Annotated in this window: 58 protein-coding genes (1 of these 58 only partly in view); 41 read left to right on the top strand and 17 right to left on the bottom strand. The window is 66.5% G+C overall.

The features are described 5' to 3' along the window. Window positions 1-37: 37 nt before the first annotated feature. Window positions 38-265, bottom strand: coding sequence for a hypothetical protein (locus H977_RS0107245; protein ID WP_231395893.1), 228 nt, complete (start codon window positions 263-265; stop codon window positions 38-40). Window positions 266-378: 113 nt separating this feature from the next. Beyond that, window positions 379-1218, bottom strand: a complete 840-nt coding sequence (locus H977_RS0107250; protein ID WP_029107234.1) for an SDR family oxidoreductase — start codon at window positions 1216-1218, stop codon at window positions 379-381. A 145-nt stretch (window positions 1219-1363) separates the two neighbouring features. Between H977_RS0107250 and H977_RS32675 the strand changes: the two genes are divergently transcribed. Beyond that, window positions 1364-2443, top strand: a complete 1080-nt coding sequence (locus H977_RS32675; RefSeq protein ID WP_051288706.1) for an alpha/beta fold hydrolase — start codon at window positions 1364-1366, stop codon at window positions 2441-2443. A gap of 22 nt (window positions 2444-2465) precedes the next feature. On the opposite strand, the gene H977_RS0107260 is transcribed toward H977_RS32675, so the two are convergent. From H977_RS0107260 to H977_RS0107270, 3 genes are read right to left on the bottom strand one after another with little or no spacing between them, the layout of a single operon-like run. Beyond that, entirely contained in the window at window positions 2466-3104 is a 639-nt protein-coding gene (locus H977_RS0107260; RefSeq protein ID WP_029107235.1) for a Maf family protein, read from the bottom strand. A gap of 32 nt (window positions 3105-3136) precedes the next feature. Beyond that, window positions 3137-3409, bottom strand: coding sequence for an acyl-CoA carboxylase subunit epsilon (locus tag H977_RS0107265; protein WP_029107236.1), 273 nt, complete (start codon window positions 3407-3409; stop codon window positions 3137-3139). After that, complete coding sequence (locus H977_RS0107270) at window positions 3406-5034, bottom strand: acyl-CoA carboxylase subunit beta (protein WP_029107237.1); 1629 nt, start codon at window positions 5032-5034, stop codon at window positions 3406-3408. Before H977_RS0107270 ends, H977_RS0107265 begins: the two co-directional genes overlap by 4 nt. Window positions 5035-5160: 126 nt before the next feature. Here H977_RS0107270 and H977_RS0107275 point away from each other — a divergent pair, with 126 nt between their 5' ends. Continuing rightward, window positions 5161-6312, top strand: a complete 1152-nt coding sequence (locus H977_RS0107275) for a PucR family transcriptional regulator (protein WP_036475405.1) — start codon at window positions 5161-5163, stop codon at window positions 6310-6312. Window positions 6313-6343: 31 nt separating this feature from the next. Here H977_RS0107275 and H977_RS32680 read toward each other — a convergent pair whose 3' ends face one another. Continuing rightward, window positions 6344-7225, bottom strand: coding sequence for a type IV toxin-antitoxin system AbiEi family antitoxin (locus H977_RS32680; protein ID WP_051288707.1), 882 nt, complete (start codon window positions 7223-7225; stop codon window positions 6344-6346). Window positions 7226-7428: 203 nt separating this feature from the next. Between H977_RS32680 and H977_RS0107285 the strand changes: the two genes are divergently transcribed. From H977_RS0107285 to H977_RS34740, 11 genes are all read left to right on the top strand, one after another. Next, the gene (locus H977_RS0107285; protein ID WP_051288726.1) at window positions 7429-7992 is read left to right on the top strand and encodes a nuclear transport factor 2 family protein; all 564 of its coding nucleotides are present in this window, start codon (window positions 7429-7431) and stop codon (window positions 7990-7992) included. Continuing rightward, complete coding sequence (gene casI / locus H977_RS0107290; protein ID WP_029107240.1) at window positions 7985-9658, top strand: steroid-22-oyl-CoA synthetase; 1674 nt, start codon at window positions 7985-7987, stop codon at window positions 9656-9658. Before H977_RS0107285 ends, casI begins: the two co-directional genes overlap by 8 nt. Beyond that, window positions 9655-11235 (top strand): FAD-binding protein, encoded by a 1581-nt coding sequence (locus tag H977_RS32685; RefSeq protein ID WP_051288708.1) that lies wholly within the window; start codon window positions 9655-9657, stop codon window positions 11233-11235. The genes casI and H977_RS32685 overlap by 4 nt, the downstream gene beginning before the upstream one ends. After that, window positions 11228-12337: a 3-ketosteroid-9-alpha-monooxygenase, oxygenase component gene (locus tag H977_RS0107300; RefSeq protein WP_029107241.1), complete on the top strand. Its 1110-nt coding sequence runs from the start codon at window positions 11228-11230 to the stop codon at window positions 12335-12337. Before H977_RS32685 ends, H977_RS0107300 begins: the two co-directional genes overlap by 8 nt. A 25-nt stretch (window positions 12338-12362) precedes the next feature. Further along, complete coding sequence (locus H977_RS0107305) at window positions 12363-13160, top strand: biotin--[acetyl-CoA-carboxylase] ligase (RefSeq protein WP_029107242.1); 798 nt, start codon at window positions 12363-12365, stop codon at window positions 13158-13160. A 9-nt stretch (window positions 13161-13169) separates the two neighbouring features. Continuing rightward, window positions 13170-13688, top strand: coding sequence for a PH domain-containing protein (locus tag H977_RS0107310; RefSeq protein ID WP_029107243.1), 519 nt, complete (start codon window positions 13170-13172; stop codon window positions 13686-13688). 87 nt (window positions 13689-13775) lie between these two features. Further along, window positions 13776-14525 carry a glycosyltransferase family 2 protein gene (locus H977_RS0107315; RefSeq protein WP_231395894.1) on the top strand — a complete coding sequence of 250 codons (750 nt, stop codon included), beginning with the start codon at window positions 13776-13778 and terminating at the stop codon, window positions 14523-14525. Continuing rightward, window positions 14522-15475, top strand: coding sequence for an acyl-CoA dehydrogenase family protein (locus tag H977_RS0107320; RefSeq protein WP_029107245.1), 954 nt, complete (start codon window positions 14522-14524; stop codon window positions 15473-15475). Before H977_RS0107315 ends, H977_RS0107320 begins: the two co-directional genes overlap by 4 nt. Beyond that, window positions 15472-16251, top strand: coding sequence for a PIG-L deacetylase family protein (locus H977_RS0107325; RefSeq protein WP_029107246.1), 780 nt, complete (start codon window positions 15472-15474; stop codon window positions 16249-16251). The genes H977_RS0107320 and H977_RS0107325 overlap by 4 nt, the downstream gene beginning before the upstream one ends. Further along, window positions 16248-16889 carry an SAM-dependent methyltransferase gene (locus H977_RS0107330; protein WP_029107247.1) on the top strand — a complete coding sequence of 214 codons (642 nt, stop codon included), beginning with the start codon at window positions 16248-16250 and terminating at the stop codon, window positions 16887-16889. The genes H977_RS0107325 and H977_RS0107330 overlap by 4 nt, the downstream gene beginning before the upstream one ends. A gap of 112 nt (window positions 16890-17001) precedes the next feature. Further along, window positions 17002-17175, top strand: coding sequence for a CsbD family protein (locus tag H977_RS34740; RefSeq protein ID WP_029107248.1), 174 nt, complete (start codon window positions 17002-17004; stop codon window positions 17173-17175). Window positions 17176-17228: 53 nt separating this feature from the next. Here H977_RS34740 and H977_RS0107340 read toward each other — a convergent pair whose 3' ends face one another. Further along, window positions 17229-17891, bottom strand: a complete 663-nt coding sequence (locus H977_RS0107340) for a GtrA family protein (RefSeq protein WP_029107249.1) — start codon at window positions 17889-17891, stop codon at window positions 17229-17231. A 155-nt stretch (window positions 17892-18046) separates the two neighbouring features. Here H977_RS0107340 and H977_RS0107345 point away from each other — a divergent pair, with 155 nt between their 5' ends. After that, window positions 18047-19207 carry a 5-(carboxyamino)imidazole ribonucleotide synthase gene (locus tag H977_RS0107345; protein ID WP_029107250.1) on the top strand — a complete coding sequence of 387 codons (1161 nt, stop codon included), beginning with the start codon at window positions 18047-18049 and terminating at the stop codon, window positions 19205-19207. Further along, complete coding sequence (gene purE / locus H977_RS0107350; protein WP_081681643.1) at window positions 19197-19730, top strand: 5-(carboxyamino)imidazole ribonucleotide mutase; 534 nt, start codon at window positions 19197-19199, stop codon at window positions 19728-19730. Before H977_RS0107345 ends, purE begins: the two co-directional genes overlap by 11 nt. 16 nt (window positions 19731-19746) lie before the next feature. On the opposite strand, the gene H977_RS0107355 is transcribed toward purE, so the two are convergent. Then, a complete protein-coding gene (locus H977_RS0107355; RefSeq protein WP_029107252.1) occupies window positions 19747-20403 on the bottom strand; it encodes a TetR/AcrR family transcriptional regulator in 657 nt (218 codons plus the stop codon). Between the two features lie 135 nt (window positions 20404-20538). On the opposite strand from H977_RS0107355, the gene H977_RS0107360 reads away from it, so the two are divergent. After that, complete coding sequence (locus tag H977_RS0107360; protein WP_029107253.1) at window positions 20539-21708, top strand: acyl-CoA dehydrogenase; 1170 nt, start codon at window positions 20539-20541, stop codon at window positions 21706-21708. A 16-nt stretch (window positions 21709-21724) separates the two neighbouring features. Here H977_RS0107360 and H977_RS0107365 read toward each other — a convergent pair whose 3' ends face one another. The 3 genes from H977_RS0107365 to H977_RS0107375 form a co-directional block, all read right to left on the bottom strand. Further along, window positions 21725-23518, bottom strand: a complete 1794-nt coding sequence (locus H977_RS0107365; protein WP_029107254.1) for a thiamine pyrophosphate-requiring protein — start codon at window positions 23516-23518, stop codon at window positions 21725-21727. Between the two features lie 90 nt (window positions 23519-23608). Beyond that, the gene (locus tag H977_RS0107370; RefSeq protein WP_029107255.1) at window positions 23609-24325 is read right to left on the bottom strand and encodes a TIGR03089 family protein; all 717 of its coding nucleotides are present in this window, start codon (window positions 24323-24325) and stop codon (window positions 23609-23611) included. Window positions 24326-24350: 25 nt separating this feature from the next. Continuing rightward, on the bottom strand, window positions 24351-25826 hold the full coding sequence (locus H977_RS0107375) for an LCP family protein (RefSeq protein WP_029107256.1): 1476 nt from the start codon (window positions 25824-25826) through the stop codon (window positions 24351-24353). 66 nt (window positions 25827-25892) lie between these two features. Between H977_RS0107375 and rfbD the strand changes: the two genes are divergently transcribed. From rfbD to H977_RS0107395, 4 genes are all read left to right on the top strand, one after another. After that, the gene (rfbD, locus tag H977_RS0107380; protein ID WP_029107257.1) at window positions 25893-26777 is read left to right on the top strand and encodes a dTDP-4-dehydrorhamnose reductase; all 885 of its coding nucleotides are present in this window, start codon (window positions 25893-25895) and stop codon (window positions 26775-26777) included. Further along, on the top strand, window positions 26774-27664 hold the full coding sequence (locus H977_RS0107385; RefSeq protein WP_029107258.1) for a glycosyltransferase family 2 protein: 891 nt from the start codon (window positions 26774-26776) through the stop codon (window positions 27662-27664). Before rfbD ends, H977_RS0107385 begins: the two co-directional genes overlap by 4 nt. Before the next feature lies 1 nt (window position 27665). Next, window positions 27666-28745, top strand: a complete 1080-nt coding sequence (manB, locus tag H977_RS0107390) for a mannose-1-phosphate guanylyltransferase (protein WP_029107259.1) — start codon at window positions 27666-27668, stop codon at window positions 28743-28745. Between the two features lie 214 nt (window positions 28746-28959). Further along, entirely contained in the window at window positions 28960-29316 is a 357-nt protein-coding gene (locus H977_RS0107395) for a DUF732 domain-containing protein (RefSeq protein WP_036475285.1), read from the top strand. Here H977_RS0107395 and H977_RS0107400 read toward each other — a convergent pair. The 3 genes from H977_RS0107400 to cofD are packed head-to-tail and all read right to left on the bottom strand — an operon-like array spanning window position 29313 to window position 32193. Next, the gene (locus H977_RS0107400; RefSeq protein ID WP_029107261.1) at window positions 29313-29861 is read right to left on the bottom strand and encodes an NUDIX hydrolase; all 549 of its coding nucleotides are present in this window, start codon (window positions 29859-29861) and stop codon (window positions 29313-29315) included. The two genes, H977_RS0107395 and H977_RS0107400, sit on opposite strands and share 4 nt — an antisense overlap. Next, a complete protein-coding gene (locus H977_RS0107405) occupies window positions 29858-31213 on the bottom strand; it encodes a coenzyme F420-0:L-glutamate ligase (protein WP_029107262.1) in 1356 nt (451 codons plus the stop codon). Before H977_RS0107405 ends, H977_RS0107400 begins: the two co-directional genes overlap by 4 nt. Further along, entirely contained in the window at window positions 31210-32193 is a 984-nt protein-coding gene (gene cofD / locus H977_RS0107410; protein WP_029107263.1) for a 2-phospho-L-lactate transferase, read from the bottom strand. Before cofD ends, H977_RS0107405 begins: the two co-directional genes overlap by 4 nt. Window positions 32194-32619: 426 nt before the next feature. Between cofD and H977_RS0107415 the strand changes: the two genes are divergently transcribed. After that, window positions 32620-32892 (top strand): WhiB family transcriptional regulator, encoded by a 273-nt coding sequence (locus H977_RS0107415; protein ID WP_196808185.1) that lies wholly within the window; start codon window positions 32620-32622, stop codon window positions 32890-32892. 46 nt (window positions 32893-32938) lie between these two features. Here H977_RS0107415 and H977_RS0107420 read toward each other — a convergent pair whose 3' ends face one another. Continuing rightward, window positions 32939-33361 (bottom strand): metallopeptidase family protein, encoded by a 423-nt coding sequence (locus H977_RS0107420; protein WP_029107265.1) that lies wholly within the window; start codon window positions 33359-33361, stop codon window positions 32939-32941. A gap of 131 nt (window positions 33362-33492) precedes the next feature. On the opposite strand from H977_RS0107420, the gene H977_RS0107425 reads away from it, so the two are divergent. The 4 genes from H977_RS0107425 to manA all read left to right on the top strand — a co-directional run bounded on the left by H977_RS0107425 (window position 33493) and on the right by manA (window position 37714). Then, window positions 33493-33912 carry a DUF3499 domain-containing protein gene (locus H977_RS0107425; RefSeq protein ID WP_029107266.1) on the top strand — a complete coding sequence of 140 codons (420 nt, stop codon included), beginning with the start codon at window positions 33493-33495 and terminating at the stop codon, window positions 33910-33912. A 116-nt stretch (window positions 33913-34028) separates the two neighbouring features. Continuing rightward, window positions 34029-35417 carry a phosphomannomutase/phosphoglucomutase gene (locus tag H977_RS0107430; protein WP_029107267.1) on the top strand — a complete coding sequence of 463 codons (1389 nt, stop codon included), beginning with the start codon at window positions 34029-34031 and terminating at the stop codon, window positions 35415-35417. Beyond that, complete coding sequence (locus H977_RS0107435) at window positions 35414-36484, top strand: hypothetical protein (protein WP_029107268.1); 1071 nt, start codon at window positions 35414-35416, stop codon at window positions 36482-36484. Before H977_RS0107430 ends, H977_RS0107435 begins: the two co-directional genes overlap by 4 nt. Before the next feature lie 3 nt (window positions 36485-36487). Beyond that, the gene (manA, locus tag H977_RS0107440; protein ID WP_029107269.1) at window positions 36488-37714 is read left to right on the top strand and encodes a mannose-6-phosphate isomerase, class I; all 1227 of its coding nucleotides are present in this window, start codon (window positions 36488-36490) and stop codon (window positions 37712-37714) included. A gap of 10 nt (window positions 37715-37724) precedes the next feature. On the opposite strand, the gene H977_RS0107445 is transcribed toward manA, so the two are convergent. Continuing rightward, window positions 37725-39095, bottom strand: coding sequence for an NAD(P)/FAD-dependent oxidoreductase (locus H977_RS0107445; protein WP_029107270.1), 1371 nt, complete (start codon window positions 39093-39095; stop codon window positions 37725-37727). 287 nt (window positions 39096-39382) lie between these two features. Here H977_RS0107445 and H977_RS0107450 point away from each other — a divergent pair, with 287 nt between their 5' ends. Continuing rightward, window positions 39383-40690, top strand: a complete 1308-nt coding sequence (locus tag H977_RS0107450; RefSeq protein ID WP_029107271.1) for an AurF N-oxygenase family protein — start codon at window positions 39383-39385, stop codon at window positions 40688-40690. Window positions 40691-40784: 94 nt separating this feature from the next. On the opposite strand, the gene H977_RS0107455 is transcribed toward H977_RS0107450, so the two are convergent. Then, window positions 40785-41618 carry a class I SAM-dependent methyltransferase gene (locus H977_RS0107455; RefSeq protein ID WP_029107272.1) on the bottom strand — a complete coding sequence of 278 codons (834 nt, stop codon included), beginning with the start codon at window positions 41616-41618 and terminating at the stop codon, window positions 40785-40787. Between the two features lie 153 nt (window positions 41619-41771). Between H977_RS0107455 and H977_RS0107460 the strand changes: the two genes are divergently transcribed. From H977_RS0107460 to H977_RS0107525, 15 genes are all read left to right on the top strand, one after another. Beyond that, window positions 41772-43241, top strand: a complete 1470-nt coding sequence (locus H977_RS0107460) for an amino acid permease (protein ID WP_029107273.1) — start codon at window positions 41772-41774, stop codon at window positions 43239-43241. A 332-nt stretch (window positions 43242-43573) separates the two neighbouring features. Continuing rightward, window positions 43574-44737 (top strand): alkane 1-monooxygenase, encoded by a 1164-nt coding sequence (locus H977_RS0107465; RefSeq protein ID WP_231395902.1) that lies wholly within the window; start codon window positions 43574-43576, stop codon window positions 44735-44737. Beyond that, window positions 44734-44907, top strand: a complete 174-nt coding sequence (locus tag H977_RS34745) for a rubredoxin (RefSeq protein ID WP_081681644.1) — start codon at window positions 44734-44736, stop codon at window positions 44905-44907. The genes H977_RS0107465 and H977_RS34745 overlap by 4 nt, the downstream gene beginning before the upstream one ends. Next, window positions 44904-45089 carry a rubredoxin gene (locus tag H977_RS0107470; protein ID WP_029107275.1) on the top strand — a complete coding sequence of 62 codons (186 nt, stop codon included), beginning with the start codon at window positions 44904-44906 and terminating at the stop codon, window positions 45087-45089. The genes H977_RS34745 and H977_RS0107470 overlap by 4 nt, the downstream gene beginning before the upstream one ends. A gap of 53 nt (window positions 45090-45142) precedes the next feature. Continuing rightward, entirely contained in the window at window positions 45143-45766 is a 624-nt protein-coding gene (gene alkX, locus H977_RS0107475) for a TetR family transcriptional regulator AlkX (RefSeq protein WP_029107276.1), read from the top strand. A 138-nt stretch (window positions 45767-45904) separates the two neighbouring features. Beyond that, window positions 45905-47365, top strand: a complete 1461-nt coding sequence (gene ahcY, locus H977_RS0107480; RefSeq protein ID WP_029107277.1) for an adenosylhomocysteinase — start codon at window positions 45905-45907, stop codon at window positions 47363-47365. A 209-nt stretch (window positions 47366-47574) separates the two neighbouring features. Beyond that, window positions 47575-48822, top strand: a complete 1248-nt coding sequence (locus tag H977_RS0107485; RefSeq protein WP_051288728.1) for a lipase family protein — start codon at window positions 47575-47577, stop codon at window positions 48820-48822. 131 nt (window positions 48823-48953) lie between these two features. Continuing rightward, window positions 48954-50186, top strand: coding sequence for an ATP-binding protein (locus tag H977_RS0107490; protein ID WP_029107279.1), 1233 nt, complete (start codon window positions 48954-48956; stop codon window positions 50184-50186). Beyond that, on the top strand, window positions 50183-51202 hold the full coding sequence (locus H977_RS0107495) for a tetratricopeptide repeat protein (protein ID WP_029107280.1): 1020 nt from the start codon (window positions 50183-50185) through the stop codon (window positions 51200-51202). The genes H977_RS0107490 and H977_RS0107495 overlap by 4 nt, the downstream gene beginning before the upstream one ends. A 57-nt stretch (window positions 51203-51259) precedes the next feature. Continuing rightward, a complete protein-coding gene (locus H977_RS0107500; RefSeq protein WP_029107281.1) occupies window positions 51260-51892 on the top strand; it encodes a dTMP kinase in 633 nt (210 codons plus the stop codon). Between the two features lie 52 nt (window positions 51893-51944). Continuing rightward, complete coding sequence (gene mtrA / locus H977_RS0107505; protein ID WP_019343547.1) at window positions 51945-52631, top strand: two-component system response regulator MtrA; 687 nt, start codon at window positions 51945-51947, stop codon at window positions 52629-52631. A 49-nt stretch (window positions 52632-52680) separates the two neighbouring features. Continuing rightward, window positions 52681-54342 (top strand): MtrAB system histidine kinase MtrB, encoded by a 1662-nt coding sequence (mtrB, locus tag H977_RS0107510; protein ID WP_029107282.1) that lies wholly within the window; start codon window positions 52681-52683, stop codon window positions 54340-54342. Beyond that, window positions 54339-56099, top strand: coding sequence for an MtrAB system accessory lipoprotein LpqB (gene lpqB, locus H977_RS0107515; RefSeq protein ID WP_029107283.1), 1761 nt, complete (start codon window positions 54339-54341; stop codon window positions 56097-56099). Before mtrB ends, lpqB begins: the two co-directional genes overlap by 4 nt. Before the next feature lie 73 nt (window positions 56100-56172). After that, entirely contained in the window at window positions 56173-57072 is a 900-nt protein-coding gene (locus H977_RS0107520; protein WP_029107284.1) for a hypothetical protein, read from the top strand. 10 nt (window positions 57073-57082) lie between these two features. Continuing rightward, on the top strand, window positions 57083-57394 hold the beginning of the coding sequence (locus H977_RS0107525) for a ComF family protein (protein ID WP_029107285.1). 318 nt of this gene lie beyond the right edge of the window; only the first 312 of its 630 coding nucleotides appear in the window; its start codon is at window positions 57083-57085; the stop codon falls past the right edge of the window.

Here is a 57394-nt window from a genome sequence, read left to right on the forward strand (position 1 = left end):
CGCTGCGGCAGTGCCCACGACCGGCGCATATCGCCGCTCACGCGGTGAACGCCACCTCGTAGGCCACGGCGAAGCGACGGACGCCGTTGTTGGCGCGGAACAGTGAGCCGCCGTTCTGGGACCAGGTGACCACGCGCAGCAGTCGTTTACCCGGAGACAGGCGCTTGGAGATGATGTCGGCGAATGCGGCGCGCAGCCGCTCCAGATCGCAGGTTTCGAAGTCGCGCGCTACGCGAACATCCCACATGGTTTCTTCGACTGGCATCGGCCCAGTGTCAACCCGTGGTTGAGACTATTCGGGACATCGGCGCGGCGTGGCGCCGGTCGGGAAGGTTGCAATTTGGTCACTGCGCGCCGCCCCTCGGTTGACCGCAGGCCTCAGAGAATCGGACGGCCGCCGGTGACCGCCAGCCTCGCCCCGGATATGTAGCTTCCGTCATCGGAAGCCAACAGCACGTAGGCAGGCGCCAACTCGGCGGGTTGTCCGGCGCGTCCGAGCGGTGTGTCCTCGCCGAACGATGTGACCTTTTCCGACGGCATGGTCGAGGGAATCAGAGGGGTCCAGATCGGACCCGGCGCAACGCTGTTCACTCGGATCCCCTTGTCACCCAGCAGCTGCGCCAGGCTCGCCGAGAAGTTCGCGATGGCCGCCTTGGTGGCGGCGTACGGAGCCAGTGTCGGCGACGGCATGTCGGAATTGACCGAAGAGCTACCGATGATCGACGAACCGGGCGCCATATGCGGCACAGCCGCCTTGACGAGGTGGAAGTAGGCACCGACATTCAGCTTGAAGGTGTAATCCCACTCCTGATCGTCGATTTCGTCCAATGTCTCGTGCGTCATCTGATACGCCGCATTGCTGACGAGGATGTCGATCCCGCCCAACTCGCTGACCGTGCGGTCGATGACCGAACGGCAGTGGTCGGGATCCGACAGATCACCGGGGATCAGCACGCACTCGCGTCCGGCCTGCCGCACCAGTTTCGCGACCGACTCGGCATCCTCGTCCTCGTTGAGATACGCGATCGCCACGTCGGCGCCCTCCCGGGCGAAGGCGATGGCCACGGCTCGGCCGATCCCGCTGTCTCCGCCGGTGATGAGCGCTCTTCTGCCGGCCAGCTTCCCGGACCCCCGATAGCTGTTCTCACCACAATCGGGCACGGGGTCCATCCGCTCCTGCAAGCCCGGCACCGGCTGATGTTGATCGGGAAAACCCATGGCGGCAGTCCTTTCGTCGGCTCGTCGGCTCTGGCGCGGATACCCCCGGACGGCCCGCCGAAACGCTGTCGAGGTGGGCCGTCGGGCGGGATCTGTTTGTGACGGCCACACCGGGGTACACCGGTTCCAAAACGAAGGAGCCGGGATGAATACGGTGGCAACCGAACTGGCCGATCGGCGGGTGCGGTTCGTGCATCATGTACTCGACCTCGACGACGAGCTCCGGGTCGGGGTTTCGATCGGCGGCCACGGCGTGCCCATGGTGTTTCTGCACGGATTGGGCCTGAACCGCCGCCATTATCTGCGGCTGCTGAACCGTATCGCAGCACTGGGTTTCCTCGTGGTCGCCGTCGACGTGGCCGGGCATGGAGATACCGTCGATTTGCCGTGCGAGGAAGGCGAATTGAATGACCGCACCGATCTGGTGCTGCGCACGCTCGACGCGCTCGGCATCCGGCGTGCCGTCTTCGCCGGTCATTCGATGGGTGGCCGCATAGCGATTCGGCTCGCGGCGACGGCGCCCGATCGGGTATTGGCGGCACTTCTGTTCGACGCTGCCGCGGGTGCATCCTTCGATGCGGCTCTCGAGACCGCCATGCGCTCACCGCGGCAGATGATGCGCGCGGTGGCCGGCGCTCTCTCCGACCTCTATCGCGACCCGGTCCGGATGAAAGTCGCCGCCCTCAACCGGTACGCGAGAATGCTGACGGCGGTGTCGATGGGCGGGATCCTGCCGCACACCGGCTTCGTCGGCGCTGCACACGCGCTGATGCGATCGGGAAGATGCACCGTCCTACTGCGAGCGTTGCGCGACCGCAAGATCCCGACCATGGTCCTGCACGGGGAGAGCGACGGTATCGTCCCGTTCGACTGTGCCATCGAACTGGCCGACGAAGCCGACGCGACGCTCTACCGCATACCCGGCGCCTACCATTCCTGGCTGATCAACGACCCCTGGCGCGGCGCTGATGCGGTACGTCAACTTCTCGATCGCGAACTCGGCGAAGCGCTGCGCTGCGCGGCCGCGTCGGCCGGAATCGACGACTGGCGCGACGCGCAGGCATGGGAAGACGCGATGATCGAACCCGACGCGTGGGTACATCGCCTCAGTGCCGGAGCCAAGACGATCGGCATCAACCGGCGCCGGCCCGTCGAGCGCCTCGAGATGGAACTGATCCGCCGGGCACGGTGGACCCGAAGAGGGCGAGTGGCACGCACGGCCTGAGGCGTGGTTCGCCCCGCCTCGGTCAGACCTGCGCCGAACCGTTCCACAGATCCGCGACGGAAAGCCCTGCGGCAGAAAGCATCCGGCGCAATAGTGGCAAGCTCAGCCCGATGACATTCGACGGATCTCCATCTATGCCTTCGATGAACCAGCCGCCCAGTCCGTCGAGCGTGAATCCGCCTGCGACACCGAGTGGTTCGCCGCTGCGGAGATAGGCTTCCAGATCGCCTTCGGTCGGCGAGCCGAAATGCACTGCGGTGATGCCGGTATCGGCGATGCGGTGGGTGACGGCCCCGTCGCGGACGACAAGCACTGCATGGCCCGAATACAGCTGAGCCGTCCGGCCCGACATCGCCTGCCATTGCCGCCGCGCGTTCTCGACATCTCCGGGCTTGCCACACAGCTGCCCGTCGAGAAACAGCATCGAGTCGCAGCCGATGACGACACAGTCTCCGGCGACCGCGGCGGGCAGGTGGGTGAACACCTCGTCGGCCTTGGCCGCGGCCAGTCCGCTCACCACATCCTCGGGCGGAGCGCCGGCCAACGACGCGATGACGGCGTCCTCATCGACACCCGACACCACCACCAACGGATCGAGGCCGGCCTGGCGCAGAACGCCAAGCCGGCCTGACGATGCCGAACCCAGAACGACCCGCGTCATTCAGGGCCGTTTCTTCTTCGCGCCAGCGCTCATCAGCGGCGCATATGGGTGCGCTCCCACAGCGTGATGCGCTGCCAACTGAAGATCGAGTAGCGCAGCTTGTCCACGGGATGGCCCCACAGGTTGCGGTCGCGGACCACCGGCTCGGCGCTGCCACCACCGGCGGTGCCGAGGACAGCCATCAGCGCAGCCATCTCTTCGTCGCTCGGCTGACCGCGCAGCACCTTGATGTGTGCTTCGTGGTCGGCCTTCTGCTCGGTTTGCGCCTCGTCGGTGACGACGTCGGCCCCGTTCGCCCCGCTCACAGTGGAATGTTCCCGTGCTTCTTCGGCGGCATCTGAATGATCTTGCGCTCCAGCAGCCGCAGCGCGTTGGCCACGTAACCACGGGTGTGCGACGGCGGGATGACCGCGTCGACGTATCCACGCTCCGCCGCGATGTAGGGGTTGACCAACGTGTCCTCGTAGGTCTGCTGCAGCTCCAGGCGCAGCGCGTCGACATCCTCGCCCTTGGCGGCGGCGTCCTTGAGCTGGCTGCGGTACACGAAGCCCACCGCGCCGGAGGCGCCCATGACGGCGATCTGTGCTGTCGGCCAGGCGACCACCACGTCGGCGCCCATGTCCTTGGAACCCATCACGCAGTAGGCGCCGCCGTAGGACTTACGGGTGATGACGGTGACCTTGGCGACGGTGGCCTCGCCGTAGGCGTAGAGCAGCTTGGCGCCGCGCCGGATGATGCCGTTGTACTCCTGGTCGGTGCCGGGCAGGAAGCCGGGAACGTCGACCAGCAGCACGATCGGGATGTTGAAGCAGTCGCAGGTCCGGATGAACCGGGCGGCCTTCTCCGAAGCGTTGATGTCGAGGCAGCCGGCGAACTGGGTGGGCTGGTTGGCCACGATGCCCACCGGGCGGCCGTCGACCCGGCCGAAGCCGACCACGATGTTGCCGGCGTATCCGGCCTGCACCTCGAGGAACTCGTCGTCGTCGAGGATCCGGGTGATGACCTCGTGCATGTCGTACGGCTGATTCGGCGAGTCCGGGATCAGCGTGTCGAGCTCGATGTCCTCGTCGGTCAGGGTCTCCTCGACGGAGCCCTGCACCGCGGCCACCGGGTAATGCGGCGGCTCGGCGTAGTTGTTCGGGGGCAGGTAGCTCAGCAGATCGCGGACGTACTCGAAGGCGTCCTGCTCGCCGGAGGCGACGTAGTGCGCGGTGCCGGACTTGGCCATGTGGGTGTGGGCGCCGCCCAGCTCCTCCATGGTGACGTCCTCGCCGGTGACCGTCTTGATGACATCCGGTCCGGTGATGAACATCTGGCTCGTCTGATCGACCATGACGATGAAGTCGGTCAGGGCGGGGGAGTACACGTGGCCACCGGCCGCGGCGCCCATGATCAGCGAGATCTGGGGGATGACACCCGAGGCCTTGATGTTGTTGTGGAAGATCCGGCTGTACAGACCGAGGGAGACCACACCCTCCTGGATGCGGGCGCCGGCGCCGTCGTTGATGCCGATCAGCGGGCGGCCGGTCTTGATGGCCAGCTCCTGGACCTTGACGATCTTCTCGCCGTAGACCTCGCCGAGGCTGCCGCCGAACACGGTGGCGTCCTGGCTGAAGATGCAGACGTCGCGGCCGTCGATGGTGCCGTAGCCGGTGATCACGCCGTCACCCAGCGGCCGGTTGTTCTCCAGGCCGAAGTTGGTGCTGCGGTGCTTGGCCAGCGCGTCGAGTTCGACGAACGAACCTTCGTCGAGCAGGGCGAGGATGCGCTCGCGCGCCGTCAGCTTGCCCTTGGCGTGCACCTTCTCCACGGCGGCTTCGCCGACGGGATGCAGCGTCTCTTCGGCCCGCCTCTTGAGGTCAGCCAGCTTGCCTGCAGTGGTGTGGATGTCCACCTGGTGCTCGGCGGACGGCTCGGTAACGCTCGTCATAGGTCACGATGCTATCGGTAACCCTAAGACTGGTCTAAGAGAGGTGGACGTGGCGCGCATCACTGCGCCTGCCGTTGTGTGCTGTGGCCTGACGCCGTGGTGACCGGCGGGCCTACGCTCACGACCATGACCACCGGGCCGCTCCTGCTGTCCGAACTGGGCAGCGATCCCGGATCGGTGCTGCGGCTGGTCGCGCGGTTCGATGCGCTGGAGGAGCAGGAGGCCAACGCCGACGCGGCCGTGCGGTTTGCCGCGTTGACTGCGGAATGCCCTGTGGGCGTCCGCTGGCCGGGTGGCACCGTCGTCCGCTACGACGCGTCCGGACGTCTTGATCCCGGCGATCCCATCGAAGACGGTGCCGCGCCGCCATCGGATCGGGACGAGACGGTCGTCTGGGTGGAACGGGACGGGCCGGGACACCCGCTGGACCAGGTGCTGCTCGACCGACTGCGGCGGCTGGTGGGTCGCGTCGCGGCCCGGACCGGGGTGAGCGGAACTCCGCATCTCGGGGCCCCCGCGCTGCTCGAGGTCGTGCTGTCGGCCAAGGAACACCGCGAAGATCGTGCCAGGGCGATCCGTCTGTTGGGACTCGACGAGACCAGGCCGACGTGCGTGCTGGCGGCATCAGGGCACTCGCCACGAGAGACGGTGCGGCTCATCACCGCTGAATTGCCCACGCCGACAGTGCGGTCGGCGGTGATCGGCAATGCGACAGCCATCGTGTGCCAGGGATCGTTCGACATGAGGGAGCTCTCGGATCGGCTGGAGCGCCTCGTCGTCGGACATTTTCCGGCGGTGGTGAACATCGGCACCGCGTCCGGCCCGTGGGTCGGAATCGGATCGCTGGGTAGCGCATTCGGCGCGTCGACCTCATGGCATGAAGCCGTGCGCGCACTGCGATTCGCGTCATCGACCGGATTCGGCAGACGCGTGGTGGCCTACGAGCGGCTCAGCTCACTGGAATTGCTGGCCGAGCTGCCGATCGACCGGGTGCGGCGCAATCGGGATGTGGCCCGTATCAACGACATTGCGTCATCACCCGCCGGCGATCTCGACGTGCGGACCACCGAGGCGTTCTTCGTCTACGGCTCGCTGCGGCGGACGGCCGCGGAACTACACGTGCATCACAGCACGGTCGCGGCCCGGTTGGCGCGCGTGCAGACCGCGATGGGCTGGGATTTGGAGGATCCGGTGGACCGCTTCCTGGGCACGCTGGTGCTCATGGTGCGGCGCATCGCGATGACGTCGGCCGAACTCGCCGACGCGGACCTACTGTAGAGCGCCGTCGCCAGATCAACGCCATGGTCGCTCACGGCGTCGGCGAGCAGCCATAGCGTTGTTTTCGCGGGGCGGGGCGCCAGCCTCGCGACACCAACGCGGCGCGCACCTGCGCGACGATGTCGTCCCCGCGGTCCTCTTTGATGACGTGCACGACGTGCCAGTCCAGTCGCTGAAGCGACCGGCTCACGCGAACGTCGAGCACATACTGGTGCCGGCTGGTGAGATGCTGCTCGCCGTCGTACTCGGCCCCCACCTTGTACTGTTCCCAGCACATGTCGATTCGGCGGACATAGTTCCGGTACTCATCCAGGATAACGAATTGCGTTGTCGGACAGGGAAGTCCGGCGTCAACGAACAACAACCGTAGCCGCGTCTCCGGCGGCGACTCGGCCCCCGCATCGGCGAGTGCCAGCGCCACCCTCAACCGTCGCAGGCCGCGCGCGCGGGCATGGCGCTTCGCGATAATTGCGACGTCCTCGAGGTCTACCGGGCAGGCGTTCATCAGAGCGTCCATTCGCTCGACGGCGCGGTCCCTGGGTAGATGACGGCCGAGATCGAAGACCGTGCGTGGGGGAGTGGTCACGCGAATGCCGCCCACGGTTGTGACTTCGTCCTCGTGCAGCGATTCCCGGCGCACGATCAGTCCAGGTTGACGTCTGATCGTCCCGATGAGTTCGACCGGCGCCGTGTCGTCGACCCATTTCGCCCCATGCATCGCTGAGGCGGCTACGCCTGCGATCACCGCGCCCGGCGCTGCCAGACTGATGCCGACAACCATGTCACGTAGGCGTATCTCGTGCTCGCGCGGAACGTAGACGTCGCGATAGAGCGGCCGATACCGGCTGCGCAGCTGGCCCCTGGTGAGGCGCCCGGCCGACACGGCTTCACTCCCGAGGAACGGAACTCGCACCTCTACTTGGACGCACGCCGCCGCGATTCGGCTCCCATGCCCCTCGAAAACAACACTGTGGCTGCTCGGGGCGGCGAAAGACGACCATAGCGTTGCTGTCACGAACCCGAGGCAGGGCGCTCCGACAAGTGTCGGCCGGATCCGCGGAATCGGCCGACATGCGTCGGCTGACGGCGATCGCCCCGTTGGCCAGGATTGCGGTCATGACCGTCATCGATCCCACCCGCACCTGGCAGCCTCTCGAAGAGCGTCTGGCCGTGACCACCGACGAGCGCCACCGTCAGGTGCTCAGCGTGGTTCTCGAGCACATGAAGGCCGAGGCTGAGCCCGATATGGACCGGCTGATGGCGACCCTGAGCCCCGACCCGGACTACCACTTCTGGTATGCCAATGCCGATATGGGGCCCAAGACCACCGAGGGTGTCCGCGCCTATTACGAGGCATTCGTGGCCAGCGGTGCCAACCATCTCGTTTTCGAGATCGATCGCCTTGCCGTCGACGATGATCTGGTGATGACCGAAGGCTGGATGAAGATGATCTACCCCGGCGTAGCCGCCCAGGGGATCGGCGTCGATGTCGACGACCCGGACGGCGACTACCTCCTGTTGTTCCGCCAGCTCATCAACTGGCCGATCGACGCCGACGGCCTGATCATCGGTGAGGACGCCTACCAAACCGGTCCGGTCAGCGTGACCAAGTTGAGCCGGGAAGACCTGCCGCAGGCCTACATCGACCAGAAGCGCGCCGCCGCCGAAGCGCATGCCTGACGCCGTGCGCGACTCGATCGGGGCGATGCTGCTCGACCGGGTCGGCGACCAACACCTCGGCCTGCGCACCCGCGAGCGGGACTGGACCTGGGACGAGGTGGTCGCGGAATCCGCCGCACGCGGGGCCCTGGCCCAGGCGGCCAGGGCGGGGTGGCCCGTGCAGGAGCCCTTCCATATCGGCGTGCTCCTGGACAACGTGCCGGACTTCGTGTTCTGGCTGGGCGGCGCCGCGCTCGTCGGGGCCACCGTGGTGGGGATCAACCCGACTCGCGGCGCGGCCGAGCTGGCAGCCGAAATCCGGCTCGCCGATTGCCAATTGATCGTCACCGACACCCACGGCGCCGCGCGGCTCCGCAGTCTGGACACGGGCCTGCCGTCGCAGCGGATCCTGGTGGTCGACGAACCGGAGTACACCGAGGCGGTCGACGCGGCCCGGGTGGCACCGGCCATGGCGCCCGGCGTGAGCGCCGACTCGCTGATGCTGCTGCTGTTCACCTCCGGGACGACAGGTGCGTCCAAGGCGGTCAAGTGCAGCCAGGGCAGGTTGGCCCGGATCGCCTACGCCGCCGCAGAGAAGTTCGGCCACGTGCGCGACGACGTGGAGTACTGCTGCATGCCGCTGTTCCACGGCAACGCCATCATGGCGTTGTGGGCGCCTGCGCTGTCGGTCGGCGCGACGGTGTGCCTCACGCCGGCTTTCTCGGCATCCGGATTCTTGCCCGACGTGCGGTATTTCGGCGCGACGTTCTTCACCTACGTGGGCAAGGCGCTCGGCTACCTGATGGCGACCGCGGAACAACCCGACGACGCCGACAATCCGCTGACACGCGGTTTCGGCACCGAGGCCTCACCCGATGACCAGACGGAGTTCCGGCGCCGCTTCGACGCCGAACTGTTCGAGGGCTACGGCTCCAGCGAGGGCGGAGGGGCAGTGGTGCTGGCCCAGGACATGCCACCGGGAGCGCTGGGCCGGCCCGCGCACGACGGGGTGGCGATCATCGACCCCGAATCGCTGGAAGACTGTGTCCCAGCGGTTTTCGACGAGCACGGGCGCGTTCTCAACCCTGACGACGCCGTCGGCGAGATCGTCGACAAGTTCGGCACCCGCACGTTCGAGGGTTACTACAAGAACGACGAGGCCAACGCTGAGCGCATCCGCAACGGCTGGTACTGGACGGGCGATCTGGGCTACCTCGACGAGCAGGGATTCATCTACTTCGCCGGCCGCCGCGGCGACTGGATCCGGGTGGACGGTGAGAACACCTCGGCGCTCACCATCGAGCGGGTCCTGCGCCGTCACCCCGACGTGGTGGCCGCGGGTGCGTACGCGGTTCCGGATCCGCGTTCGGGGGATCAGGTCATGGCCGCGATCGAGGTGACCGACCCGGACCGGTTCGACGCAGGAGCTTTCGTGTCCTACCTGGCCGACCAGGAAGACCTGGGGGCCAAGGGGATTCCCAGGTTCCTCCGGGTCTCGAAGAACCTGCCCGTCACCGGGTCCAACAAGGTGCTCAAGCGTGAACTGCAGCAGGAACGCTGGCACACCGCCGAGCCGGTGTACCGGTGGGCGGGACGCGGGGCGCCCGCGTACCAGGCCATGGGCGACGATGACAAGCTGTCGCTGGACGCCGAGTTCACGCAGTACGGGAGGCAGCGTTACCTATGAAGTGGGATGACCAGTGTGACGTCCTGATCGCCGGGTCCGGGGGTGGCGGCGTGACCGGCGCCTACACCGCCGCGCGCGAAGGCCTGTCGGTGATCCTGGTGGAGGCCAGCGACAAATTCGGCGGGACGACCGCGTATTCCGGTGGCGGCGGGGTGTGGTTCCCGTGCAACCCGGTGCTCCAGCGCGCCGGTACCGATGACACCATCGAGGATGCGCTGGAGTACTACCACGCCGTCGTCGGCGACAGGACCCCACGGGAACTGCAGGACACCTACGTCCGTGGTGGTGCCGGCCTGATCGAGTACCTCGAATCCGATGACAATCTGAAGTTCGCGCCGATGCCGTGGCCGGACTACTTCGGCAAGGCGCCCAAGGCCAGGGCCGACGGGCAACGCCACATCGCGGCGCGCCCCCTCAAGGTGGAGAAGGCACCGCATCTGCGCGAGCTGGTGCGCGGGCCGCTCGATGCCGACCGGCTCGGTGCCGAGCAGCCCGGCGACTATTTCATCGGCGGCCGGGCACTGATCGCCCGGTTCCTGAAAGCCATTGAGCAGTACCCGAATACGTCGCTCCGGCGAAATACCCCGCTTGTGGAGTTGGTGATCGAGGACGGGGTGGTGACCGGCGCGCTCGTCGAAACCGCCGGTGAGCGGCAGGCCATCCGGGCCAGGCGCGGCGTGCTGCTCGCGGCCGGCGGCTTCGAAGGCAACGACGAGTTACGCCGTGAGTACGGCGTTCCCGGCGTCGCCCGCGACACGATGGGGCCGCCCGCGAACCTCGGTCACGCCCATCGAGCGGCGATCGCCGTGGGCGCCGACGTCGACCTGATGGACCAGGCCTGGTGGTCACCGGGCCTGACGCACCCCGACGGACGCTCGGCATTCGCGCTGTGGTTCACCGGCGGCATCTTCGTCGACCAGAGCGGACAGCGCTTCGTCAACGAGTCCGCGGCCTACGACCGCATCGGCCGCGCGATCCTGCCGCGGCTGGCCGATGGTTCGATGACGTTGCCGTACTGGATGATCTACGACGATCGTGAAGGTGAGGTTCCGCCCGTCAAAGCCACCAACGTCTCGATGGTCGACACACAGCGATACGTGGAGGCCGGGCTGTGGCACACCGCCGACACGCTGGAGGAGCTCGCCGCCAAGATCGGCGTTCCCGCCGAGAACCTGGCCGCCACCGTGCGGCGTTTCAACGACTTCGTCGCCTCCGGATCGGATGAGGATTTCGGGCGCGGAGACGAGGCGTACGACCGGGCCTTCTCCGGCGGGGCATCACCACTCGTCGCGATCGAGAAGGGCCCTTTCCACGCCGCCGCATTCGGCATCTCCGACCTCGGCACCAAGGGCGGTTTGCGTACCGACACCGCGGCTCGGGTACTCGACCCGGACGGTCGGGCGATCGCCGGCCTGTACGCCGCGGGCAACACCATGGCCGCCCCCAGCGGCACCGCCTATCCGGGCGGCGGAAATCCGATCGGAACAAGCATGCTGTTCAGCCACCTGGCGGTCAAAGACATGCTAGGCAGGGTGATGAGCGCTCGCGCGAAGAACCAAGGGGAGAAGCATGAGTGACATTCGGGAAATCGACGCCGGCAGTGAGATGACGCGGTTCGCGCGCGGCTGGCATTGCATCGGGCTCGCTGAGACGTTCCGGGACGGGCAGCCGCACGGTATCGAGGCGTTCGGTACCAAACTCGTCATCTACTCCGACTCCGCCGGCGCACTGCACGTGCTCGATTCCTACTGCCGCCACATGGGCGGTGACCTGTCGATGGGCTCGGTCAAGGACGACAACCTTGCCTGTCCGTTCCATGATTGGCGTTGGGGCGGCGACGGCAAGTGCAAGCTGGTGCCCTACGCCAAACGCACGCCGCGGCTGGCACGCACCCGCAAATGGGAGACCTGTGAGGTCAACGGTCAGCTGCTGGTCTGGCACGACCCCGAAGGTTCGACCCCGCCGGCCGAGCTGACCCCGCCCACGATCGAGGGCTACGACGAGGGCATCTGGTCACCGTGGCAATGGAATTCGATTCTGATCGAGGGATCGCACTGCCGGGAGATCGTCGACAACAACGTCGACATGGCGCACTTCTTCTACATCCACCACGCCTACCCGACCTACTTCAAGAACGTCATCGAAGGCCACACCGCCAGCCAGTTCATGGAGTCCAAACCGCGTCCGGACTACGCCACCAGAGAACTCTGGGACGGAACGTACCTGCGTTCGGAGGCAACGTATTTCGGTCCGGCGTACATGATCAACTGGCTGCACAACGATCTCGCTCCGGAATTCACCGTCGAGATCGCGCTGATCAACTGCCACTATCCGGTGACGCACAACTCGTTCGTGCTGCAGTGGGGTGTCGCGGTCCAGCAGAATCCGGCGATGCCCGCGGACAAGGCCGCCAAACTCGCGGCGGCGATGAGCCGGAGTTTCGGAGACGGCTTCATGGAGGACGTCGAGATCTGGAAACACAAGGCCCGCATCGACAACCCGCTGCTGACCGAGGAGGACGGGCCGGTCTACCACCATCGCCGGTGGTACGAGCAGTTCTACGTCGATGTCGCCGACGTCACGCCGGAGATGACCGACCGCTTCGAGCAGGAGGTCGACACCACGCACGCCAACGAGCTGTGGCACCGGGAGGTTGCCGACAACCTGGCCAGTCGCTGATCGGGCACCCCGTAAGCTGGCCGCGATGAATACGCGACCACCGCTGGACATCGCGACCCTGCGTGCTCGATTGACCGCACCCTGGCGTCAGCTCGACGTCGTCGGCGAAACCGGCTCGACCAACGCCGACCTGCTGGCGCGGGCGGCCGGTGGTGACGACATCGCGGGCGCGGTGCTGCTGGCCGAGTACCAGAGCGCCGGACGCGGCCGGCATGGCCGGCAGTGGTCGGCTCCGCCGAGGTCGCAGTTGGCGTTGTCGGTGGGGGTCGACGCGTCCGGGGTTCTCACCGAAGCCTGGGGATGGTTGCCGCTGGCCACCGGCGTCGCCGTCGTCGACGCCGTCGCAGAGGTCACCGGTGTACGCGTCGGCCTCAAATGGCCCAACGATGTCCTGGTCGGGCCGGGCGGGGGCAAGCTGGCAGGCATCCTGGCCGAAGTGGCGTCGCCGGCACCGGTGGTCGTCGTCGGCCTCGGCCTGAACGTGACGATGACCGCCGACGAGGCCCCCGATCCACGCGCCACCTCACTGTCGCAGCTCGGCGCTGGCACGGTGGACCGCAATCCACTGGCTTCCGTGCTGCTGCGTCACTTGGCTGCCCGTCTCGCCGCCTGGCGCAATGCCGATCCGCAACTGGCGGCCGATTATCGCGAACGCAGCGTCACGATCGGCACCCGCGTCCGCGCGCTCCTCCCGGGAGGCAACACGTTGGTGGGCACCGCCGTCGATGTCGATGACCTCGGCCGGCTGATCATCGACACCGGAACAGAACGGGCCACGGTTTCCGCGGGTGACATCACCCACCTGCGGGCAGATGAGCCGTAGAGTGCTGCCGTGGGTTACCCGGAGAATGTGCTGGCCAACGACGAGCAGGTGGTGCTCCACCGGCACCCGCACTGGAAACGTCTGATCGGTGCGGTCTTCGTCCTGGTACTGATCAGCGCGGCAGCGGCGTTCGTCGCCGCCGTGGTCAACACCATGGACTGGCAGCCCACGGCCAAGAACGTGCTGTTCATCGTGATCGGCGTGATCTGGCTCGTCGTGGTCGGCTGGTTGACGGTGTGGCCGTTTCTGAACTGGTGGACCACCCACTTCGTCATCACCGACCGGCGGGTGATGTTCCGGCACGGCCTGCTGACCCGCTCGGGAATCGACATCCCTCTGGCACGGATCAACAGTGTCGAATTTCGCCACGGGTTGACCGACCGACTGATGCGCACCGGTACCTTGATCATCGAATCGGCGTCGCAGGACCCATTGGAGTTCCACGACATTCCGCGCGTGGAGCAGGTGCATTCACTGCTCTATCACGAAGTTTTCGACACCCTGGGATCTGAAGAGTCGCCGAGCTGACCCAGCTCCGTCTGGCGGTTCGTCCGGCTGCCGCGGCACTTGGAGCCGACGGGTGTGAAATCCGGTGTAAATGGCTATCTATCAGCCATGACCGCACGGATGAGCCACTTGGGCACCACCTTCGATCAGGCCATAGTGGTCATTCCGGCCCATAACGAAGCCGCATTGCTGCCTCGATGCCTGCGTGGGGTCACCACGGCTGCGGCTTGTTGGCCGATGCCGGTGCTGACAGTCGTCGTCCTTGATTCCTGCGACGACGGCAGCGCCGAGTTGGCAGGTCAGTTCGGCCACGACGTCCACTTCGTCAGCGTCGAGGCGGGCAACGTCGGCGCGAGCCGGGCCGCCGGTTTCACCTATGCACGCTCGCTGAGCAACCACGTCGACGACTCCCGCGCCTGGTATGCCACCACCGACGCCGACAGCCGGGTGGACGCCGACTGGCTGCTGCGCCAGACGGCGCCCGCTGTGGACATGGTGCTGGGCGTGGTGCGGGTGGCCGACTGGCGGCATCACCCCGCCGCGCTGGTCCAGCACTACCTGCGTGCATATGAGTCCGATACGCGGGACACCAACGGGCACAACCACATCCACGGCGCCAACATGGGATTTCGTGCCGACGCGTACTGGCGGGTCGGCGGCTTCCATCCGCTGGCCACCGGCGAGGACGTTGAATTGGTCGAGAGGTTCGAGGCCGCCTCCTACCGGATACGACGGGACCGGAAGCTATCGGTCAGCACCTCGGCGCGCCGGAACGGTCGGGCTCCCGGCGGCTTCGCCGGCTACCTCCGTAATTTGTCGCGGTCGGTATTTCCCTCGGCCGAGATGGATTCCGTATGACGGCCGCCCTGGTTCGGAGATGGTTGGAGGCAGGCTGGCTGGAGTTGCCGCCGCCGGGTTCCGGTGCGACAGCGCTGCGCTGGCAGCGGCTTGCGGAGCTGACCGAGATCGACGTCGTCGCCGGCCGACTCGCAGAGGCTCACCTCGACGCGGTCGCGATCCTCGACGAGCTTGGTGCGAAACAGCCTGCGCGCGGAGATCTTTGGGCGGTGTGGGCCGCCGAAGACCCGGACGCTGTGCTCAACGCGCACACCACTGGAGACCCCGAAACGGACACGGTGAGGCTGTCGGGCACCAAAGCGTGGTGCTCGGGGGCGGGGATCTGCACACACGCATTGGTGACGGCCCACCGCGACGACGGCCAACGTGGGCTGTACGCGGTGGTGACAGACAGCGCCGGGGTGCAACCGTTGCCCAGTACGTGGAGGAATCCCGGCATGGCTGACAGTGACACCCGCTCAGTCCAATTCAGCGGCGCGCATGCGGTACCCGTCGGCAATCCAGGCGACTATCTGGATCGCCCCGGCTTCTGGCACGGTGCGATCGGCGTCGCGGCCTGTTGGCTCGGCGCCGCCCGCGCGGTCGCCGCGCCCCTGTACGGCCGCGTCGCCCGCGGAGGTGCCGACGAGCACACCCTGGCCCACCTCGGGGCTGTCGACGCTGCGATCGCGGCCGCCGAAGCGATGCTCGCCGCGGCGGCCGAGGCGATCGACGCTGACCCGTTCGACCGGTCCGGGTCCGCCGAGCTGCTGGCCAGGCGGATCCGCGCTGTCACCGAAACCGCTGTCGACGAGGCGATTTCCCGAACCGGCCGCGCACTCGGGCCCGCGCCGCTGTGCCAGGATGCCCAACATGCAGGTCGCGTCGCGGATCTCACGATCTATGTGCGGCAGAGCCACGCCGAGCGTGACCTCGCCGCGCTCGGGAGGCTGGCGGGGGAGCACCGATGACGGCCGCGGAACCCGTTGAACCATGCGGCAACGCACCGCGCTTCGGGGCGCGGCCGCTGAGCTGCGGCGGCACCCCCGGTCACGTCTGGACCAGCTGGGGCCGCTCCTTCGGTGAGCTGGACGTCACGGCGTGTCCTGCACTGGTGGTGGTCGCACCGCATCCCGACGACGAGACCCTTGGCTTCGGGGCGACCATGGCGCTGCTGGCGGAGCGGGGTGTCGACGTCCAGGTGGTTTCCGTCAGTGACGGCGGGGCCGCCCAAGGCGATCTCACCCCATTTGACCGCTACCGACTGGAACGCACGAGGAGCGCCGAGTTGAGAAAGGCGGCAAGGGTTCTCGGTGTGGGTGAGCCGATCAGCCTCGGACTACCGGACGGCGAACTTGCCGACCACCAGAACGCGATCACCGATCTGCTGACCGGGATACTCCAGGCTCGTCCGCCCGGCACATGGTGTGCGACGACGTGGCGCGGTGACGGGCATCCCGATCACGAGGCCGTCGGGCGGGCGGCCGCCACGGCTGCGCACCGCACAGCGGCGGTCCTGCTCGAGTACCCCGTCTGGATGTGGCACTGGGCCAGGCCAGGAGACGCCGCAGTGCCCTGGGACCGGGCGTTCACGGTGCCATTGACGGCCTCGGCCGTGGAGCGTAAGCAGGTTGCCGCGCAGACCTTCCGCAGTCAGTTCCACCCGCTCACACCTGGTGCGGGCCCAGTGCTGCCGCCTTTCGTGTTGCCTCGGCTGCTCGCGGTCGGCGAGATGGTGTTCCGTTGACGCAGCGCCTGCCCGACACGTACTTCGACCGCATGTATGCGACCTCGGCCGACCCCTGGCAGCTGGCGACCCGCTGGTACGAGCAACGAAAGTACGCGATCACGATGTCGATGCTGCCGCAGCAGCGTTACCGGCACGCCTTCGAGCCGGGTTGCTCGATCGGCACCCTCACCGCGCTGCTCGCCGAGCGCTGCGATCATGTCACTGCAATGGATGTGGCCGGCGCCGCGCTGGAGACCGCCGACGCGCGACTGCGTGCCGACGGCTGCCGTGCCGGGACGCGGGATCGTGTCACCTTGTCGCGTGGCTCTCTCGACGATCCTTGGCCGCCAGGACCTTTCGACCTACTTGTGCTCTCAGAAGTGGCGTACTACCTGGACGAGGAGTTGCTGGCGGGGCTGCTTCGCCGCGAGTGTGCCCGGCTGGCTTCCGGTGCGACGGTCATAGCGGCCCACTGGCGTCACGAGGTGGCCGACTATCCGCTCAGCGGTGATCAGGCCAACCGGATAATCGCGGCGACACCGGGCCTCATCTCGATCGGCGCCTACCACGACCGCGATGTGGGCATCGAAGTTTTCGACACCCACAGCGCCGCATCCGTCGCGGCGCGCAATGGTGTGCCGGGAGCTGAGGGTTAGATAACGCCGGTTTGGGTATCCGATGGGTGACTGCGTGACGAAACACGTTCCCACGCCATGTCATTCCTTGCCGCGAACCCGCGGCCAGACCGCTGCATTGAAGGAGAAGCCCATGAGCGCCGTCGACAAGGCCAAGAACAAGGCCGAAGAGCTGGCAGGAACGGCCAAGGAGAAGATCGGGAAGGCGACCGGCGACAGGGACACCGAGGCCGAGGGACACAAGGATCAGGCCAAGGGCAACCTCAAGCAGGCCGGGGAGAAGGTCAAGGACGCCTTCAAGGACTGACCCCACGACGGTGACGCTCTTCCCTCAGCTGGATCGTCGATGAAACCCGCGGATCACGAACTCTTCGACACCCTGGGGCTTGACGGGTCGTCGAGCTGACGCGCCTTCGCGCGGCGACTCGGCCCCCGCAAGGGCGTCACCGTCGCCGACTTGTGCTCCGCATGATCCTCAAGCGCTTCAGCGATGCCGCCACCGGTCAACGTGGACTCCAGCGCCAGATCGGGCTTGTCGACGAACTCATCGGGGAACACCCAGCGGCGGAAAGCCCAGAACCGGAACGCCATCTGCAGGAGATTGCCCAGGATGTAGGCCGAGATGAAGTCGGCGATGTTCTCCACCGTCAGCGACACCTCGGGGACCCGGAGACCCAGTACGTAGCTGGAGAAATACAGCGGAAGCATCGAGAGCAGCACACCCACGCCGCTGAACGCGAAGAACAGCAGGGCCTCGTGATGACGCTCGCGGCCGCCGCGGTTCTGGAAGCTCCACTCCCGATTGAGGATGTAGGAGGCGATGACGGCGACGATGCCTGCGATGATCTTGGCGGTGACCGGCTTGGGCTCGAGCACCGTGAGCTTGAGGGTGTAGAAGATTGTCGAATCGATGACAAACGTCGTCGCGCCGACGATCGCGAACTTGATCAGTTCGTGATGCCGCTCGGCATAGGGACGGACGAATCGCGGCAATCGGGCGATTGTCGCATCAGCGAAGGACACAGGTAGGCAGTGTACGGAAATGCGCCCTACGATGCCGAATCCTTGGGAAGGCAGACCTTAACCGCAGGTCAATGAGCCGGTCACGATAATGACACCAATTCGCGCATGACACCATAGAGCGCGTGCCGACAACTCCCCAGAAGCCTGTCGTGGCCATGATCGGCGGCGGCCAGCTCGCCAGGATGACTCACCAGGCGGCCATCGCACTCGGACAGACCTTGCGGGTGCTGGCTGCCGGGCCGGACGAATCCGCCGCGCAGGTCACCCCCGACGTCGTCATCGGCTCCCACACCGACCTCGACGCGCTGCGCCGGGCGGCGGCCGGCGCGTCCGCGTTGACGTTCGACCACGAACACGTGCCCACCGAGCACCTCGAGAAGCTCGTGGCCGAAGGGGTGACGGTCAGCCCGCCGCCGCAGGCACTGGTGCACGCCCAGGACAAACTGCTCATGCGCCGCAAGCTGCAGAGCCTGGGTGCCCCCGTGCCGCGCTTCGCCGAGATCACCTCGGTCTCCGACGTCGAGGCGTTCGTGCAGCAGATCGACGGTCCGGTGGTGATCAAGACGGTGCGCGGCGGCTACGACGGCAAAGGCGTGGTGATGGCCGACGATCTGGCGTCCGCGCGCGAGACCGTGGCCGGTTACCTGGCCGACGGGGTCGCGGTGCTGGCCGAGGAACGCGTCGCGATGCGCCGGGAGCTCGCCGCGCTGGTGGCCCGCTCGCCGTTCGGACAGGGCGCGGCCTGGCCCGTGGTCGAAACCGTGCAACGCGACGGAATCTGCGTCGAGGTGTATGCCCCCGCGCCAGGACTGTCCGCCGAATTGGGTTCGGCCGCACAGCAACTCGGTCTGCGGCTGGCGAACGAGCTCGGCGTGGTCGGGGTGCTGGCGGTCGAGCTGTTCGAGACGGCCGACGGCGGACTCTTGGTCAACGAACTGGCCATGCGTCCGCACAACTCCGGGCACTGGACCATGGACGGCGCGGTCACCAGCCAGTTCGAGCAGCATCTGCGTGCGGTCCTGGACTACCCGCTCGGTGACACCTCGGCGATCGCGCCCGCTGCTGTGATGGCCAACGTGCTCGGGGCGCCGCAGACGCCGGCGATGTCGATGGACGAGCGGCTGCACCACCTCTTCGCGCGGATCCCCGATGCGAAGGTTCACCTGTACGGCAAGGGTGAGCGGCCGGGACGAAAACTCGGGCACGTCAACATCATCGGTGCGGACATGGACGAACTCCGAGAGCGTGCGGTGCGGGCGGCGCACTGGTTGTCGCACGGCGAGTGGACCGACGGATGGGATGAACATGGCGACTAGTGAAGCGACGGGCTCGGGTTCGGGTCCCAGGGTCGGGCTCATCATGGGCAGCGACAGCGACTGGTCGGTGATGTCCGACGCTGCCGAGGCGCTCGCCGAGTTCGAGGTGCCGTTCGAGGTCGGTGTGGTCTCCGCGCACCGCACCCCGCAGCGCATGCTCGACTACGCCAAGACGGCCGCGGACCGGGGCGTCGAGGTGATCATCGCCGGGGCTGGGGGGGCCGCGCACCTGCCCGGGATGGTGGCGTCTGCGACACCGCTGCCGGTCATCGGGGTGCCGGTGCCACTGGCCCGGCTGGACGGCATGGACTCGCTGCTGTCGATCGTCCAGATGCCCGCCGGTGTGCCGGTGGCCACGGTGTCCATCGGGGGAGCGCGCAATGCGGGCCTGCTGGCCGTGCGAATTCTGGGCTCGGCCGACGCCGAGCTGCGGGCCCGGATGGTGAACTTCCAGGCCGACCTGGAGAACATGGTCCTGGCGAAGGACGCCGCCTTGCGCGATCGCCTGTTGGGCGAGGCTTGACGAGACGAGGGCTGAGTCAGTCGCCGATGAGCCCGCGAATGCGCGACGTCAGCGATTCGATCGGCTCATCGGTCGACATCACCACCACTGCGGTGCGGGCACTACCGCCCCGGTAGATCGGCCAGGTCGCGGCCAGCGCCTCGGCCAGGTCTGACCGTGGGTTGATCACGTCGCCGCGCAGCCATCGGCGCAGAACATGGTTGTGTGCGGCGACCACGGCGTTGGCGAACAGTTCGGCGCGCAGGCCCGCCGTCCAATCGCCGGTCTGCGCGGCCCGCAGGTGTTTGGTGAACAGTCGGACATACCGTGACACCACGGCGGTTTCGAAGTCGCGCAGGGCCGGCACCGAGCGGGTGAGCCGATACCGCGTCCGCGCACGGTCGCCCTCGGCGAGATAGTTCTCGAATACCGAGGTCGTCGCCACCGCGATGACCTCGGCGGGGAGGGCTTCGGCGGGCACCGCCGCCAACCTCTCGTCGGCGCGGCGCAGCAACGCCTCGTGATCGGGGAAGATCATCGCCTCTTTCGACCCGAACTGACGAAACGCGGTGGTGCGTCCCACCTGTGCCCGCGTGGCGATGTCGTCGACGCTGGTGGCCTCGTACCCACGTTCTTCGAACAGGTCGAACGCCGCGCTGACCAGGCGCTCCCGAGTGCTCGGCAGATCGGGCATGAGCGCACCTTTCCTGGGACTGAGTGCCGATGGTATGGTACTGAGTACCAAAAGTAGCAGGGCGATGCACTCGATGTGCAGTCCGCGCAACGATTGATCCAAGAGAGCCACGAGCTGAGAGCTAGGGAGAAGATCATGGCTGGCTGGGCCGGTAACCCCTCATTCGATCTGTTTCAGCTGCCGGAGGAGCACCAGGAGCTCCGGGCGGCGATTCGGGCGTTGGCGGAGAAGGAAATTGCGCCGTATGCCGCCGACGTCGACGAGAACGCGCGCTTCCCGGAGGAAGCTCTCCAGGCCCTCACCACCTCGGGTTTCAACGCCATTCACGTGCCCGAGGAGTACGGCGGCCAGGGTGCCGATTCGGTCGCGGCCTGCATCGTGATCGAGGAAGTGGCCCGGGTCGATTGCTCGGCGTCGCTGATCCCCGCGGTCAACAAGCTGGGCACCATGGGCCTGATCCTGCGCGGGTCGGACGAGTTGAAGAAGCAGGTGCTGCCGTCGCTCGCCTCCGGTGATGCGATGGCCTCCTATGCGCTGTCCGAGCGTGAGGCGGGCAGCGACGCCGCGGGTATGCGGACCCGTGCGAAGGCCGATGGCGACGGTTGGATCCTCAACGGCACCAAGTGCTGGATCACCAACGGCGGCAAGTCGACCTGGTACACCGTCATGGCGGTGACCGACCCCGACAAGGGTGCCAACGGTATTTCGGCGTTCATGGTCCACAAGGACGATGAGGGCTTCGTTGTCGGCCCCAAGGAGCGCAAGCTCGGCATCAAGGGCAGCCCGACCACCGAGCTGTATTTCGAGAACTGCCGCGTTCCGGGGGACCGGATCATCGGCGACCCCGGTACCGGATTCAAGACCGCGTTGGCGACGCTGGATCACACCCGTCCGACGATCGGCGCCCAAGCCGTCGGTATCGCTCAGGGTGCGTTGGACGCCGCGATCGCCTACACCAAGGACCGCAAGCAGTTCGGCCGTCCGATCAGTGACAACCAGGGCGTGCAGTTCATGCTCGCCGACATGGCGATGAAGGTGGAAGCCGCACGGTTGATGGTGTACTCAGCCGCAGCGCGGGCCGAGCGTGGCGAGGGCAACCTCGGATTCATCTCGGCGGCCAGCAAGTGCCTGGCCTCGGATGTGGCCATGGAGGTCACCACCGATGCGGTGCAGTTGTTCGGCGGCGCCGGTTACACGGTGGACTTCCCGGTCGAGCGGATGATGCGGGACGCCAAGATCACCCAGATCTACGAGGGCACCAACCAGATTCAGCGCGTGGTCATGAGCCGCGCCCTGTTGAAGTAGGCCACGCACCCTCGGCTCAATCGGCCCGGCGCGGCACGAACTCCTGCACCTTGGCCTTGATGCCCTCCTTGATGAAACCCCAACTGTTCTCGTCACCTTCCAGTACGGCGGTGGTGGTCAATTTGAACTGCTCCCACGTGGCGTGCGGCGGGATCGGTGGCATGTTCGGATCGGTGAAGACGTCCAAAACCGTTGGCCGGTCGGCTGACAACGCCGTACGCCACGCGTCGCCGAGCTCGTCGGGACTCTTCACGGTCATCGCATTCAAGCCGAGTCCCGCGGCGAACGCGGCATAGTCGACGTCTGGAAGCTCTTGGGACTCGGCGAATTTCGGTGCTCCGCCCATGGCCCGCATCTCCCAGGTCACCTGGTTGAGATCGTTGTTGTGGAGCACGGCGACGATCAGCCGGGGATCCGACCACTGGTGGTGATAGCGCTTGATGGTGATGAGCTCGGCCATCCCGTTCATCTGCATGGCGCCGTCACCGGCGAAAGCGATCGCCGGGCGGTCCGGATGGGCGAACTTCGCGCCGATCGCATAGGGCACCCCGGGACCCATGGTGGCCAGGTTGCCGGACAGTGAGCCGCGCATATCTCCGCGGAACCGCAGTTGGCGGGCATACCAATTGGCCGCCGATCCGGAATCGGCGGTGACGATCGCGTTGTCGGGCAGCTGCTCGGACAACTCGGAGAACAATCGCAGCGGGTTGACCGGATCAGCGCTCACCCCTGCCTGTAGCGCCATGGTCTCCCACCAGCGTGCCACGTTCTTCTCGATCGTCTCGCGCCAGGACCGGTCCGCCTTGCGTTGCAGCTGCGGAATGAGCGCGCGCAGTGCGGTTTTCGCGTCCGAGACCAGGTTGACCTCGTACGGGTAGCGCATGCCGATCATCTTCGGGTCGATGTCGATCTGCACGCCGCGGGCCTGACCGAACTCCGGCATGAACTGGGAGTAGGGGAAACTGGAGCCGACGGTGAGGACGGTGTCGCAGTCACGCATCATCTCGTAGCTGGGCCGGGTACCCAGCAGCCCGATCGATCCGGTCACCCAGGGCAGCTCGTCGGACAGCGCATCCTTGCCCAGCAGAGCCTTCGCCGCGCCCGCGCCGAGAAGGTCTGCCACCTCGATGACCTCGTCGCGCGCGTCGCGGGCGCCGCTCCCGACCAGCATGGCCACCTTGTCACCGGAGTTGAGGACTTCGGCGGCGCGGGCGATGGCCGCGTCGTCGGGGGCGATACCGGGCCAATCGACGCCGAGGCTCGACGGAACCATCTTGAACTCATGGGTGGGTGCGGTGTACGGCAGTTCCTGGACGTCGGCGGGAATGATCAACGCCGTCGGTGCGCGCTCGGCCAGCGCGGTGCGGATGGCCCGGTCGAGCACGTTGGGCAGCTGCTCGGCCACATTCACGGTCTGCACATAGGCACTGGCGACACCCTTGTACAGGCTGGCCAGATCGACTTCCTGCTGATATGAGCCGCCCATCGCGCTGCGATTGGTCTGCCCCACGATGGCGACCACCGGAACGTGATCGAGTTTGGCGTCGTACAGCCCGTTGAGCAGGTGAATGGCGCCCGGGCCCGAGGTGGCCATGCAGACGCCGACCTTGCCGCTGAACTTGGCGTAACCGACGGCCTCGAACGCGCACATCTCCTCATGGCGGGCCTGGATGAAGCGGGGTTGATCGTCGGCGCGGCCCCACGCGGCCAGGATGGCGTTGATCCCGTCACCGGGATACGCGAACACGTCCCGCACATCCCACTCGCGTAGGCGCTTCAACAGGTAGTCGGCGACACTCAACTCGGACACGGCCGTTCCCTCCTCGGCATTCGAACGGATTGTTGTGGTCCGGGTACCCGAATGCGCTGGCGGTATGCAGATGTCTGAGTAGGAGGAACGTCAGCCGCGGGTGACCTTCTCCGTCACGCGACGTCGCTCCTGGGCGTCCGGATCGGGATTGGCGACCTGCACGAGCGACGCCCCGACGGCGAACACCGCGACCAGGTTCTCGATCAGCTCGTCGGGGGTGTCCCAGGACGCCGTGGACAACACGCGGTCGCGATCGGTGAAACCCTGTGCCGCCGCGGCACTTCGGGCGGCCTCCAGTACCTCGGCGACCGTACGTCCGGCCAGGGCCGGCCCGGGAATACGTTCTGGCACGATCTGATCCCCGTGCACCCGAACCGCGGTGGCGTAGTCGGTGACCCCGATGGGAAGATCCGCTGCGGCTTTGCCGAACGGGTCGAGCGACAGCACGGCGACCTCGCCGCCCGATACCGCATCGTCGGCCTCGTCGAGCCGGTCCCGGGTACACAGCGCCACGTCGGCCGGATGGTCCGAACCACCGTTCAACGACACCTCCGCGCCGATCCACCAGATCCCGAACAACACCGCGGCGGTCTGCCAGTGCGCGGGCAGCAGCACCGCCACCCGCGTACCCGGGCCGGCCCCCATCTCGTCGCGCAACAGGTTGGCGGTCTTGGCGGCCCAGTTCGCCATGGTCACCGTCGACAACTCGATCCGCTCACCGGTGGCGTCGTCGTAATAGGTGATCCGTGGCCCGGCCGGATCCGCTGACAACAACGGATCCAGCACTGTGGCGCTGAGTGTGCTCATAACCTCTGGTTTTACTCGAGGGCGATCAGTTCACACACTTGGGATCGTCGGCACCGGCGGTGAGTATCGGTGACGGCGGCGGTGGCGGACTCGATTCCCCGGTATCGCCGGAGGTGTCGCCGACGGCGGCGGGATCCACCGCAGACGGATCGGTTCCGTCCGACCCCGGACCGGTGTAGTCCGCGGCCAGCACCACCCGCACCGCGCCGGGCGGCAGCGACGAATCCTCGTTCACCGGCAATCCGCCGAGATCCTTCGACACGGCCTGCGCGCCGAGATCGTCGGACTTGGCGGCCAGCACCTGGCTGGACGCCGGCGGGGCGCCTTCGTGATTGCCGGTGGCGCCGGGCACGAATCCCTTGTTGCTCAACACCTGTGACACGGCGGCAGCCAGGCCGTTGATGTCGGTGCCGTTGACCACCTCGACGGTCGTGTTGTCCGGCGAATAGCTGAGCTGTTCGGTCTTGCCCTGGTCCTGATCCTGCAGCAGGCCCGCCACCCATTGGTGGACGTCGTCGGGATCCACCCGGACCACGCTCTGCATGCCGTCGTCACTCCAGCCGTCCTCCCGCAGGATCGGGATGGTCGCGAAGGCCACACTGCCGGCGGCCAGCTTCTGCAGCTGGTCGACGAAATCCATGATGTCCCAGCCGTCGGAGATCACCACCGAGCGCTGCACGGCGTTCTGGAGCCGCCCCAGGGTTCCCGGGCTGGACAGGGTCTTGCTCGAGATCACCTCATGGGCCAGCGACGCCATCACGGACTGCTGCCTGGTCACCCGGTCGAGATCGCCCCGGGGCAGGTCATGACGTTGGCGCACAAAGCTGAGTGCCTGTGGACCGTTGAGCTTCTGCCAGCCCGCCGGAAAATCGGCACCCGAAAGGGGTTCGTAGACGGCATCTTTGAGACACACGTTGACGCCGCCCAGCGCGTCGGTGATCAACGCGAAACCGAGCAATCCGATTTCGGCGTAGTGGTCGACCGTGACGCCGGTCAGTCCGGCGACAGTCTGGATCAATTCCTCGCGGGCGGCCTCGGTGGCCTTGGGCTCGGCGACGGCCGGATCCTCACCCTCGACCTCGACGAGTTGCTTCATCCGGTCGAGCTTGACGTCCCCGAACACGCCGTTGATCTTCATCTTTCCCCAGCCGGGCGCTTCGACGTACGAGTCGCGGGGGATCGAGATGGCCGTGGCCGACTTCCCGTTGTTGGGGATACGCACCAGGATGATGGTGTCGGTATTGGTCGAGACGTCGTCACCCGCACGCAGCGTCTCCAGCTCCTCGGGCGACAGCGGGTTGCCGTGGGCGTCGGTGCGACTGTCCATGCCGACCAGCAGGATGTCGATGGCCCCGTCCTCGCCGCCGCCGCCGAGCGCAGCCGAGCTGATGTGGTTGATGCCGGATTCGAACGAGCGGATCTGGGTCCAGGCCACCCCTGTTCCGAGCACCACGGCCGACGCCGTGGCGACAGCGAGGGAGCGAAGGAGGGGTATGGGCACGTGCTCAGGCTACTTGCGGCCCGGACGTGAGCCGGGTAACGCGGACCGGCGTGCCAGACTCGGCGCATGGCGCAACGGATTGTGATCACTGGGGCCGGCGGCATGGTCGGCCGAGTATTGGCTGATCAGGGCCGTGGTGAGGGCCGTGTGGTGCTTCCCCTGACCTCTGCCGAATGTGATATCACCAACGCCGGCGCGGTCCGGCAATTCGTGGAGTCCGGGGATGTGGTGGTCAACTGTGCCGCATACACGCAGGTCGACGCCGCCGAAACCGACCAGGAGAGGGCGTATGCCGTCAACGCGGCCGGTCCTGGCAACCTCGCTGCGGTGTGTGCCGAGGCCGGCGCCGGCCTGGTGCACATCTCCACCGACTACGTCTTCGGCGCGGCCGCGGAGCGTCGTACCCCGTACGAGGTCGACGACGAGACCGGACCGGTCAATGTCTACGGCGAGTCCAAATTGGCGGGCGAACAGGCCGTGCTGGCCGCCAAGCCCGACGCGTACATCGTGCGCACCGCATGGGTGTACCAGGGCGGCGACGGAGCCGACTTCGTGGCGACCATGCGCCGGCTGGCCGCCGGAGACGGCCCCGTCGATGTGGTGGCCGATCAGATCGGATCGCCGACCTATACCGGTGACCTGGTGGCGGCCCTGCTGCAGATCGCCGACGGTGGCGTGCGGCCCGGCGTGCTCCATGTAGTCAACGACGGACCGGCCAGCCGCTTCGACCTGGCGCGCGAGACCTTCGCCGCCGTCGGCGCCGATCCAGAGCGCGTCCGCCCCGTCGGCAGCGACCGCCATCCGCGACCCGCGCCGCGCCCGGCCTACACCGTGCTTTCGGCGCGGCGGTCCGCCGAGGCTGGTCTCACCCCGCTGCGGGACTGGCGGGAGGCCCTCGTCGCCGCGGTTGGAAAAGGCACGTCGTCCGGCCCGTTACCCTCTACGCCGTGACTGAGGATGCGGCCCGCCCGCTCGTTGTGGTGACGGTGACGTACTCGCCGGGTCCGCACCTTGACCGTTTCCTGGCCTCACTCTCGTTGGCCACCGATCGGCCGGTGAAGGTCATCATGGCGGACAACGGCTCGACCGACGGCGCGCCCGAACAGGCCGAAAAACGCTATCCGAACGTCCAGCTGCTGCGTACCGGCGGCAATCTGGGTTACGGCACCGCGGTCAACCGCGGCGCGGCCCGGATATCCGACGGTGACTGCGCGGAATTTTTCATCATCGCCAACCCCGACGTGCAGTGGGGACCCCATTCGATCGACATGCTGCTCGACGCCGCGCAGCGGTGGCCTCAAGCCGGGGCATTCGGACCGCTGGTCCACGATCCGGACGGATCGGTGTATCCGTCGGCGCGCCACCAGCCGAGTCTCATCCGCGGCGGGATGCACGCCGTCGTCGGCCCGTTCTGGAAGTCGAATCCGTGGACCGCGGCCTACCGCCAGGACCGCCAGGAGCCCAGCGAGCGCGAGGTCGGCTGGCTGTCCGGGGCATGCCTGCTGATGCGCCGGGCCGCCTTCGACGCCGTCGGCGGGTTCGACGAGCGCTACTTCATGTATATGGAAGACGTCGACCTCGGTGACCGGATCGTCCGGGCCGGCTGGCAGAACGTCTACGTGCCCTCGGCGGAGGTGCTGCACCACAAGGGCCACTCCACCGGCCGTGACCCGGCACGCAACTTGGCCGCCCATCACCGCAGTACCTACACTTTTCTGGCTGATCGATACCCGGCGCCCTGGCAGGCGCCGTTACGGTGGACGATTCGGGGCGCGCTGGCAGCACGTGCGGGCCTGGTGGTCGGTAGTTCTCGACGTAAACAGGCGAAAGGGCACTGACGTGATCAATCCCGCGGAGGTGGACGCTGTCGTCCTCGTCGGTGGACGAGGCACCCGGCTCAGGCCGCTGACCCTCTCGGCGCCCAAGCCGATGCTGCCGACGGCCGGCGTGCCGTTCCTCACCCACCTGCTGGCGCGGATCGCCGAGGCCGGTATCAAGCATGTGGTGATGGGGACCTCGTACAAGGCCGAGGTGTTCTCCGAAGCGTTCGGCAACGGCTCCGACCTCGGGCTCGAGATCGAATACGTCACCGAGACCGAGGCACTCGGCACCGGTGGCGCCATCGCCAACGTGGCAGACAAGCTGCGCTACGACACGGTCATGGTGTTCAACGGTGACGTGTTGTCGGCCGCCGACCTCGGCGCGGTGCTGGAGTCGCATGACACCCATCAGGCCGACGTCACACTGCATCTGGTTCGGGTGAGCGATCCGCGCGCGTTCGGCTGCGTGCCCACCGATGCCGACGGGTTCGTGACCGCGTTCCTGGAGAAGACGCAGGATCCACCGACCGATCAGATCAATGCCGGCTGCTATGTGTTCAACCGCAAGGTGATCGACGAGATCCCGCGCGGCCGGGCCCTGTCGGTCGAGCGCGAGGTCTTCCCCGAGGTGCTCTCCCGCGGACTCAAGATGTGCGGATATGTCGACGCCTCGTACTGGCGGGACATGGGCACGCCGGACGATTTCGTGCGTGGATCCGCCGACCTGGTCCGGGGTATCGCACCGTCACCGGCACTCAACGGCCAGCGCGGCGAATCGCTGGTGCACGAGGGAGCGGCCGTCGCTCCCGGCGCCTTGCTGATCGGCGGCACCGTGGTGGGCCGCGGAGCCGAGATCGGTGCGGGCGCACGGCTCGACGGCGCGGTGATCTTCGACGGCGTTCGCGTGGAAGCCGGTGCGGTCATTGAACGTTCGATCATCGGCTTCGGTGCCAGGATCGGTCCGCGGGCGCTGATCCGCGACGGCGTGATCGGCGATGGGGCCGATATCGGTGCGCGCTGCGAACTGTTGCGCGGTGCCAGGGTGTGGCCGGGGGTCAACATCCCCGACGGCGGTATCCGGTACTCGACCGACGTGTGAGCCGCGCCGGAATCACGCTTCTGGCGAGTCGGTGAGTGCTAACGGTGCAGGTCCGACTCGGAGGGCGAGTATTCGGCGCCTGAGCTGAATGTCCCTAGCGGATGCAGCCTGAGTAGTGCACTACTCAATCTGACGTCGGGTCGCCGTCTGACGAAAAAGCGGGTTTGCCGGACCTCTGTAGCGCCTACGATTCGATGGACGAGGGGGAGGGGTCATGCTCATGGGGTGGCATATGGTGCGAGGCGCGGTCCGGCGTAAAGCGGCGGCGCCGATCGGGGCGGTATTGGTGGTCGGAGCGGTTTTGGGTGCCACCGCACCGCAGGCGGCGGCTTGGCCGATTCCGTTGACCGCGCAGGACACCAACTATCTCAAAGCCACGCGCGGCGTATTTCCCGGCGATGACGACCAGTTGCTGCTGGTGGGCCGTGAGATGTGCCGGCTGCTCTACACCGGCACACCCGCACAGGCGGTGATCGACCAGATGGCAGGCCAGTACGCGGCCACACCGGATCAGGCCTCGGTTGCGTTGCGCGCGGCCCGTCGGGCTTACTGCACTCAGGCCCCCGGTTAGACGCTTCGCGGTACGGTGGCGGCCAATTGGGTCAGCCCGAAGTCGGTGCCCTCCGGCAGTGTATCGAGTGGCCACCAGCGCAGATCCAAAGATTCGTCGCTGCAGGCGATTTCGGCGCTCGCCGGGGCCCGCACCACGAACTGCATATCGAGGTGACGCGTCGGCACACCCAGTGAGCATGTCACCGGATGCACGTGCAGCGCGGCCAGATCGGGATCGATGGTCAGTCCGGCGATGCCGGACTCCTCGGTGGCCTCGCGCAGTGCGGCGGCGCGGATGTCGGAATCCGTTTCCTCACAATGCCCGCCCAGTTGCAGCCAGCGTCCGAAGCGGGGATGCAGCGTGAGCAACGTCCGGGTTCCGGTGTGGTCGACGACGAGGGCCGAGGCGGTGATGTGGCCGGGCACGCATGCCCGCAGGCAGGCATCGGGACGGGCGGCCAGGAACGACAACACCGCATGCCGCAACGTGTCCTGACCCGGATCGCTTGTCTGCCAATGCGTCAGCACCTCGACGGCCGAGGCATGAAGACTCTCGGCGCTCACTTCACGACCAGCAGGCCGTCGGTGGTGACGGGTTCGCGAGGAGGCTGCGGATCGGCGGGGTGGCCGATCGCGATGGCGCCCAATGGCTCCCAGTCGGCCGGCAGACCGAGCTCGGTGCGCACCAGATCGCCGGCGAAGATCGTCGAGCCGATCCAGCAACTGCCGACCTCGCGCACCGCCAGCGCCACCAGCAGGGCTTGGACCGCCGCGCCCACGGCGACGGTGAACATGGTGTGCTCGGCCTGGGTCCGAGCCGGGTCGGGATAGCTGTGGGCGCCGTCGGGAACCATGAAGGGAATCACCAGTTCCGGAGCATCGTAAAGGATCTGGCCACGGTTCAGGCGCCGTTCGACGGACTCCGGATCGCGCCCGTCCCCGGTGAGATCGGCACGCCACTTGTCCTTCATCTGGTCCAACAGCCGCGTGCGGGTGGCACTGTCCTGCACCCAGACGAAGCGCACCGGGCGGGTGTGATGTGGTGCGGGCGCCGTGAGCGCCTCGCCGACGGCGGCTTCGATGAGTGCGTGATCGACCGGTTCATCGGAGAACCTGCGCACCGAGCGACGCAGCAGCTGGGCTTGGCTGCGCCCCATCTGGATTGCCTCGGCCGTGCCGAGCCAGAACAGATCGTCCTCGCCGGCGCGCAACAGCGTTCGCGCGTTCGATCCGTCGTCGGCCGGTTCGAGACCGCGTACCACCGCGACCGGAATCGCGGTGAGCTTGCCCTTCACCAAATCGGCTGCGGCAGCGATCTCATCGGCCACAGCCACCTCGGTGACCAGCAGTTCGTTACCGTGCCGGTCGCGCGCACCCGCGTAACCGTGCAGCACGGTGAGCCCGGCGGCGCCGATGGCGAAATCGGCCTGGCCGTTGCGCCAGGCGCGACCCATGGTGTCGGTGATCACGACGGCCACGGTGACGCCGAGTCGCTCACGCAGGCCGTCGCGCAGCGCCTGCGCGCTGCCGTCGGGATCCACGGGCAGCAGGGCCAATTCGTTCGAGTCGACGTTGGAGCCGTCGACTCCGGCGGCGGCCTGGACCAGTCCGATGGCGTTCTCGGTGATCAGAGTCCGGCCCTTGCGTGCCAGCACGCGGACCGCCTCGGCGTCGATGAGCTTACGCCGCAGGGTGTCCCGCTCCTCCGGATCCGAAGGCGCGGTGACGATGCGGCCCTCGCACTTGGACACGATCTTGCTGGTGATCACCAGCACGTCCCCGTCCCGCAGCCACGGCGCCGCGTCGGCGAGGGCTGCGGCCAGATCATCACCCGGACGGAACTCGGGAAGTCCGGGCACCGGCAGAATCTCTACTTTGCCGGCAGATCCGTGCTCGGTGTTCGCTTCCGCGGTCACAGCGCGATGCCTGCCACGTCCAGGCCTGCCCGCACCATCTCGGCGGTGGTCGCCGGGTCTGTCATCAGCAGCGGTACCGCGCGCACCCGCACACCCTCGATCTCGGCGTGATCGCCCTCGTGTACCAGCCATCCGTCCAGGATGCCGGTGTCCGACCGGGCGCCGAAGTGTTGACCCACGGCCTCTGAGGTGGACTCGACGCCGATGATGGAGAGGCACTGATCTGCCATGCCGCGCAACGGCTTTCCGTCGATGATGGGGGAGTAGCCGATCACGGGCGCCTTGGTCGAACGTAGCGCGCCGCGGATGCCGGGGATCTGCAGGATCGGTCCGATGCTCACGACGGGATTCGACGGTGCCAGCAACACCACGTCCGCATCGGCGATCGCCTCGGTGACGCCCGGTGCGGCCGTTGCCTGTTCCGCACCGACGAACGCAAAGCTGTGTGAGGGCACCTGCGCGCGGTAGCGCACCCACCACTCCTGGAAGTGGATGGCCCGTTTCTCGCCGTCTTCGGGGTCGGTGATGACCACGTGGGTCTCGCTGCGGTCGTCGGTGACCGGCAACAGCCGCGCGCCGGGTGACCAGCGCTTACCCAGTGCCTCGGTGACCTGCGACAGCGGATAGCCGGCGCGCAGCATCTGGGTGCGGACCAGATGGGTGGCCAGGTCCCGGTCACCCAGGCCGAACCAGTCGGGTTGCACGCCGTACGCGGCAAGCTCTTCCTTGGCGTGCCAGGTTTCGTCCCGGTGACCCCAGCCGCGCTCGGGATCGATACCGCCGCCCAGGGTGTACATGCAGGTGTCGAGGTCCGGACAGATCCGTACGCCGTGCATCCACGCATCGTCACCGACGTTCACGATCGCTGTGAGTTCGTGCTTGCTGTCGCTCTCGGCGAACTGGCCGAGACCCAGTAGATGCTGTACCCCCAGCAAAAACCGGGCGCCTCCGACGCCGCCGACCAGAACGGTGATCTTCACAACGTCCGACCCTAAGCGCTGAGGGCGCGCGGATGGAAACGACGTCGTCACGGGCAGGACACGCCGATGTCGCGACGCGCCGATTTGACATTACGAGATGGTATGAATTCGCGTCCTGGCGCTTGACCCCGGCAGCTAACACGTGTGTAATCACAGATGTGTCATTTCCCGGTTGGTGACTGATTCCGGTGTCGCAGACCGAGATTCGATCATTTGTTCGAATGGGGTGACCGCACATCGCAATAGTGGGGCTCCACTTAGGATCTACGAGACCGAGTGAGGAGGCGGGGGATAATGTCTTATGAGAGCGGCGATTTCGATCGTGTGGTCCGGTTCGACAACCGGCTACTCGGCTCGGTAGACAACGCACCGCACATCAGTACGGCACCGACACCGCTGGGGGAGACCGGACGTCCCCAACTGAGTCTGGTTCCTGTGAGTTCGGTTCCCGAACTCAGTGATGTTGATCCGGAAAGCGAAGACGACCAATGGCAGGAACGTGCGCTGTGCGCACAGACCGACCCGGAGGCGTTCTTCCCGGAGAAGGGCGGGTCTACCCGCGAGGCCAAGCGCATCTGCCAGGGATGCGAAGTGAAGGATGCGTGCCTGGATTACGCGCTCGCACACGATGAACGCTTCGGTATTTGGGGAGGGCTGTCCGAGCGGGAGCGTCGCCGGCTCAAACGCGGCATCATCTGACGCTCTTCTCGGTAGAGCGCTTCTTCACACGGTGCGGCGCTCGACGTCAGTCGTCGTCGATCGTCGGATCGATGACTGACGGTTCAACTCCCAGATAGGTGGCCACCTGTGCCACCAGGATTTCATGCAGCAAGTCGGCTAGCTCATCGGATCCTTTGACCCGGCGCTCGATGGGCTTGCGGAACAAGACAATTCGAGCCCGGGTCGAATTTCCTCTGACGTCGACCCCAGCAGGTATCAGCCGCGCCAGTGCGATCGGCCCGTCGGCGATGACCTCGGGCGGCCATTGCACACTGTCCGGATCTTTCGGAGACATCCGCGGAATCTCGTCGACCGCGACGTCCAGTTCTCCCAGCCGCGACGCCCACCGCCGCTCGATCGGCTCGTAGGCCTCCAGTACTGCCATGTCGAACCGCTCGGCCCGGCTGCGCCAGCCCGGAACCGAGCGCGGAAGCAGCGGACCGCGCATATCGCGACCGCGACGCGATCGCCATTGGTTGCGCTGGGCCACGGCGATGATCGTAACGGTTCGGGATCGGGGGCCCGACGGCTGCGCGTGTCCGGCCACGCACAGCGATCGTCCAAAGTAATCTCTGGAGCGTGAATGCTCCCCGTCGCTGCTGCCGGCCCGGGTGCCCGCACTATGCCGTGGCGACGCTGACTTTTGTCTACTCCGACTCCACAGCGGTAGTCGGACCACTGGCCACGGTGTCCGAGCCCCATTCCTGGGATTTGTGTGTCGGCCATGCCGGCCGTATCACGGCGCCGCGAGGCTGGGAGTTGGTTCGCCATGCCGGTCCGCTGCCGACCCACCCCGATGAGGACGATCTGGTGGCGCTGGCCGACGCGGTCCGCGAGGGCCAGTCCGGTGCCGTCCCACGTGGCGGGGTGGTGGCCGGATTCTCCGATCCGTCCACCGGCGTGAGCACCAGCGCGGTCATGGCACCGACGGCGCGTCCGGCCGAGACCAACGGCCGGCGTCGCGGGCACCTGCGGGTGTTGCCGGACCCCGACAACTAGCGCGGACTAGCCCCGATTCGCCCTGACCGGACGACGACCGGCCCAAGAGTAGTGAGCGTGTCGACGCCGCCCGACGGTTAGGCTGGCGCCAACGATTCCGTTTCACGAGGAGCTATATGTCTAGGCCAGCGGCGGCTGTTCACGATGTCATCAAGGCCTATGACGTCCGGGGGCTGGTCGGCAGTCAGATCGACGAGGCGTTCGTGTCTGAGGTCGGCGGTGCATTCGCTCGTCTGGTCCGCGCCGAGGGCGCCGTACAAGTGGTGATCGGCTACGACATGCGGGCCAGTTCCCCGACGCTGTCCTCCGCCTTCGCCGAAGGTGTCACCGCACAGGGCCTCGATGTGGTGCGAATCGGACTCGCCTCCACCGATCAGCTGTATTTCGCGTCGGGCCTGTTGGACTGCCCAGGGGCGATGTTCACCGCGAGCCACAACCCCGCCGCCTACAACGGGATCAAACTGTGCCGCGCCGGGGCCAAACCGGTCGGCAAGGACACCGGCCTCTCGATCATCTCCGACGAGGTGATCGCCGGGGTGCCGGTGTTCGACGGGCGCGCCGGTTCGGTATCCGACCGCGATGTGCTGTCCGACTACGGCAGCTTCCTCCGGTCACTCGTCGATCTCAGCGAGTTGCGTCCGCTGCGCATCGCCGTCGATGCGGGCAATGGCATGGCCGGTCACACCACGCCCGCGGTGCTCGGGCCGATCCCGGGCGCCACCGTGTTGCCCCTGTTCTTCGAACTCGACGGCACGTTCCCCAATCACGAGGCCAATCCGCTGAATCCGGCCAACCTCGTCGACCTGCAGGCCCACGTGCTGGCCACCGGCGCGGACATCGGTCTGGCGTTCGACGGGGACGCCGACCGCTGCTTCGTCGTCGACGAACTCGGCCGTCCGGTGTCGCCCTCGGCGGTGACCGCACTGGTGGCCGCCCGCGAGCTCAAACGCGAGATCGGCGCCACGGTGATCCACAACCTCATCACCTCCCGCGCCGTTCCCGAATTGGTCGTCGAACGCGGCGGCACCCCCGTGCGGTCCCGCGTCGGGCACTCCTACATCAAGGGGCTGATGGCCGAGACCGGGGCCATCTTCGGCGGGGAACACTCGGCGCACTACTACTTCCGCGACTTCTGGGGCGCCGATTCCGGCATGCTCGCCGCGCTGCACGTGTTGGCCGCACTTGGTGAGCAGGACCGTCCGCTATCGGATTTCATGGCGGACTACCAGCGTTACGAGGCGTCCGGCGAGATCAACTTCACCGTCGACGATGCCCCGGCGTGCGTCGACGCCGTGCTCAAATCCTTCGCCAGCTCGATCCAGTCCATCGATCACCTCGACGGTGTCACCGTCGATCTCGGTGACGGCAGTTGGTTCAACCTACGTACGTCCAACACCGAGCCGCTGTTGCGGCTGAACGTGGAAGCGCGTACCGCCGAGGACGTCGCCGCACTCGTCGACAGAGTTTCGGCACAGATCCGTGGGGTGAGCGAGCCGGTGCCGTGAACGCCGTGGACGCCACGGTCGACCTCGACGACGGTGACGGACTTCTCGCCGCCGATCGCAACGGTCTGCTGCGGGCCGCGGCCATGGCGGGCGCCCAGGTTCGGGCCACCGCCGCGGCGCTGGCCGAGGGTCTGCTCGACACACTGCGTGCCGATCGCCCACCGCGCACGGTGATTTGGGTCGCCGGCCGCGGCACCGCCGAGAATGCCGGCGCCATGCTCGTCGCCGCGCTCGGGGCATCCATCTCGGCGCCGCTCGTGGTGGCCGCCGAGGCCCCGCCGTGGCTCGGCGCACTCGACGTGTTGATCGTGGCCGGGGACGATGCCGGTGATCCGGCGCTGGTGAACGCGGCGGCCACCGGTGTGCGCCGCGGTGCCAGGGTGCTGATCGTGGCACCCCACGAAGGTCCGTTGCGTGACATCGCCGCCGGGCGCGCGGTGGTGCTGGCGCCACGGCTGTGGGTGCCCGACGACTTCGGGCTGACCCGGTACCTGGCCGCCGGCCTGGCTGCGTTGCATGTGCTGGATCCCGGCATGCGCGTGGATCTGGCTGCGCTGGCAGACCAACTGGACGCCGAGGCGTTGCGTAACAGCGCGGGACGAGAACTGTTCACCAACCCGGCCAAGACGTTGGCCGAGCGGATGTCGGGTAGTGCCGTGGTGCTGGCCGGCGACAATCCGGCCACGCTGGCACTGGCCCGGCACGGGGCCGCGGCGCTGCTGCGTCTGGCCGGAGAAGCGGTGGCCGCCGCCGGACTGGGCGATGTGCTTGCCGCGGTGTCCAGCGGGGCAGTGGGGCCGCCCGCGGCCGGATCGCTGTTCCACGACGAAGAGATCGACGGGCCGCTACCGCGCCGCATGCGCACATTCGTGTTGATCACCGATACCGAACGCCAAGCGGTGACCGCCCGGGTGAACGGATTCGACGACATCGCGGTGATCGGGGCAGAAGATGTACCGGAACCCGCCGGGCCGACCCTGGCGGCCGGGCGCCCGGAACAACAACTGGCGATTCTGGCTGTCCGTGTGGAGATGGCGGCCGTATACATGAAACTGGTTCGAGGATAAGAAGTGCATCTGCTACGGGGAGCGGTGCGGACCTATGCCTGGGGTTCGCGTACGGCAATCGCTGAATTCACCGGAAGGCCCAGTCCGACAATCCATCCTGAGGCCGAACTGTGGCTCGGTGCACATCCGGGTGATCCGGCGTGGTTGCAGACCGAACACGGTGAAGAGTCTCTGTTGCAGGCCGTTCACGACGACCCGGAGGGGCAGCTGGGCAGTGTGGCGATCGGCAGGTTCGGCGACGCACTGCCTTTCCTCGTCAAGGTCCTTGCCGCCGACGAACCGTTGTCGTTGCAGGCGCACCCCAGCGCCGCTCAGGCCCGGGAGGGCTTCGACCGCGAGGACCGGCTCGACATCCCGGTGAATTCGCCCATTCGCAATTACCGCGACCGCAGCCACAAACCCGAATTGCTGGTTGCGCTGGGGCAATTCGATGCGCTGGCCGGATTCCGCACGGTGGACCGCACGGTCGAGTTGATGCGGGCCTTGGCCGTTTCGGATCTTGACCCGTTCATCAACCTGCTGTCGGATCAATCCGATGCCGACGGGTTGCGAGCCCTGTTCACCACCTGGATCACCGCGCCCCAGCCCGATCTCGACGTGCTCGTGCCTGCCGTTCTCGACGGGGCGGTCCACTACATCCGTTCCGGTGAAAAGAAATTCGCGGCCGAGGTGAAGACCGTGCTGGAACTCGGTGAGCGTTATCCCGGTGATGCCGGCGTGTTGGCGTCCCTGCTGCTCAACCGCATCAGTCTGCAGGCCGGCGAAGGCATCTACCTTCCGGCCGGAAACCTGCACGCATACCTGCACGGGGTCGGTGTCGAGGTGATGGCCAACTCCGACAACGTATTGCGCGGTGGCCTGACCCCGAAGCACGTCGATGTCCCGGAGCTCCTACGGGTGCTGGATTTCACCCCGACCCCGGAAGAGCGGCTGCGCCCCGAAACCGTCACTGACGGTGCGGAGACCATTTATCAGACGCCGGCGCACGAGTTCGCGGTGTCGGTGTTGTCTGTCGATGCCGACCGCATCGGTGACGAGATCGACGTGCACTCCCACCACCACGGGCCGCAGTTGCTCTTGTGCACGGAGGGCGCCGCGGTGATCTACGCCGACGACGACAAACTGACCATGCAGCGCGGCGCGGCAGCGTGGGTGGCGGCCGAGGACGGCCCTATCCGGTTGACTGCCGCCGAGCCCGCGAAACTTTTCCGGGTGACCATCGGCATCTGACGAGTACCGGTCACGCTGTGGTGAGGATGTCGACCTCGCCGTCCCTGCGCCCGGCCAGCCATTGCCGGACATTGTTGCGGACCGCACGGCCGATCAGGCGGGGTGTCGGCACCAGATAAAGGCTGTCGAGCAAGCTGGTTCTGCTCAAAAACCATTCGGCCAGAACGGGATCGGTTTCGGCCGCGGCGACGAACTGCTTGAACAGTTCGTACGCCGGCCGGTACCACCACGGACGGTCGCCCTGCGCCCCGTGCTCGGTGTGGTCGGCTGCGGCGTTCATCAGCCACACCGGCCAAATCGTCTTGGCGTTGCGGAATGCCAACCGCTGCATGAGATTTTCAGTTCCACCGGCCAGCACGTCGCGCAGATTGCCGGCCTGCAGTGCCGATACCGTCACGCCTTGTCCGAACGTGGGATTGAGGCTTGCGATGGCGTCACCGAACGGCAAGATACCGTCGGGAAATCTGGACATTCCTTCGTAGCGCCGCCACTTGCTTGTCGGGTAGCGGTGAAAGTTCATGTCGCCGACGGGCGTGCCGGCGCGTAGCGCGATACTGATCTCGGCCGGCACCAGATCGTCGGCCAGCGCGCAGATGCCCGCGAAGTCACGCGGTGGTTCCGCCTTGGCGACGCCGAACGTCGTCACCATCCATATACCGTCCTCGTGGAACAGCATGCCCATACCCAGCGGGCGGTCTCGAGTGGCGCCGACGATGACCATCTTCTGAGGGATCATCCCGTCCGGAATCTTGACGCGGTGCGACGCGTAGGTGACGCCCACCTGCACCGAATCCTCATGCGGGCGTTCGAATCCCCACTGCTGTAACCACGCCGGGAGCCGGCTGCCGCGTCCTGACGCGTCGATCACCAGATCGGCCGGCGTGACCTCACCGTCGTCGAGAACGATGCCGGTCACCCGCTCGGCCGCCGCGTCGTACTGCGGGTGCGCGACCACTCGGCGCGCGATCTCGACGCCGGGCAGCGCGCTGACCCGCTTGCGGATCTGCCATTCGAGGTGACCCCGGCTGGGCACGTAGGCGGTGTACTTGTCATCCAGTCCGGTCGCCAGCACGTGATCGGCCGCGGCGAAGTGGATCGACTCGTGCCGGTTGCGTACCACCGGCACGTCCGCGGCCGCCATGTCGTGGAGCAGTCCGGGGAACAGCGCTTCCAGCTCCTGGGCGCCACGGGCCATCAGCAGATGCACATGCTGTCCCTGCGGTATGGCACTGCGATTGACCGGCTGGTCCGGCAGCTCGTCACGTTCATAGACGGTGACGCGGTCGAAATGGTCAGTGAGGACCCGGGCCGCGCACAGGCCTGCGATACTTCCCCCGACAACGACGGCATGGTTCTGTGACAGTTCGTGAGACTTGCGCATTGGTGGCCACCGTACTTCGAGCGGATCGTCGTCGGGTCAGAATAAAGAGGCACGTCAATTGTCGACAGTTCGGGCACCGTCTCCAGGGCGGTCGAGGCCTCGCGCTTCCACGCGTCGGCAGGTCGCGAGACCGATTCCGGCGCAGGTGGGGGCCGTCTATAGGGCCAAATTGACGTACTTGCTAACGGGCCTGCAACAAGTCATGGCACAATCCCGTGCCGGGAGGCGTGATATGGCTCTCAGGTTGCTACTCTCTGCAAGGAAACTCACAGTCAACGGATGGGACGATGACAACGGTCAGCGACGCGGATGACACTGCACCGGGGGACCTCTATTTCGACAGGGTGGAGGCCCTCTCTCGTGCGACGGTCCGTCGGCGCTTCGATCCCTACGTTGACATCGATTGGGACGCACCCGAGAACGCGTTGAAAGACGACGATCCTCGGTGGCAGTTGGATCCGGAAAGCGCGCCGCTCGCGGCGACGGACTGGTACGCGGAGCAGTCGTTGCAGAGGCGCATCGACATGGGCCGCTGGATCACCGCGAACACCCTCAAGGTCACGCTGCAATTCGAGATGATGCTGGTTCGCGGAGTTGTGCATTACGCAGGCAAATTGCCGAACCGTTCGCCGGTGTTCCAATATCTGCTCCACGAACTGATCGACGAGTGCAATCACATCCACATGTTCCAGGAGTTCGTGAACCGCGCAGGCGAGGATGTGCCCGGAATGCGGCGAGGCTCTCGGGTCATCGGGCCGATCCTGGGGTTTATCGGCGGTTATGCCAACATCATTCACTTCATCGGGGTGTTGTGCGGTGAACAGCCGCTGCACTTCCAGCAGACGCTGCAGCACCGTGGCGCAGCCCATGTGCCGCCGCTTCTCAACAAGATCACCTACATTCATCTGGCCGAGGAAGCCCGTCACATTTCGTTTGCCGACGACCTTCTGGCCCAGCGAATGCAAAGCGTCGGGCGAATGAAGCGCGCCTGGTACGCAATTCTCTTTCCGTTCTTTCTCCGGTGGTTGATCGGCGAGATGATCGGCCCGCCGCGCACTTTCGCGCGGCAGTACGGGGTGCCACGGCGGGTCTTCAAATCCGCGTTCTGGAGGAGCGCCCAGTCACGCCAGATGATGGCGGAGTCGGCAGCCGATGTTCGGCGGGTGGCCGAGGATCTGGGCCTGCGTACGGCGTGGTCGCGTTGGATCTGGCGAATGTTGGGTATCGAGGGCCGGCTACCGCGCTACCGCGGTGAACCGGATCGCAGCCCCTTGGTGGCACGTGTGGCCGGGCTTCCCATCGCGGTGGCGGCACGCCTCACGGGCGTGGCCATCATGGCGAGCGTTGCCCTTCTGGCGACGCCGGACGGTGTGCGGATCATCGCGGTCGCGGCTGCCGGGGCGGGCGTGTGGGCCGCCTACCACGTCTACCGGGACCGCCGGGGCGATGTGGTGGGCAACCAGCCGTTCGAGTGGCCGAGGCTGTTCGTGTGGGTTGTCGTGTGCGTCGCCATGATTCCCGCAGGAGGGCTGATCGGGCTCGCTCTGGTGGTGTTCATGATCCTGGCGCTCGCCGAATTCATGCCCACCATGTGACACGCCGAACCGATCACGTCGCCTGAATCCTGTTGCGGCGCATGGCGAATCGACGACAGCCGCGTGGTCAGTGTCGAGGCCGAGCCAGCTACCGTCAGGCAGGCTTGTGGAACGTATACACCCGGTACTGGATCAGGCCGAGCTTGGACAGCCACTTCATCCATCGGGTGCCGACGATCATCGTCTTCTGGGCATCGGCCGACCCCTGCTCACGGAAGAACTTGAGCAGGAACGGATACGTCGGCAATGTGTTCTTCCGGATGTTGCGTTTCTCGGCGAGTTGGAGCCCCGCACGCTTACCCATGGACCGGTAACCCCGCAAGGGGACATTGCCGAGCGTTCCGTACGACTTCGCGATCCGTGGACGGATCGCCATCCAGATCGGCGTCTTGCCGAAGAACATCAGGGTGGGCACAAAGTCGGACACCGCGACGTAGCCGCCCGGCTTGAGCACCCGTGCCGCTTCCGCGAGGAACCTCTCGCGCGACGGGAAATGAAATATGCACTCGACCGCCAGGATGCGGTCGAACGAGTTGTCCTCGAACGGCAGCTGACAGGCATCGGCCTCGACCCAGCCGATCGTGTTGCCGTTGACGGGCTCCGTCTGAGCTTCGGCAGCCGCGAGCTGGCGCGGATCGATGTTCAGGCCCGTGAGGTCCATGTGGGAGTACGTGCCATTGATCTGCTGGATGGTTCCGCCGAACCCACAGCCGGCATCCAGCACCTTTTGTCCGTCGGCAACCTTGCCCGCCGCGAACAGCACGTGGTCCATCTGCTCCATGGCAGCGACGTAATCGGCTCGGGTGCCCTTGGCGGCCTTGGGGTCCTCCCAATAGCCCCAGTGCACCTGGTTCTCCCACAGCTGGCCGGTTTCGCCGCCGTCCTGCCGTTCATCGATCAGCAGGTCGAAATAGGGGAGCTCAGCCACGCGCGAACCGTATCACGATCATTGTCAAGTGTGATGTAGGCCCCACTGCCGCTAAAGGGCACGGTTGGGCGAAGTTTGAGAGTCCTACCGGTTTCACCGCCACCGTGGTGGGAACATTGCCTGACCCGGCGAGGATGAGAGGCACTACTACATATGTCTGCCCTTCGGCGAACCAAATCTGTCGAGCAGTCGATCGCCGACACCGATGAGCCGTCCACCCGCCTGCGCAAGGACCTCACGTGGTGGGACCTGACGGTGTTCGGGGTGTCCGTCGTGATCGGCGCGGGCATCTTCACGATCACGGCGTCCACAGCGGGCAGTCTGACCGGGCCCGCGATCTCCATCGCTTTCGTGATCGCTGCCGTGGCGTGCGGATTGGCCGCGTTGTGTTACGCGGAGTTCGCCTCGACCGTGCCCGTCGCCGGCAGCGCCTACACCTTCTCCTATGCCACGTTCGGTGAGTTCGCGGCGTGGGTCATCGGCTGGGATCTGATCCTGGAGTTCGCCGTGGCATCCGCGGTGGTGGCCAAGGGGTGGTCGAGCTATCTCGGCACGGTATTCGGGTTCGGTGGCGGGATCGCCGACTTCGGCGGGCTGGCCGTCGACTGGGGCGCGCTGGTGATCATCGCGCTGGTGACGATCCTGCTGGCGGTCGGCACCAAGTTGTCCGCGCACTTCAGCCTGGCGATCACGATCATCAAGGTGTCGGTCGTGCTGTTGGTGGTGATCGTCGGGGCCTTCTATATCAAGGCTGCCAACTACACCCCGTTCATCCCGCCCAATGAGGCCGGTGCGAGTGGCGGTGGCGCCGACCAGTCGTTGTTCTCGTTGTTGACCGGGGCTGCGGGCAGCCACTACGGCTGGTACGGCGTGCTGGCCGGCGCCTCGATCGTGTTCTTCGCGTTCATCGGGTTCGATGTCGTCGCCACCACCGCCGAGGAGACCCGCGATCCGCAGCGCGATGTGCCCCGCGGGATCCTGGCCTCGCTCGGCATCGTCACCGTGCTCTATGTCGCGGTTTCGGTGGTGCTCTCGGGCATGGTGTCCTACACCGTGCTGCGCGACGCACCCGACGGCCACGCGAATCTGGCCACGGCATTCGAAGCCAACGGTGTGCACTGGGCGGCCAAGGTCATCTCGATCGGCGCGCTCGCGGGCCTGACCACCGTCGTGATCGTCCTGATGCTGGGGCAGACCCGGGTGCTGTTCGCGATGTCGCGCGACGGTCTCCTGCCGCGCCGCCTGGCCGTGACGGGCAGCCACGGGACACCGGTCCGGATCACGGTCATCGTCGGTGTGCTGGTCGCGATCGCCGCCTCGGTGTTCCCGATGGGCCGCCTCGAGGAGATGGTGAACATCGGCACGTTGTTCGCCTTCGTACTGGTCTCGGCCGGTGTCATCGTGCTGCGTCGGAGCCGCCCCGACCTGCCACGCGGATTCCGGGTGCCCTGGGTGCCGGTGCTGCCGATCGCCGCCATCCTGGCGTGCCTGTGGTTGATGCTCAACCTCACCGGTTTGACCTGGATTCGGTTTCTGGTCTGGATGGCGATCGGCGTGGCGGTCTACTTCGCGTACGGCAGGCGTCATTCCATGCTGGCCCGTCGGGACGTCGCCACCGTGTAGGCCCCTGCTGGCGCGGGATCACCCCGCCATCGAGATTGAAGCCAGGGACAGATCCGACACCGGATCTGTCCCTGGCTTCAATCTCGGAGCAGCGCCGTCTGCGTACCTGTCGCTCTCAAGCGCGATATTGCTCGGGTTTGTGACGCCGCGCACCTATCGAACTTTACAAAACAGCTATATATGTCTAGACGAGAGACAATTGAGCATCTATAGTCAAGTCATCGCAGTGACAGTGCTCACAAAGGAGGCTCATCGTGGTGGCGGATCTGTCGAACGGGGCCGGCGTCGCAGACGTCGGGCAATGGCGGGACAAGAAGCGGCATCTGTGGCTGATGGGGCTCATCGCCCCGACGGCGATCTTCGTGATGTTGCCGCTGGTCTGGGCGCTCAACCACGCGGGCTGGCATGCCGCCGCGCAGGTACCGCTGTGGATCGGCCCGATCCTGCTCTACGTTCTCCTGCCGCTGCTCGATCTGCGGTTCGGACCTGACGGCCAGAATCCGCCCGACGAGGTGATGGAGCAGCTGGAGAACGACAAGTACTACCGGTATTGCACCTACCTCTACATCCCGTTCCAGTACGCGAGCGTCGTGATGGGCGCGTACCTGTTCACCGCGTCAGACCTCGGCTGGCTCGGGTTCGACGGCGGGCTGGGCTGGCCGGCCAAGATCGGCATCGCACTGTCGGTGGGTGTGCTCGGAGGGGTGGGCATCAACACCGCACACGAGATGGGCCACAAGCGGGATTCGCTGGAGCGCTGGCTGTCCAAGATCACTCTGGCCCAGACCTGGTACGGCCACTTCTATATCGAGCACAACCGTGGGCACCACGTGCGCGTGGCCACCCCCGAGGATCCGGCTTCGGCGCGGTTCGGCGAGACGTTCTGGGAGTTCTTGCCGCGCAGCGTATTCGGCAGCCTGCGCTCGTCGTGGGAATTGGAAGCCCAGCGGTTGCGCCGGCAGGACCGCTCGCCGTGGCACCCGTCCAACGACGTGCTCAACGCATGGGCGATGTCGGTGGTGTTCTGGGGCATCCTGACCGCGGTGTTCGGTCCCGCGCTGATCCCGTTCATCATCATCCAGGCGATCTACGGATTCAGCCTGCTCGAATCGGTGAATTACCTGGAGCACTACGGGCTGCTGCGGCAGAAGATGGCCAGCGGTCGCTACGAGCGCTGCGCCCCGGTGCACAGCTGGAATTCCGACCACATCGTCACCAATCTCTTCCTGTACCACCTGCAGCGGCACAGCGATCACCACGCCAACCCGACACGCCGGTACCAGACACTGCGCAGTATCGACGGTGCGCCCAATCTGCCCAGCGGCTACGCGTCGCTCATCGGCCTCACCTATCTGCCGCCGTTGTGGCGCAAGCTGATGGACCACCGGGTGCTGGAGCACTACGACGGTGACATCACGAAGGTCAACATCCAGCCGCGGCTGCGCGAAAAGGTGCTGGCCCGGTACGGCGCGGGCAGCGAGGGGGCGCAGCGGTGAACGCCTATCAGTGCCCAGGCTGCGGCTACATCTACGACGAGTCGAAAGGCGCCCCGCGAGAAGGCTTCCCGGCCGGAACGCGGTGGGACGACGTACCCGACGACTGGTGCTGCCCGGACTGCGCGGTGCGGGAGAAGATCGATTTCGAGGTGATGGGAGTAACGACATGAGCGAGCCGTACAAGCTGTTCGTCTGCGTGCAGTGCGGATTCGAGTACGACGAGGCCAAGGGCTGGCCCGAGGACGGCATCGCGCCGGGTACCCGCTGGGATGAGATTCCCGACGACTGGAGCTGCCCGGACTGTGGCGCGGCGAAGTCCGATTTCGAGATGGTCGAGGTCGCGCGGCCTTGACGGGTTGGGGCGACGCGCTCGAAACCCCGGCGGAAAGCGATATTGTCGCCCCTGTGAGTCGGCCGCGAGAAAAACAGCGCATCCCGTATGCGGAGGCATCCAGGGTGCTGCTGCGCGATTCGATTCTCGACGGCATGCGGGAGCTGTTGCTGACCCGCGACTGGTCGGCCATCACGCTGTCGCACGTGGCCCAGGTCGCGGGGATCAGCCGGCAGACGATCTACAACGAATTCGGTTCGCGCCAGGGCCTTGCCGAGGGGTACGCGATGCGCCTGGCCGACCGGCTCGTCGACGCGGTCGACGACGCGATCAATAACAACGTCGGCGAGGTCCACGCGGCATTCCTGGAGGGCTTCCGGGCCTTCTTCCTCGAGTCGGCCGCCGATCCGCTGGTGATCTCGCTGCTCACCGGTGCCTCCAAGCCCGACCTGCTGCAGATCATCACGACCGGCAGCGGCCCGATCATCAGCCGATGCTCGGCGCGGCTGACGGGAACCTTTCAGAACAGCTGGATGAAGGCGAGCGATCAGGACGCCGGGGTGCTGGCCCGGGCGATCGTGCGGTTGGCGATGAGCTATGTCTCGATGCCGCCCGAGGCGGACCACGATGTGGCCGGTGACCTGGCCCGACTGATGACGCCGTTCGCCGAGCGCTACGGTGTCATAGATACCCCGTAGCTGTCAGTGCGCCGCCGCTGTTGAAAACGCATGAGCGCCTGTCCCGCGAGCCCGCAGGCTAGAGGTATCAGCATCTGGCGTCGCCGTATGGCGCACCTGTGCGCTTTGCAAGCAATCACGACTGAAAGAGGGCTCTAAATGACCGAGTTGAAGGCCGACAGCCGCAACGGCATCGACTTCAAGGTTGCCGACCTGTCGCTGGCCGAGTTCGGCCGCAAGGAAATCCGGCTCGCCGAGCACGAAATGCCCGGCTTGATGTCTCTGCGCCGCGAATACCATGACGTGCAGCCGCTCAAGGGTGCCCGTGTCTCCGGCTCACTGCACATGACCGTGCAGACGGCGGTGCTGATCGAGACTCTCGTGGCACTGGGCGCTGAAGTCCGATGGGCTTCCTGCAACATCTTCTCGACCCAGGACCATGCCGCGGCGGCCACCGTCGTCGGACCGCACGGCACGCCCGAGGAGCCCAAGGGCGTCCCGGTGTTCGCGTGGAAGGGCGAGAGCCTGGAGGAGTACTGGTGGGCCGCCGAGCAGATGCTCACGTGGCCGAATGAGCCCGCCAACATGATTCTCGACGACGGCGGTGACGCCACCATGCTGGTGCTGCGCGGCGCGCAGTACGAGAAGGCCGGTGTGGTGCCGCCTGCCGAGGATGACGACCCGGCCGAGTGGAAGGTCTTCCTTTCTCTGGTGCGCAAGCGCTTCGAGACCGACAAGGACAAGTGGACCAAGATCGCCGAGTCGGTCCAGGGTGTCACTGAGGAGACCACCACCGGTGTCTTGCGGCTCTACCAGTTCGCCGCTGCCGGTGAGCTGGCCTTCCCGGCCATCAATGTCAACGACTCGGTCACCAAGAGCAAGTTCGACAACAAGTACGGCACCCGGCACTCGCTGATCGACGGCATCAACCGTGGCACCGATGTGCTGATCGGCGGCAAGAAGGTGCTGATCTGCGGTTACGGCGACGTGGGCAAGGGTTGTGCGGAGTCGCTGGCCGGCCAGGGTGCACGCGTGCAGGTCACCGAGATCGACCCGATCAATGCGCTGCAGGCCCTGATGGACGGCTTCGACGTCGTCAAGGTCGAGGATGCGATCTCTCAAGCCGACATCGTCGTCACCGCGACCGGCAACCTGGACATCATCAAGATCGAGCACATGAAGGCGATGAAGGACCAGGCCATCCTGGGCAACATCGGACACTTCGACAACGAGATCGACATGGCGGCCCTGGAGCGCTCGGGTGCCACCCGGATCAACATCAAGCCGCAGGTCGACGAGTGGACGTTCGGTGACTCGGGCAAGTCGATCATCGTGCTGAGCGAGGGCCGGCTCCTCAACCTCGGAAACGCCACGGGCCACCCGTCATTCGTGATGAGCAACAGCTTCTCGAACCAGGTGATCGCCCAGATCGAGCTGTGGACCAAGAACGACGAGTACGACAACGAGGTCTACCGACTGGCCAAGCACCTCGATGAGAAGGTCGCGCGGATCCACGTCGAGGCACTCGGTGGCACGCTGACCAAGCTCACCAAGGAGCAGGCCGAGTATATCGGTGTCGACGTCGAGGGACCGTACAAGCCGGAGCACTACCGGTACTGAGTTACTCTTCTGCCCAAGCAGACGTGAAATCCCCCATCTCCCTGTGGAGTTGGGGGATTTTGCGCTGTAGCGGCAGGCGTGGCGTGGATTAATCGGGTCGCTTATGTCGGTATCCGACAAATGGCAGTCTCTGACTGTTATTGTTCCGCCTCGTGGGTCGGGCCTGGGGGATTCTGTGTGTCGTGCTGCTGCTCGGAAGTGTCGGCATCGTGCCGGCGCACGCCGATCCGTCGAATGACGGGCATGACCCGATCTTCAACGAAGACGAGTACATCGAGTTCTACACACCGCCTGATCCCTTGCCCGGGGTCCCGGGCGACCTGATCAAGTCCGAGCCTTCACGGCTGGTGCTGGAACCGTCCGGCGAGCTCGGCGCCATCGTCGCCGACGGAACGCGAATCATGTACCGCAGCACCGATGCCCGCGGCAACCCGATGGCAGTGACCGGCACCTACTTCGAGCCCCACAACGCCTGGCCGGGCAAGGGGCCACGACCGCTGATCGTCTACGGCCCGGGCACCCAGGGTCAGGGTGACCAGTGCGCACCGTCGCGCCAGTTCAACCAGGGCATCCACTGGTCTCCCTGGCTCGACGTCGCGTTCAACTACGAGGAACTGTTCGTCGCGACCATGGTGGCGCGCGGATTCGCGATCGTGATGACCGATTATCAGGGGCTCGGCACACCGGGACTGCACACGTACGTGAACCGGGTCGCCGAAGGCAACGCCATGCTCGACGCCGGCCGCGCCGCGATGAAACTTCCCGGCACATCGCTGGATCCGCATGGGCCGGTGGCCTTTTGGGGTTACTCGCAGGGTGGTGGCGCGGCGGCGTCAGCTGCGGAGTTGGCATCGTCGTACGCACCCGATCTCCACGTGGTGGGCACCTATGCGGGCGCCCCGCCCGCCGACCTGAAGGAACTCTTCCCCTACGCCGACGGCAGCGCACTCGTCGGCGTGGTCGGCTACGCGTTGAACTCCGTGATCACCACCTACCCGGAATTCGAGGACGTGATCCGCTCGAAGCTCACGCCGCGCGGAGTGGATCTGTTGCAGAAGGTTCAAGACCAGTGCGTGGCCGAGACGGCCACCAAGTTCATGTTCCGTCACCTGCAGCCCTACTTCAATGTCGACATCTATCAGGCGGTGAACGAGGAGCCGTTCAGCACACTCTTCGACATGCAGAAGATCGGCCGCTACAAGCCGAACGCACCGGTGATGATCCTGAGCAACCGGTATGACCCGCTGGTGCCGTGGACCGCGGCCAACCAACTCGGGCGCGACTGGTGCGCGCAAGGGGCAGACGTCCAGTTCTGGACGAATGAGGAGCCGCCGTTCCTGAACAAGTTGGTGATCAACCACGCGCTGCCGATGCTCGTCGACGGCGAACGGGGTATGCAGTGGATTGCCGACCGCTTCAACGGATTGCCGGCCACACCCAACTGTGGGGAGTTCTAGGCCGTCGCGTTGCGCGACGCGTTGCGCGACGCGGTGGGCCGGCCGGCGGTGCCGGGTCGGGCCGCTTCCTGGTGTCGTTGTCCCTTTCCGGGTCTGGATAGGATCGGGCGAAGGATCAATCGGGGGTGCCCATGGCTGAGGACGCAGTTATCCGTGAGTTAGCTGCGGCTGTCGAGCGCAGCCCGGAGCTAGCGGAGTTGCGACTGCATCTGGCCACTTTGTTGGTGGACCGGCAGCGCTTTGCCGAGGCGCTGGCGCATTGCAGCGCGGTGCTGGCGCAGGACGCCGCCAATGCCCGAGCTGTCACGCTGCTGCAACAGTGCAGCGCCGGCCTGGCCGGTGCGAACGCACCCGACGTTCCGGCCGAATCGACGCCCGAGGCTGCCCGCAGCTTCGACTGGGGTGCCGCCGAGAAACAGGTCGCCGATATCGTCAAACCCGCATTCGTCGAAGAGCCCGCCGAGGCCGTCAACGAGAACGACTTCGACGCCGTGCAGCGGTCCGCCCTCCGACTGACCGACATCGCCGGAATGACCGACGTCAAGAAACAGCTCGAGTTGTCGCTGCTGGGCCCCATCCGCAACCCCGACCTGATGAAGGCGTTCAAGGTCTCCGCACGTGGGGGACTGCTGCTCTACGGCCCGCCCGGGTGCGGCAAGACCTTCATCGCCAAGGCGGTATCCGGTGAGCTGGGGGCGAACTTCTATCAGGTCGGCATCGCCGACGTGTTGTCCCGCTGGCTCGGCGAGAGCGAGCACAGCGTCCGGGCGATCTTCGACAACGCACGCCGAAACGCGCCCTGCGTGCTGTTCTTCGACGAGGTGGATGCCCTCGGTCATCGCCGCTCGGCATTGAGCGGATCGGCCGGATTGCGCACTGTCGTCAATGCGCTTCTGGAGGAACTCGATTCGGCAACATCGAACAACGACGGCGTCTACGTACTTGGTGCGACCAACGCGCCATGGGACGTCGACGCCGCCCTGCGCCGGCCCGGCCGATTCGACCGGACGATCTTCGTCTCGCTTCCCGACGCGGATGCGCGTGCGGCCATCATGAAGCTGCACTTGCAGGACCGCCCCGTGGAGGGCATCAAGTTGGCCTCGGTGGCCAAGCGCACCGAGGGCTTCTCGGGAGCCGACCTGGCCCACGTCTGCGATACCGCAACGCAATTGGCGATGGCCGAATCGCTGAGCAGCGGTCAGGTTCGGCCCGTCCGGATGACTGACATCGACGCCGCCCTGGCGCAGATCAGGCCGTCGACCGGCCCGTGGTTCGAAACCGCACGCAACGTCGTGGAATTCAGCAACCGCGACGGCACCTACGACGAACTCGCAAAGTACTTGCGACGCACCAAACTTCGGTGACATCACCAGGCGGGAACCTCGGCGATGTTGCCGTGGCGTACCTGGAGACCAGGAACTACCGGCGGGCGGCCGAAGTGTTGCAGTCGGCGCTCGCCGAGGACCCGGACAATGCTGTGCTGCTGGCCCGTTACGCCCAGGCAATGCTGGGCCTGAAGGACTACTGGCGCGCGGCGTCAGCCGCGCATGCGGCGCTCGGTGCGCCCGACAATGAACACGCCATGCGGCTGTATACCGCGGCGTTACGCGGGCAGCGCCGCCTTTCGGAAGCTCTGTGGATGGCGCACAAGACCGTCGAGGCACATCCGAATTCCTTTCGGGCACATTACCTTCACGCGAGTATGTTGCACGATTCGGGATTCGACGACGACGCCCTCACCGCGATCAACGAGGCTTTGCGCTTGAACCCGATGTCGGCTGACTCCCTGGTGCTGCGCGCCGACATCTCCCGGTTCCGGTGGGGTCGCGCTGCCGCCGAGGCCGACTACCACGCGGCGTTGCAGCTGGAGCCCGACCACGCTTCCGCGGTACACAATCTGGCTGTCAGCCGGCTGCGGTGGGGCAAGCTGACCACAGCAATCCGGGGCTTTCTGGGTGCCGGCCGGCTGGACCCGGATTTCGGTCCATTGGCCCGCAGAAACATTGGCGCGGTGTTGATCCGGGTGCTGCGCCTGACGACCGCATCGGTGATATTTCTGTTCGTCGCACTGGCTGCCATCACCGGTGAGAGCCAGGATCTCCATTCGACAGTGCTGCCCAGGCTGTTCGCCGCTGCCGTCACTCTCGGCTTGGCGGCGGCAATGGTCTGGATCGTTCGCAGCGTGCCGCGCCCGACGCTACGTGCGGTGTTGCGCGAGCGGCTGCTGCTGGTAGTCCGGTTGGCGTTCGTCGGCTTTGCGATCGTCGTCGGACTGGCCACCGTGGCGGTGGGATCCACACCGTTCACCACTGCCCTCGCGCCGTACCTGTTCATCGGAGCAGTGGGCTTGACGGTAGTTGGTTGGCTGGTCGGTCAGTAGGGAGGATTCTCGCCCGCGGCCCTACGGGCAGGCCATGCGCACCATTACGCTGCCACTGTGCTCATAGCGATCGAGGGTATCGACGGTGCCGGCAAACGTACGTTGACCAACGGTCTGCGGGCGGCATTCGAGGCCGATCGCAAGTCGGTCGGCTGTCTGGCGTTCCCGCGCTACCACCACTCGGTGCCCGCCGACCTGGCCGCAGAGGCGCTGCACGGAAAGCACGGTGATCTGGCCGGGTCGGTCTATGCGATGGCAACCCTGTTCGCCCTCGACCGGGCCGGCGCGCGTGAGGAGATCGAACACCTGCAGGCGGCCTATGACGTCGTGATCCTGGACCGTTACGTCGCGTCCAATGCCGCCTACAGCGCCGCCCGGCTGCATCAGGGTGCCAACGGTGACGTGGTCGCCTGGGTGCGCGAGCTCGAATTCGAGCGCCTCAAACTGCCCGAACCGGACTGGCAGTTGTTGCTCGACGTTCCGGCCGAGTTGGCCGCCCAGCGGGCCGAGCACCGCGCCAATACCGAAGCCGACCGCGCCAAGGATGCCTACGAGCGTGACGGCGGGCTCCAACGGCGGACCAGTGAGGTCTACGCGGCGCTGGCGGCCGCGGACTGGTGCGGCCGATGGGCCATCGCGGCCCCGGATGTGGACCCCGACGGTCTGGCGGGTCGGCTAAGCAGCAGATAAAGCGGAGAAACCCGCGTGTGGTACCCAGGTTTTATCGCGATTGGGTGACACCATGGACACCATGAGGCAAAGGATCCTTGTCGTCGACGACGACCCATCGCTGGCCGAGATGCTCACCATCGTGTTGCGTGGCGAGGGATTCGACACCGCGGTCATCGGCGATGGCAGCCAGGCACTCACCGCGGTCCGTGAGTTGCGGCCCGACCTGGTCCTTCTGGACCTGATGTTGCCCGGCATGAACGGGATCGATGTATGCCGGGTGCTTCGTGCCGACTCGGGTGTGCCGATCGTCATGCTGACCGCCAAGACCGACACCGTCGACGTGGTGTTGGGCCTGGAATCCGGCGCCGACGACTACGTGATGAAGCCCTTCAAGCCGAAGGAGCTCGTCGCCCGCGTGCGCGCGCGTCTGCGCCGCAACGAGGACGAGCCTGCCGAGCTGCTGTCGATCAACGATGTCGAGATCGATGTGCCCGCTCACAAGGTGACCCGACAGGGCGAGCAGATTTCGCTGACACCGCTGGAGTTCGACCTGCTCGTGGCGCTGGCACGCAAGCCACGTCAGGTGTTTACTCGGGATGTGCTGCTCGAACAGGTGTGGGGATATCGCCACCCCGCCGACACCCGTTTGGTGAACGTGCATGTTCAGCGGTTGCGGGCCAAGGTCGAGAAGGACCCGGAGAACCCGCAGGTGGTGTTGACCGTTCGAGGAGTGGGATACAAGGCCGGACCGCCGTGACACTGCACGGCTCGACCGTGGCCGTGATATTCACCGCCCGGTGGTGGCCGTGATCTTCGGCTCACGACGGCGCATCCGTGGGCGTTGGGGAGGTTCCGGCCCACTGCTGCGTGGCCTGGGAACGCTTGGCAGGGCGCTGAGCCTGGTGTGGCGTCGTTCGCTGCAACTACGTGTGGTCACGCTGACGTTGGGGCTTTCGCTCGCCGTCATCCTGGTTCTCGGTTTCGTGCTGACCAGTCAGATCACCGACCGGATTCTCGAGGTCAAGGTCAAAGCGGCCACAGAGGAGATCGAACGCGCCCGCGTCACGGTCGGCGGCATCGTCGGCGGTGAGGAGAGCCGCTCGCTGGACAGCAGCCTGCAGTTGGCGCGCAACACCTTGATCGATCGCAAGGCCGACGCCCGCGCGGATGTGGCAGGGGCGTTCGATGCCGCGCTGATCGTTCCCGGCGACGGTCCACGCGAGGCCGCGGCGGCCGGACCGGTGCAGCAGGTGCCGAAGGCGTTGCGCGACTTCGTCAAAGCCGGACAGGTCAGCTACCAGTACGCCACGGTGCAGACTGACGGGTTCTCCGGGCCGGCACTGATCGTCGGTAGCCCGGCGTCCTCGTCGGTGCCCAATCTTGAGCTGTACCTGATCTTTCCGCTGAACAACGAGGAGAGCACCATCGCGCTGGTGCGGGGCACGATGGCGACCGGCGGCGTGGTGCTGCTGGGTCTGCTGGCGGCGATCGCGCTGGTGGTGGCCCGCCAGATCGTGCAGCCGGTGCGGTCGGCCTCGCGTATCGCCGAGCGGTTCGCCGAAGGACACCTGACCGAGCGGATGCCGGTGCGCGGCGAGGACGACATGGCCCGGCTGGCGGTGTCGTTCAACGACATGGCAGAGAGCCTGTCCCGTCAGATTCAGCAGCTCGAAGAGTTCGGAAATCTGCAGCGCCGCTTCACCTCTGACGTCAGCCACGAGCTACGAACCCCGCTGACCACCGTGCGGATGGCGGCCGACCTGATCCACGACCACAGCGAGGATCTGGACCCAGCGTTGCGGCGGTCCACCGAACTGATGGTCAACGAACTGGACCGCTTCGAGACCCTGCTCGCCGACCTGCTGGAGATCTCCCGCCACGACGCCGGCGTCGCGGAGCTCTCGGTGGAGTCGGTCGATCTGCGCTCGACGGTGCAGAGCGCGCTGGACAACGTCGGGCATCTGGCCGCCGACGCGGAGGTGGAGCTCGACGTCAACATGCCCCCCGGTGAGGTGATCGCGGAGGTGGATCCGCGCCGGGTGGAACGGATCCTGCGCAATCTCATCGCCAACGCCATCGACCACGCCGAACGCAAACCGGTGCGCATCCGGATGGCCGCCGACGAGGACACGGTCGCCGTCACTGTCCGCGACTTCGGCGTCGGTCTGCGCCCCGGCGAGGAGAAGCTGGTGTTCAGCCGGTTCTGGCGATCGGACCCGTCCCGGGTGCGCCGCTCCGGCGGCACCGGCCTGGGTCTGGCCATCAGCATCGAGGACGCGCGCCTGCACCAGGGCAGGCTGGAGGCGTGGGGCGAACCGGGCAAGGGGGCCTGCTTCCGCCTGACGCTGCCGCTGGTGCGCGGTCACAAGGTGACCACGAGCCCGTTGCCGCTCAAACCCGTTGCACCGCAGCAGAAGCAGCGGCAGCGTCCCAACCGGGACCGGGAGCAAGCGGAGGAGAACGTGTGAAGCGCCTGCTGACGGTGGTGATCGTCGGTCTGGTCGTTCTGGTGTCCGGATGCGCGGGAATTCCGAATTCGTCGTCCCCGCAGGCGATCGGCACGGTCGACAAACCGGCACCACCGAACCTTCCCAAACCGGCGCCGGGGATGGACCCCGACGTGTTGTTGCGCGAATTCCTCAAAGCCACTGCCGATCCCGCGAACCGGCACCTGGCCGCCCGGCAGTTCCTCACCGAGTCGGCCTCCAGCGCATGGGACGACGCCGGTAGCGCGCTGCTGCTCGACCGGGTGGTGTTCGTCGAAACCCGTGGCTCGGACCGGGTTTCGGTGAGCATGCGAGCCGACATCCTGGGATCGCTGTCCGACATGGGAGTGTTCGAGACGGGGGAGGGGGCGCTGCCCGACCCCGGTCCCATCGAACTCGTCCAGACCCCGGGCGGCTGGCGCATCGACCGGCTGCCCAACGGCGTTTTCCTCGACTGGCAACAGTTCCAGTCGACCTACAAGCGCAACACCCTCTACTTCGTCGATCCCACCGGAACCACCGTCGTGCCCGATCCGCGCTACGTCGCGGTCTCCGATCCCGACCAGTTGGCCACCGAACTGATCTCCAAACTGGTGGCCGGTCCCCGTCCGGAGATGGCCAGGTCGGTGCGCAACCTGCTCGACGCGCCGCTGCGGATGCGCGGTCCGGTCACCCGGGCCGACGGCGGCAAGACCGGGGTGGGCCGCGGCTACGGTGGCGCCCGCATCGACCTCGAGAACCTCTCGACCACCGATCCGCACAGTCGTCAACTGCTTGCCGCCCAGATCATTTGGACCCTGTCGCGGGCCGGGGTCAGTGGCCCCTACGTGATCAACGCCGACGGTGCGCCGTTGGACGACCGGTTCGCCGACGGTTGGGAGACCTCCGATGTCGCGGCCGCCGATCCGGGGGCGGTACCCGGTGCGGCGGCCGGACTGCACGCGCTCGTGGGCGGCTCGCTCGTGGCGCTGGACGGCCAGAGCACCACCCGGGTGCCAGGGGCCTTCGGTTCGGCACCCAATCAGAAGTCAGCCGCCGTGTCGCGCAACGGTCAGGACGCCGCCTCGGTCGTCGTGCTGCCCGATGCGCCGGAGGCCACCGCCGCCTCGCTGTGGATGGGGCCGTTGGGCGGGCCCACCGCGATGGCCATCGAGGGGCGCACCCTGACGCGGCCCAGCTGGTCGTTGGATCAGGCCGTGTGGGTGGTGGTCGACGATGTCAACGTGGTGCGGGCCATCCGCGACGCGTCGGGCGTGCCGGCCCGCATTCCCGTCGACGTCGCGGCGGTGTCCACCCGCTACCCGGGCCCCATCACCGAGCTGCAACTCTCACGCGACGGCACGCGTGCGGCCATGGTGATCGGTGGGCAGGTCGTCCTGGCGGGAATCGAGCGAACCCCCGAGGGGCAGTTCTTGCTGACCTATCCGAGGCGCCTCGGCTTCGGCTTGGGCAACAGTGTGGTGTCGCTGTCGTGGCGTACCGGCGATGACATCGTGGTCAGCCGGACCGATCCGGCGCACCCGGTGTCGTACGTGAATCTCGACGGCGTGAACTCCGACGGCCCGAGCCGCAACCTGGCCACCCCGGTGGGCACCGTGGCCGCCAATCCGTCGACGGTATATGTCGCCGACCAACGCGGTGTGCTGCAACTCTCCGCGTCGGCCAGTGAGGACAATCCGGGTTGGGTCGAGGTGCGCCCGTTGATGATTGCGGGCTCGTTGCCGGTGCTACCCGGCTGAGGATCGGCGTAAAACACGTGTCATTCCCGTCGTGCGACCCGATTTAGGCTGGGGTCCGACCAAGGGGGGCGCCATGGCGGACCGACGTGACAACGCGTATCCGGCGATGACAATCGATGAGGCGGCATACATTCGGCGCCTGACGCTGCAGGCACTGGCGACACGGGGCGTCGAGGCGACGTTCGCCGCGGACGGTGCCACCGTGCGGTGTTCCGATGGGTCGGGTTACGGCCTCGACAACCTGATGCGGTCGTGTCGCAATGCGGCGCAACAGGATTGGCCCAAGGTGGTGGACAAGCATTTCGCCGACATGCTCTCCTCGCGGGACCGTCCCGGGGTCGATGACATGGACTCTTCGGAACTGCTCGCCCGGGTGCGGGCGCGGGTGCTGTCGACAGAACAGGTCGAGGAATCGCCCGGGGGAATGCTGTCGTATGGCTGGCCGATCGCCGACGGCCTGACCGAGGTGCTGTGCGTCGACCATCCCGATGTCGTCGCCTATCTCAACACCGAGCAGGTCTCCACGCGTGACGTCGCTGCGCTGCGCGCAGCGGGGCGGCGCAACACTGCCGATGAGCCGATCGAACAAGTGATCACCCGCGACGCCGACGAGGCACGCTATTTCATCCTGACCGGCGAATCGGTGTTCGTCGGCTCGAAGATCCTCGACGTCGGGGCCCTGGTGCCCGATTACCTGCCCGCCGCTCCGCACGGGGTCATCGTCGGCGCACCGTCGCGCAACCTGCTCATGGCACATCCGATAGCGGCCGCGGAATCGCTGATCACCGCGATCAACGGCATGGCTCAGCTGTGCCGAACGCTCAGCGCGGGCAATCCGGGGCCGATCAGCGGCGACCTCTACTACTGGAACGGTGACCTGCAGCGGGTCACCTCGGTGAACCCGCAGACCGGAGCCATCGCGGTGCTGGTGGACGGGGCGTTCGGTGATGTGTTCACCGCGCTGACGCGCTGAGGCCCGACGCATGCTCGACCTCTTCCTGCCGTTGGAATGCGGTGGCTGCGGGGCACCGTCGACGAGGTGGTGCGCCTCGTGCGCCGCACAACTCGCGGTCGGGGCCGACGAGCCGCACCTGTTCACCGCGCGGACCGATCCGGGAGTTCCGGTCTTCGCGCTGGGACGCCATGCCGGCGTCCGCAGACGCGTAATCGTCGCCGCCAAGGAAAAGGGGCGTACGGACCTCGTGGCGCCGCTGGCCGGAGCCCTGAACGCCGGTCTGCAACATCTGCTGACCTGGGGCATCATCGGCACTCCGGTGACAGTTGTACCGGCGCCC

Origin of the sequence: Mycobacterium sp. URHD0025 (genome assembly GCF_000426065.1) — a bacterium.
Classification (GTDB): domain Bacteria; phylum Actinomycetota; class Actinomycetes; order Mycobacteriales; family Mycobacteriaceae; genus Mycobacterium.

Bases quoted from the DNA above. Each gene is read 5' to 3' on its own strand.
- H977_RS0107245 (WP_231395893.1), bottom strand. From the start codon at position 265: ATGCCAGTCGAAGAAACCATGTGGGATGTTCGCGTAGCGCGCGACTTC.
- H977_RS0107250 (WP_029107234.1), bottom strand. From the start codon at position 1,218: ATGGGTTTTCCCGATCAACATCAGCCGGTGCCGGGCTTGCAGGAGCGG.
- H977_RS32675 (WP_051288706.1), top strand. From the start codon at position 1,364: ATGAATACGGTGGCAACCGAACTGGCCGATCGGCGGGTGCGGTTCGTG.
- H977_RS0107260 (WP_029107235.1), bottom strand. From the start codon at position 3,104: ATGACGCGGGTCGTTCTGGGTTCGGCATCGTCAGGCCGGCTTGGCGTT.
- H977_RS0107270 (WP_029107237.1), bottom strand. From the start codon at position 5,034: ATGACGAGCGTTACCGAGCCGTCCGCCGAGCACCAGGTGGACATCCAC.
- H977_RS0107275 (WP_036475405.1), top strand. From the start codon at position 5,161: ATGACCACCGGGCCGCTCCTGCTGTCCGAACTGGGCAGCGATCCCGGA.
- H977_RS0107285 (WP_051288726.1), top strand. From the start codon at position 7,429: ATGACCGTCATCGATCCCACCCGCACCTGGCAGCCTCTCGAAGAGCGT.
- casI (WP_029107240.1), top strand. From the start codon at position 7,985: ATGCCTGACGCCGTGCGCGACTCGATCGGGGCGATGCTGCTCGACCGG.
- H977_RS32685 (WP_051288708.1), top strand. From the start codon at position 9,655: ATGAAGTGGGATGACCAGTGTGACGTCCTGATCGCCGGGTCCGGGGGT.
- H977_RS0107300 (WP_029107241.1), top strand. From the start codon at position 11,228: ATGAGTGACATTCGGGAAATCGACGCCGGCAGTGAGATGACGCGGTTC.
- H977_RS0107305 (WP_029107242.1), top strand. From the start codon at position 12,363: ATGAATACGCGACCACCGCTGGACATCGCGACCCTGCGTGCTCGATTG.
- H977_RS0107315 (WP_231395894.1), top strand. From the start codon at position 13,776: ATGACCGCACGGATGAGCCACTTGGGCACCACCTTCGATCAGGCCATA.
- H977_RS0107320 (WP_029107245.1), top strand. From the start codon at position 14,522: ATGACGGCCGCCCTGGTTCGGAGATGGTTGGAGGCAGGCTGGCTGGAG.
- H977_RS0107325 (WP_029107246.1), top strand. From the start codon at position 15,472: ATGACGGCCGCGGAACCCGTTGAACCATGCGGCAACGCACCGCGCTTC.
- H977_RS34740 (WP_029107248.1), top strand. From the start codon at position 17,002: ATGAGCGCCGTCGACAAGGCCAAGAACAAGGCCGAAGAGCTGGCAGGA.
- H977_RS0107345 (WP_029107250.1), top strand. From the start codon at position 18,047: ATGATCGGCGGCGGCCAGCTCGCCAGGATGACTCACCAGGCGGCCATC.
- purE (WP_081681643.1), top strand. From the start codon at position 19,197: ATGGCGACTAGTGAAGCGACGGGCTCGGGTTCGGGTCCCAGGGTCGGG.
- H977_RS0107355 (WP_029107252.1), bottom strand. From the start codon at position 20,403: ATGCCCGATCTGCCGAGCACTCGGGAGCGCCTGGTCAGCGCGGCGTTC.
- H977_RS0107360 (WP_029107253.1), top strand. From the start codon at position 20,539: ATGGCTGGCTGGGCCGGTAACCCCTCATTCGATCTGTTTCAGCTGCCG.
- H977_RS0107370 (WP_029107255.1), bottom strand. From the start codon at position 24,325: ATGAGCACACTCAGCGCCACAGTGCTGGATCCGTTGTTGTCAGCGGAT.
- rfbD (WP_029107257.1), top strand. From the start codon at position 25,893: ATGGCGCAACGGATTGTGATCACTGGGGCCGGCGGCATGGTCGGCCGA.
- H977_RS0107395 (WP_036475285.1), top strand. From the start codon at position 28,960: ATGCTCATGGGGTGGCATATGGTGCGAGGCGCGGTCCGGCGTAAAGCG.
- H977_RS0107420 (WP_029107265.1), bottom strand. From the start codon at position 33,361: ATGCGCGGTCCGCTGCTTCCGCGCTCGGTTCCGGGCTGGCGCAGCCGG.
- H977_RS0107430 (WP_029107267.1), top strand. From the start codon at position 34,029: ATGTCTAGGCCAGCGGCGGCTGTTCACGATGTCATCAAGGCCTATGAC.
- H977_RS0107445 (WP_029107270.1), bottom strand. From the start codon at position 39,095: ATGCGCAAGTCTCACGAACTGTCACAGAACCATGCCGTCGTTGTCGGG.
- H977_RS0107450 (WP_029107271.1), top strand. From the start codon at position 39,383: ATGACAACGGTCAGCGACGCGGATGACACTGCACCGGGGGACCTCTAT.
- H977_RS0107460 (WP_029107273.1), top strand. From the start codon at position 41,772: ATGTCTGCCCTTCGGCGAACCAAATCTGTCGAGCAGTCGATCGCCGAC.
- H977_RS0107465 (WP_231395902.1), top strand. From the start codon at position 43,574: ATGGGGCTCATCGCCCCGACGGCGATCTTCGTGATGTTGCCGCTGGTC.
- H977_RS0107470 (WP_029107275.1), top strand. From the start codon at position 44,904: ATGAGCGAGCCGTACAAGCTGTTCGTCTGCGTGCAGTGCGGATTCGAG.
- ahcY (WP_029107277.1), top strand. From the start codon at position 45,905: ATGACCGAGTTGAAGGCCGACAGCCGCAACGGCATCGACTTCAAGGTT.
- H977_RS0107490 (WP_029107279.1), top strand. From the start codon at position 48,954: ATGGCTGAGGACGCAGTTATCCGTGAGTTAGCTGCGGCTGTCGAGCGC.
- mtrA (WP_019343547.1), top strand. From the start codon at position 51,945: ATGGACACCATGAGGCAAAGGATCCTTGTCGTCGACGACGACCCATCG.
- H977_RS0107520 (WP_029107284.1), top strand. From the start codon at position 56,173: ATGGCGGACCGACGTGACAACGCGTATCCGGCGATGACAATCGATGAG.